The organism is Nonomuraea sp. NPDC049758 (genome assembly GCF_040674635.1).
Lineage (GTDB): Bacteria > Actinomycetota > Actinomycetes > Streptosporangiales > Streptosporangiaceae > Nonomuraea.
In genome coordinates this window covers 56,209-113,879 of record NZ_JBFAMZ010000011.1, presented here as the reverse complement: position 1 = coordinate 113,879, position 57,671 = coordinate 56,209, and the positions used below count along the sequence as shown (strand labels likewise).

Genomic DNA, 57,671 nt, shown 5'->3' with positions numbered 1-57,671 from the left:
CGTCGGTCCACTCCCCCAGGTCGCCGACCGGGTAGCGGATGACCGGCATCAGCGTCCTGAACAGGTTGGTGACGACCACCCGCCCGCGCACGCCGGGCGTGGTGACCGGGTCGCCGGTGACCTCGTCGAGCAGTTCCACCAGGGTGCGGTCGGGGAACGCCGCGTGCACCCGCACGTCCGCGCCCGCCACGGGGCCGCCGATCAGCCCGGCGTCCACGGAGGCGTAGCCGAGCGAGGCGATCGCCGCGCCGGGGAAGGCCTTGGCGAGCTGCGGACGCAGGTCGTCGAAGAGCAGGTCGCCGGCGAACAGCAGCAGCTCCACGGTGTCCGCGCCGCGCCCGCGCGCGATCACCGCCTCGGCCACCTTGCCGAGCTTCATCGGCGGCCCCGCCAGCACGTGCACGCCGAACAGGTCGATCAGGTCGGCGATGTAACCGTCCTGGGCGTGGCAGGCGATGGGCAGGCGCACGTTCTCCACGGGGGCGTTGTGCAGGGCGTGCTCGATGTAGAGGAAGCCGCCGTACATCTCGCCGGCGGAGAACAGGTTCGCCACCCGGTGGCCGGGCCGCAGCCCCGCCTGCACCATGCCGGCGCCGAACGCGGTCACCGAGTCGGCGTGCTCGGAGCGCGTCCAGGGGGAGAACTTGGGCGCCCCGGTGGTGCCGCCGGAGGCGTAGACGCCGGCGTCGGTCAGCGGGCCGGTCAGCAGCCTGTTGTCGGGGTAGGTGTTGGCGGCCCAGAAGGCGTTCTGGTCGATGATCGGCAGCGCGGTGAGGTCGTCCACGCCGTCGGGCAGGTCGCGGTAGAGCTCGGCGTAGAACGGCGAGTGCCGGCGGGCGAAGTCGATCAGGTCACGCAGGGACTTGGCGGGCATGTGTCACTCCTTGGTCGTCGATGCTCAGATCCGGCTGTGGGCGAGGCTCGGGACCCGCGCCAGCACCCGGCGGCGGTAGAACCACCAGTTGGTGGCCAGGAAGACGGCGTAGGCGCCGATGAACACCTGGAGGGCGGGCGCGACGGAACCCGTCCCGGCCAGCGAGACGGCGAAGCCGCGGGGGATGAGGAACCCGCCGAACGCGCCGACCGCGGAGGCGATGCCGATGGCCGCCGCGGCCTCGCGCCTGGCCCGCAGCCGCGCGTCCGGCGACCCGTGCCGGGCCTGCGCGGTGAAGATGGCCGGGATCATCCGGTACGTGGACCCGTTCCCCGCCCCCGAGGCGACGAACAGCAGCAGGAACGCGCCCAGGAAGAGCGGGAAGCTGTGCCGTCCGAGCGCGGCGAGCGCCGCCACGGCCCCGGCGGCCATGGCGACGAACGACCACGAGGTGACCCTGGCCCCGCCGTGCCGGTCGGCCAGCCAACCGCCGACCGGCCGCGCCAGCGACCCGGCCAGCGGCCCGAGGAAGGCCAGGTACGGCGAGGCGGACTCGGCGAACGCCGACCGGGCGACCAGCGGGAACGCCGCCGAGTAGCCGATGAACGAGCCGAAGGTGCCGATGTACAGGAAGGACATGACCCAGGTGTGCGGACGCAGGAACGCCCTGCCCTGGGTGCCGAAGCCGGTCCTGGCGACGGCCAGGTTGTCCATGAACAGGTACGCGCACAGGGCGGCGGCCACGACGAGCGGCATCCACACCAGCCCGGCGTACGCCAGGCCGCCCGCCGCCACCAGCGGGATCAGCAGTTGCACGACCGCCACGCCCAGGTTCCCGCCGGCCGCGTTCACGCCCAGCGCGAACCCCTTGCGCCGCTCCGGGTAGAAGTAGGAAACGTTGGCCATGGAGGAGGCGAAGTTGCCGCCGCCGAGCCCGGCCGTGGCCGCGGCGGCCAGGAACATCCAGTAGGGCCTGGCCGGATCGGTGACGAGCCAGGCCAGCAGCCCCGTCGGCGCCAGGAGCAGCAGGGCGCTGGCCACGTTCCAGTTGCGCCCGCCGAAGGCCGAGACGGCGAAGGTGTAGGGCAGCCGCAGCGTGCTGCCGACCAGGTTCGGCACCGCGACCAGCCAGAAGAGCTGGTCGACGGTGAACGGGAAGCCCGCCTTCGGCAGCAGGACGACGACGGCGCTCCACAGCAGCCACACCGCGAAGCCGAGATGCTCGACGAAGATGGAGAAGATCAGGTTCCTGGTGGCGACGCGGCGTCCGACGGCCGCCCAGAACCCCGGGTCCTCGGGTTCCCAGTGCTCGATCCAGCGTCCGGTCCGCCGGTTCATGAGGTTCTCCCTTCGCTGGTGGGACGGCCGGCGACCACGACGCCGTGGCCGCGGAACTCCGCGACGATCTCGCCGGCCGGGCGGCGCACGGTGACGTCGTAGACGCCGTGCCGGCCGTGCCTGGCCCGTTCCGTGGCCTCGGCCACCAGTACGTCGCCCGCGGCGGCCGGGCGCAGGAACGTCACCTGGGCGCTGTGGGCCAGCATGACCGGGCCGCGGCTGTTGCAGGCGTGGTCGAAGGCGGCGTCGGCGAGCAGGAACAGGTAGCCGCCGTGGGCGACGCCGTGCCCGTTCACCATGTCCTCGGTGACGCGCATGCGCAGCCGGGCCCGGCCGCCGGCGGCCTCCTCCAGCGCGATGCCGAGCGCCCGGCAGGCCGGATCGGGTGCGGGCGCGGGGGCGGTCATGGGGCGGCTCCGAGCCAGGTCCTGGCCATGGCCTGGACGGCCGAGCCGTCGGGGTCGGCGAGCTTGCCGGCCACGTACTGCGACACCCAGGGCCCGGTCGGGATGCGGAAGGGCGGGTCGGCGGCGGTCAGCGCGGCCACGATCACGTCGGCCACCTGCCAGGAGGTCTGGCCGGCGCCCTCCCAGCCGGGGCCGCACACCCAGTCGAGGTAGGCGTCGAAGGCCGGGGCGTACGGGCCGGAGGCGGCCCGGATGGTCTTCCGGTTGATGTCCGGAAAAATGCCGAACCGGGTGTCGGAGACGAAGCCGGGCACCACCACGCTCACCCGTACGCCGTGCGCGGCCGCGACCGGCGCCAGGCTCTCCATGAACCCCTCGACCGCCGCCTTCGCCGCCGCGTACGCCTCGTTGAACGGCTGGCCCACGACGCCGTGCACGCTGCCGACCGTCACCAGACGCCCTCCGGCGGCCCGCAGCAGCGGCATCGCCACCCGGCTAACCTCGATCACCCCGAAGAAGTTGACCTCGAAGTTGGCGCGCAGCGCCTCCGGCGTGGACATCTCCATCGTCGGGTCGAAGTTCGACACGCCCGCGTTGTTGACCAGCGCGTCCAGCCCTCCGTACGTCTCGCGCACGCCCTTCACGCACGCCCGCGCCGAGGCGGGGTCGGTGACGTCGAGGTGGCGGACGTCCAGGGTGACGCCGGCCCGGTCGGCCGCCGCGCGCAGGTCGCCGTCCCGGCCGGGGTCGCGCATGGTGGCCACCACCGTCAGCCCGGCCCGCGCGGCGGTCACCGCGGTGGCCAGCCCGATCCCCGACGAGGTCCCGGTGATCAGCACAGTCGTCATGACGCGCTCCCCGCCAGGTGCGCCCGCGGCTCGGCCCGGTCCATGTGGGCCTGGATCCCCGAGGCGGGCAGGAACGAGAACGCCGCCAGCAGCGTGCCGCCGGCCATGACGGCCTGCGCCGCGCCGAGCACGCCCAGCGCGGGCGTCAGCAGCGTGACCGCCGACCCGCCCGCGAGCGCGGCCAGCGGGATCACCCCCCAGGTCGCCGTGCGGAACGCGGCGTGCATGACGCCCTGGTTCTCGGCGGCCATCCGCGACTGCCGGATCGGCGCGCTGCACACGTTGATGCACGACATGAAGAAGCCGTAGCAGCCGAACGTCACGCCGATCACCGCCGCGGCGGGCAGCGCGGGCGCGGCCAGCACGCCGAGGCCGACCAGGCAGTGCAGCAGCAGCGCCCAGGCCATGGTCCGGCCGAGGCCGAGCCGGTCACTGATCTTGGGGGCGGCCAGCGCGCCGAGCACCGCGCCGACGGCCGCCGCCGACATCGCCGCGCCGAACACGCCCACCGAGACGCCGAGCCCCTGGTAGGCCAGCACCGGCAGGACCGTGACGAAGACCGGCCCGCCCGAGTTGAGCACCACCGCGGCCAGCACCACCCGGCGCAGCACCGGGTCGGCCCAGTTCAGCCGGAAGCCGAGCATCAGCCGCGAGCGCACCGGCACCCGCTCCCCGGTCGTGACGCCCCACGGCTTCATGGCCCGCAGGCAGGCCGCCGAGACCAGGTAGCTGGCCGCGTCCACGAGCAGCGAGGCGACGCCGAGCAGGTGGTACAGGCCCGCCGCGATCGACGGCCCGGCCACCTCCGAGACCGTGCTGCTGCCCTCCAGCCGCGAGTACGCCCGCACCAGCCGGTCCTGCGGCACGGTCGTCGGCACGGCGACGAGGTAGCCGATGTTGAAGAAGATGGTCGCGCCGCTGATCAGCGCCACGCACACGAACAGCACCGGCGTCGAGAGCACCCCGCACCAGTACGCGACCGGGATGACCCCCACCGCCACCAGCCGGACGAGGTCGCACACGACCATGGCCAGCCGCTTGTCCCACCGGTCCACGAGCACCCCGGCGATCGGCCCGAGCAGCGGGATGCCCAGGTACTGGGCCATGGCCACGATGCCGACCTCCAGCGCGGAGGCGTGCAACACGAAGATCATCAACGTCGGCACGACGAACACGGTGATCCGGTCGCCGAGCAGGCTCACCGTCTGGCCGCTCCAGTAGAGGCCGAACTCCCGGCCGAGCGACCCCGGCATCCTCACTGCTCCTCCCGCACGACGAAGGAGGAGGTCTTGCCGGTGCGGTCGTTGCCGATCAGCGCGTCGACCGTCCGGACGCGGAAGGAGCCGGGGTCGTGCTGGAAGGCCGTGCTGAGGGTGAAGGTTGCGGCCAGGAGGTCGTGGCGCAGCCGTTCGGGCAGGTCGGGCGGGGTCTCGGGGCCGGTCAGCAGCAGCACGTCCACGCCGGAGACCCGGCCCTGCCGCTCGGTGATCAGGACCTGGGCGCGCAGCACGCCGGGCTCGCGCTCGGCCCGGGCGACGACGTCGTCCACGTGCAGCCCGAGGCCGCGCACCTGGACGACCGAGTCGCGGCGGCCCAGGACGCGCAGCGCCCTGCCGTCCCGGCCGCACGGGCAGGAGACGAGGCGGCCGGCGTCGCCGGTGCGGTAACGCAGCACCGGGTTGAGCATGTCGGGGTTGAGCGTGGTGAAGTCCAGCAGCTCGTCGGCGTCGCTGTGCACGAGCTGGTCGGGCAGCGGGTGGAAGACGTCGGCCGGGCAGTCCGGGGTGTTGGTGGCGGCGACCCAGGTCTCGGTGCTGCCGAACATGCCCCAGCGGCGGGCGTCCGGGGCGACCTCGGCCAGGTCCTCGTCGAGCTGCGGATGCCAAGCCTCGCCCAGCCAGAGCACCTTGCGCAGTGCGGGCAGGCGCAGGCCGGCCGCGCGGGCGTGGGCGAACCACAGCCGCAGCACGCTGGGCGTGCCGCCGAACGCGGTCACCTTCCGGTCGGCGAAGAAGCCGAGCCAGTCGCCGTACTCCTCCTTGCCGACCGAGCCCAGGGCGATGACCCGGCAGCCGGACAGGTCGGCGAAGGCGGCGGCCAGGAAGTGGGCGCCCCACATGCGGCCGGCGCCCCAGGCGTTGACGAAGACGTCGTCCGGTTCGAGCGGCCGCCAGTGGCGGTGCACGCCGTCCATGTAGAAGCCGGTGGGGGCGTAGCCGACCTTGGGCGCGCCGGTGCTGCCGCCGCTCTGGAAGAGCCAGGTCGCGCCCTGTCCGGCCTTGGGCTCCAGGTGCGCGAGCGCGACGTTGAGGTCGTCCTTGACCAGCGGCGGCAGGGCGGCCAGGTCCTCCAGCGTGAGCACCTTCTCGTGGCCCTCGTAGCGCGGCGCGAGCGCGGGCACGCTCCTCAGCCGCTCCAGCGAGCGCCTCGGGACGCGCAGCAGCGGCTCGGCCGCCGCGGACGTCAGCGAGAACGATTCGGTCATGGGGGTCACCAGCTCTCGGGGTCGTGCGGAAGACGGTTCTGCGGGAGGCGGTCGTGCGGGAGGCGGTCTTTGAGGAAGCGGGCGTGGCCGTCGCGGTAGGCCGTCCAGCGGGCGCGGGTGACGTCGCGCTGGAGGGTGCGGGCGGGGTCGCCGAGGTCGGGCGCGATCACGCCGTCGGGCTCCAGCTCGGAGAACCAGTAGCGCTCGCCGTCGTGCAGGAAGTCGACGCAGAAAAACGGGATGGGCAGCCGCTCGTAGAAGTACGCCGTGGCCGCCGCCAGCTCGGGCGGCACGGGCGGGAACTCCATCGTGCCGCCCCTGCTGGCGTTGGCGACCGGCGAGCCCGGCTCCGGGATGCGCTTCATGACCGCGTACGGCTCGCCGTCCACGACGTAGACGCGGTAGTCCACGGTGCCGTCACCCAGGTAGGGCTGGACGACGAGCGTGGTGTCGCCGCCCTGGGCGAGGCTGGCCAGGCCGCGCAGCTCCTCGGAGTCGCGGGCCAGGTTCACCCCGCCGCCGCCGCACCACCCGGACGGCTTGACCAGGGCCGGGTAGGTGAGGCCGGAGATGGCGGCCTCGTACAGGTGCTTGCTGGTGTCCCGGCCGGTGCCGATGCGCAGGGTCGGGATCGGCGGCACGGGCGAGTCGCGCAGCCGCAGGACGGTGGCCAGCTTGTCGTTGGCCACGGGCGACAGGGACGGCGGGAACGGCAGGTAGAAGCCGGCCTCCTCCAGCACGGCGTAGAGGGCGTACTGGTTGAAGACGTCCATGGACTGGTAGGGCAGGGAGTACAGGGCGGTGATGAAGAGCGTGTCCTCGGGGGTGACGGGCTCGTCGTCCACGAAGACGCGGGGCGGGCCGGGCTCCAGGGCGTCCACGGTGACCGAGTCCGGGGAGTTCCTGGTCCAGCGCAGGCCGAGCTCGGCGGCGACCTCCTCGTACAGGTCCCAGAAGAACGGGTGCCACATCGCGGTGGCCCGGGTGGACTCCCGGTCGGGGAAGATCCAGCACAAACGGCGCAACGGGCTCATGACTCTCCCTTCTGGCTCGCCCACCAGCGGCGGCCGGGCTCGGGCAGGGTGTCGATCGGGTCGTAGAAGGGGAAGCGGCGCGCCGGGCCGGGCGGCTCCAGCCCGATCCCGTGGCTCCTGGTCCAGTACGAGACGCCGCGTTCCTGGTCGTAGGCGGCGGCCTGGTGCACCCAGCGCTTGCCGACGTAGGGCACGTCGCACACGATCCGGGGCGTGGCGTAGCCGGGCAGGTGGCCCATGATGGCCTCCTGGAGGTGCCGCGCCTGGTGCAGCGGGGTGCGCCAGTGCTCGGCGTTGGGGATCAGGTCGCAGACGTAGAAGTAGTAGGGCAGGATCCCGGCCTCGCCGTGCAGGGCGAAGCACAGGTCGAGCAGGTCGTGCGGGGTGGCGTTCACGCCGCGCATGAGCACGCCCTGGTTGCGCACGTCCCGCACGCCGGCCGCGAGCAGGGCCCCGGCCGCCTCGGCGACCAGCGGCGTCACCGAGCGGGCGTGGTTGGCGTGGGTGTGCACGGCCAGGTTCACCCCGCGGGCCCGCGCGACGGCCGCCACCCGGCCCACGCCCTCGACCACGGCCGGCTGGAGCCAGTGCTGCGGCAGCCCGACCAGCGCCTTGGTGGCCAGCCGGATGTCGCGTACGGACTCCAGCTCCAGCAACCGCAGCAGGAACGCCTCCAGCCGCGGCCACGGCATGTTCGCCAGGTCGCCGCCGGAGACCACCACGTCGCGGACGGCGGGCGTGCGCTTGAGGTAGTCCAGCATCAGCTCCTGCCGGTCCACCGGCCTGAGCGTGAGCCTGGCCTTGACGACCTGCGGGGTGGAGGTGCCGATCAGGTCCATCCGGGTGCAGTGGCCGCAGTACTGCGGGCACGTGGCCAGCAGCTCGGCCAGCACCTTCGTCGGGTAGCGGTGGGTCAGGCCCTCCACCGCCCACATCTCGGCCTCGTGCAGCGAGTCCCGCTGGGCCCGCGGATGGCTCGGCCAGACCGGGTGCCGGTCGGAGGCGACCGGCATCAGGTAGCGACGGACCGGGTTGGCCAGGAACGCCGCCGTGAACGCGGCCGGATCGCCGGGTTCGTCCGGCGCCATGACGTTGAGGAGCTGGGGTGTGACCAGCATGGACATGGTGGCGAACCGGGCCACGTCGGCGGCCAGGTCGGCGAGGAAGGCGTCCTGGAGCAGGTCGCCGGTCACGGCGCGGAGCTGCGCCGCGTTGCGCACGCAGTGGGCGCGCTGCCACTGGGCGTCGCGCCACTGCGCCTCGGTGACCCCGCGCCACCCCGGCAGCCGCCGCCAGTCGGGCTCGGCGAGCGCCCGCCGTGCGTACGCATAGGGGCGGTCGGCGGGGTGGCGGGGGGTGTCGTCGTTCGGGCTCATCCGGCGAACAGCGCCGCGTGCCGGGTGCGGAGCTCGCGCTTGAGCACCTTGCCTGTGGGGCCGAGCGGGTAGTCCTGCTCGGTACGGGCCAGGATCACCGCGGCCAGCGTGGCCAGGCCCGCGTCGGCCAGCGCCTTGTTGGCCTTCTCCCTGATCTCCTCGGCGGTGACCGCGGCGGCCTCGGCCTGCGCCCGTACGACGGCGATCGGCACCTGCCCCTCGGGCCCCGGCACGCCGACGACCGAGCAGTCCTGGACGAGGTCCGCGCAGTCGGCGATGAGGACCTCCTCGACGGGCAGGCTGTAGACCGGCCCGGCCGCGGTGTCGATCACGTCCACGGTGCGGTCGAGGTGGTAGAAGTCGCCCTCGGCGTCCCGGCGGGCGACGTCGCCGGTGAGCCAGTAGCCGTTGAGCTCGAAGCTGCCGGTCAGCCTGGCGTCGTTCCAGTAGCCGGGGGTGCGCGACGGGGTGATCACGCCCAGCAGGCCGACCTCGCCGTCGGGCAGCTCCCGGCCGTTCTCGTCGAGCACGGCGGCCTTGATCACCGCGTCCTGCGGCTTGCCCACGCAGCGGTCGGCGCGCGGCGTCTCGGGGGTGGTGACCTGGCCGAACAGCGCCATGCCCATCTCCGAGGAGCCGAGCCCGTCCACGAACTGGGAGCCGGGCAGCGGCTGGTCGGCGGCCTCGCCGCGCGGCAGCAGCCACGACCTGATCAGCCCCGCGGGCCGCTCGCCGAGCTGGACGAGCCGCCGGATGTGCCCGTAGTGGGCGCTGTCCCCGGTGTTGAACCAGGAGTGCACCCTGGCCGCGCCCCTGACCGGCAGCTCGCCGGTGGCCAGCTCGACGAACGTGCGCGGGAACGAGGCCACCATGGTCGGCTGGAACGCCTCCATGACCGGCTCCACCCCGGCCCGCCGCCAGTCCGACATGATCACGGTCGGCAGCCCGAGCAGCACCGCGGTGAGGAAGTAGCTGAGCCCGCCCGCGTGCGTGTGCGGCATGAGCGACATCAGCCGGTCGTACGGCTCCGCAGGGAAACGCACCATCCTGAGCTGTTTGCCGTCCCAGAAGCTGCGGTGTCCGAGGATGGTGGACTTGGGGGTGCCGGTGGTGCCGGAGGAGTGGATGAGCGCCACCACGTCGTCCGGCTCGTGCCGGTACGGGTACTGCTCCGGCAGCCCGCCCGACGCCGCGTCGTGGGCCCGTACCTCGGCCGCCAGGGCGACGAACCGGGGCCGGGCGCGCGGCGTGCTGCGGTAGGCGACCTGCAGCCGGGTCGTGTCGTCGGCGACCACGCCCACCACGCCGACGTGCTCCAGGTACCCGGCCATGACGTCGGCCCGCATGGCGTCGTTGACCATCGCCGGGATCGCGCCGAGCGCGGTGAGCGCCAGGAAGTGCAGCAGCGGCTCCAGGCCCTCGGCGACGACGACGCCCACGGGCTCGCCGGGCCGCACGCCGTTGGCGTGGTACCAGGTGGCGTACCGGTCGCGCAGGGCCGCGAGGTCGGTCAGGCTGTGGCCGCGTAACACGACCTGGCCGCGGTGGTCGGTGTGGTGGCTGTGGATGAACGGCACCGACCGGTTGGGGTTGGCCGCGAGCGCGTGGTCGAGGAAGTTGCCCGCGCCGAGGCCGGGCTCGGTCATGAAGCCCTGCCGTACGGCCAGGGGCGCGATCGGGGTCTGGTCAGTCATGGATGTGCCTCCACGTCGCGTCGATCTCCGCGGCCACCCGGTGTCCTGAGCGGATGGCGCCTTCCATCAGGCCGAAGAACTCGGTGCTCGTCTCGGTGCCGGCCCAGTGCACCCGCTGGTGGGGGGTCGTCAGGCGCGGGCCGAGCCGCAGCCAGTCGCCCGGCCCGAACAGCGCCGCGTAGCAGCCCCGGCTGTGCTCGTCGCTCAGCCAGTCGGTCACGTGGCAGGCGTCCGGGGCGGGCAGGCCGGGGAACAGCCGCGCGACCTGGGCCCGCGCCCGCTCGGCCTGCTCGCGCGGGGGCAGCGCGGCGAACGCCTTGGCCTGCGCGCCGGTCACGAACCCGGTCAGCACGCCCGCCGAGCCATTGGCGGGCGAGTCGTCCACGGTGGACAGCAGGGGGCCGTCCGCGCTGACCGACCAGCCCGAAAGGCCCTGCTCGCGCCAGAGCGGCGCGAGGTAGACCAGGTGCACCTTCACCGCGCAGCCGGGCGCCGTACGCGGGCCCGACCGCGGCGCGGGCAGGCCCGGCCGGAACTCCACGGCGTCGGCCAGCACCGGCGGCACGGCGACCACCACCGCGTCCGCCCTGGTGGCGCCGGTCGCGGTGACGACGTCCACGCCGGTCGCGTCCTGGTGGACCGCGCGCACCGGCTCGCCGAGACGCACCCGGTCGCCGAGCCGGGCGGCCAGGCGCAGGCACACCTGGTGGGCGCCGCCGTCGATCCGGTCCTCCTGCGCTCCGCCCGCGAAGGCGTTCAGGTAGCGCAGCCCGCCGCCCGAGCGGAGGTAGAAGGCCAGGTGCAGGACGGACACGTCCGCCGGGTCGGCGGCCATCATCTCGCCGGCGAACAGCGGGAAGAACAGCCGCGCGTCCGGATGCGTCAGGTGCTCGGCGGCCCAGTCCGCCGCCGTGGTGGCGTCCAGGCGGGCGGCGTCCGGCGTCAGCCAGGGGGCCTCGGGGCGGACGGCGGCGGCCAGTTCCTCCAGCGCGTCGAACAGGCCGCCCAGCGCGACCGCCGACAGGGGCGGGAACCGGCCGGTCCCGGGCTCGCCGCCGAGCGCGAACCTGGCCGCGCCGCCCACGGTGGCCGGGGTGGTCTTCAGGTCCAGCTCGGCCAGCAGGGCCGTCAGCGCGGTGTGCCGCTCCCCCAGGTACGCCGCGCCCGCGTCGGCCCAGCCGCCGGGGGCGACCTCGATGCCGTGCGTACGCCCGCCGACGCGGTCCCTGGCCTCGATCACGGTGACCTCGGCGCCGGACGCGGCCAGGTCGGCGGCGGCGGTGAGCCCCGCGAGGCCCGCTCCCACGACGACGACCCTCATGCCAGGCTCGCGATCTTCTTGGCCAGCGCGGCCGGGGTGGGCGCGTCGAGGAAGTCGTCGAAGTCCAGCTCGGCGCCGCAGTCGCGGGCGATCGCGCTGAGGACGCGGGTGGCGAGCAGCGAATCCCCACCCAAGACGAAAAAGTCGGAATCATCCGTTATTTTGGGGTTTTCCAGTACCCGCCGGAAGATGTCGGAGACGGCGGTGACGTCCACGTGCATGATCTCCTTCAGTTGGTGGTGTAGCGCCGGTGCGAACCGGCGCGGTCGACCTTGCCGCTGGTGGTGTAGGCCAGTTCGGGCACGACGGTGATCCGGCTGGGCACCAGGTGGCCCGGCACCCGTCCCCGCAGGTACTCCCGCACCTCAGCCGCCAGCCCACCCTGGGCGTCCCGGCCGGGCATTGGGTGCTCGGCATCCTGGCCGGGCTTTGGGTCCTGGGCGCCCAGGGCGGGCTTCGGGTGCTCGGCGTCCTGGCCGGGCTTCTGGCGGGGGACGACGTAGGCGGCGAGGGTGGTGTGGTCGGCGACCGTGACGCCCGCCACCGCCACCGCGCTCACGCCCGGATGGCCGGCGATGTGCGCCTCGACCTCGGCAGGGTCGACCCGGATGCCCCGGATCTTGAGCTCGTGGTCGAGCCGTCCCTCGTGGACGAGCGCCCCGCCGCCGGTCACGGTGACCCGGTCCCCGGTGCGGAAGAACCGCCCCCCACCCGCCTCAGGGGTGACGAAGCGCGCGGCGGTCGCCTCCGGCAGGCCCAGGTAGCCCAGCGCCAGTGCCGGCCCCCCGACCAGCAGCTCGCCCTCCGCACTCACCCGCTGCTCGACGTGCGCAAGCGCCCACCCGATCGGCACCCGCTCCCCCGCTCCCGGCACCCGCTCATCCACCGTGGAGCCGGGCGGAGCGGTCGGCGGCCGTTCCCCCGCGACCCCGTCGGTCGTCGGGCCGTGCAGGTCGATGGCGTGTGTGATGAGGGTGGTCTCCGTGCATCCGTAGGTGTTGAGCAGGCGGACGCCGCCGGTGTCCAGGGCCCGCCAGTCGGCCAGCCGCGACGGGCTGACGGCCTCGCCGCCGATGATCATCAGCCGGACGCACGGAGGCGGCGCGGCCCCTTCGTCGGCCAGGTGCCGTACCAGCTCGTGCCAGAACGCCGTGGGCAGGTCCAGCACGCTGATCCGCTCGTCGGCGACCGCGCGCAACATCCGGCGGAACGAGCCCGAGTGCGCGCCGTCGTGGAAGACCAGCGCCGCCCCGCCGGTCAGGGCGGGCAGGATCTCCTCCAGGCAGGTGTCCCAGTTCAGCGAGGCGAACTGGAGCACCCGGTCGGCCGGGGTGATGCCGAACAGCTCGCGCAGCGCCCGGGTCACGACGGAGATCGCCCGCCGGGGCGTCACCACGGGCTTGGGCGCGCCGGTCGAACCGGAGGTGAACAGGACGTACGCGGGCGCGTCCCCCGCGACGACCGGCAGCTCACCCACCGCGCCGCCCTCGAGGTCGCCGCCGGAGCCGTCGGGGTGGCCGCCGAAGCCGCCGAAGTCGGCGGAGTCGGCGGAGTCGGCGGAGTCGGCGTCAGAGCTGCCGTCGAAGTCGCCGTGATCGGGCGGCACGATCACCCGTACGCCGTCCGGGGCCCATGCGTCCGGCCCGGACGCGACCAGCGTGCGGCAGCCGGCCGCCGCCAGCATCGCCTGCCGGCGGGCCCGCGGGTGCGCCGGATCGACGGGCACGTACGCGCCGCCCGCCGCCAGCGTGCCCAGCAGCGCGGCCACGGTCACCGGCGTGCGGGACGTCAGCACGCCCACCGCCCCGGGACCGGGCCCGAGCCGCCGGGCAATGGCGCGGACCCACTCGGCCAGCTCGGCGTAGGTGATGGTGCGACCGTCGTGGACCAGGGCCGGACGGCCCGGATGGAGCCCGGCCGTGCGGGCGAACTCCTGGAGAACGTCGTGGTGCGGTTCGGACAACGCTGCCTCTTCCCCGGGGCGACGCGACGGGGCCGGCCGCGCGTCCGCGCGTCTGTCAGCCCGTGTCAAGCGAATGTGGAGCGAACCCAAGCGAGATCGCGTTCAGAGTGCAGCAGGGCGCTGCACGGGGGCTTGATGGCGTCAGGATTTCGGCTGTACTGCCTGTCATGTCTCCTGTATGGCGGCCTGCGACGTGGCAAAGGGGAAATGCGATATGTCAGACGAAACAGCACGGGCGGGTCTGGCGGACGTACTGAAGATCGGGCTCCTGGGGGCGGTGCGCGCCTGGCGGGGGCGCCAGGAGATCCCGCTCGGGCCGCCCCGGCAACGCGCGGCGCTGGCCCTGCTCGCGCTGGACGCGGGCCGGCTCGTCTCGGTGAACCGGCTGATCGAGGGCCTGTGGGGCGAACGGCCTCCGGCCGGGGCGCGCAACCTGGTGCAGGGGTACGTCTCCCGGCTGCGTCCCCTCCTGGCCGCGGCCGGCGTCACCATCGCCTACCGCCCGCGCGGCTACCAGCTCGGCCTCGACCCCGGGCAGGTGGACGTGCACGAGTTCCGGACGGCGGTCACCCGGGCGCGCGCCGGGGAGACGGCCGAGCGGCAGGCCACCGGGCTGCGCCGCGCCCTGGCCCTGTGGCGCGGCGAGCCGCTGACCGGCGTCTCCGGCGGCGAGCTGCTGGACCGGCTGCGCGACGCGCTCGCCGAGGAACGCCTCGGCGCCGTCGAGGAGTGCCTGGACGCCGAGGTCCGGGCGGGCCGCGCGGCCGTGCTGGTCCCGGAGCTGATCGCGCTGGTCGCCGAGCACCCGTTCCGCGAGGGGCTGGTCGGCCTGCTCATGCTGGCGCTGTGCCGGGCCGGCCGCCGCGTGGACGCGCTGGAGCGGTACGAGCGCACCCGCCGCCGCCTCACCGAGGAACTGGGCCTCGACCCCGGCCCCGAGCTGCGGCAACTGCACCAGCGCATCCTGCGCGGGAACGTTCCGCCGATCAGGCCGGCCGATTCCCGGGAAACGGTGACGCCCGCGCAACTGCCGCCCGGCCCCGGCCAGTTCACCGGCCGGACCGCCCAGCTCCGGCTGCTCGACCTGCTCACGCCCGGCGGCGACCCACCCGCGAAGGACGGCGCCCCGCCCAGGACCGGCGGCGACCCGCTCGCGACGGGCGGCGAACTGTTCGCGAGAGGCGGCGACGCGCTCGCGACCGACGGCGAACCGTTCGCGAGAGGCGGCGACGACCCGGCCGCCGGCGGGACGGCGATCTCGGTGCTGACCGGCGCGGGCGGGTCCGGCAAGACGGCCCTGGCCCTGCACTGGGCCCACCGCAACCGCCACCGCTTCCCCGACGGCCAGCTCTACGTGGACCTGCGCGGGCACTCGGCCGAGCGGCCGCTGCTGCCGATCGAGGCGCTCGGCCGGTTCCTGCGCGGGCTGGGCCTGCCCGCCGAGCGCGTGCCCGGCACGGTGGAGGAGGCCAGCGCGGCCTACCGCAGCCTGCTGGCCGACCGGCGGGTGCTGGTGGTGCTGGACAACGCCGGCAGCGAGGAGCAGGTCCGCCCGCTGCTGCCGGGCGGACGGCGCTGCGCCACCGTGATCACCAGCAGGGACCGCCTGGACGGCCTGGTCGCCCGGGACGGCGCGATCCCCGTCCCGCTGGGCGTGTTGTCCACCGGCGAGGCGGTCACGCTGTTCGGCGGGATCCTCGGCGGCGAACGGCTGGCCGCCGAGCGGGACGCGGCGCTCGACCTGGCCAGGGCGTGCGGCCGGCTGCCGCTGGCGCTGCGCATCGCCGCCGCGGGCATCCTCGGCCGGCCGGGCGGGGACGCCGTCGGCGGCATCGCCGGTCAGGTGCGCCGGCTCACCGGCACCCGATTATCGGCTTTGGCGGTCACCGGAGATCCGCACGCGGCCGTGCGCGGCGCGTTCGACCTGTCCTATCACCGCCTGGATCCGGCGGCGCGGCGGCTGTTCCGGCTGCTGGCGCTCGTCCCCGGGCCCACGTTCACCGCGGGGGCGGCCGGCGCGCTGGCCGGGACCGTGCCCGCCGAGGCCGACCGGCTGCTGTCCGGGCTCGCCGCCGCGCACCTGGTCGAGGAGCCGGAGCCGGGCCGCTACACCTTCCACGACCTGATGCGGGAGTACGCCCGCGAACGCGCCCTGGCCGAGGAGTCCGCGCCGGGACGGGCCCGCGCCCTGGACGCGCTGATGGCCTGGTACCTGCGGATGGTGCGGGAGGCCGGCGACGTCGCCTACCCCCACCTGCTGCGCGCCCCCGCCGACGGCTCCGGCCGCCCGGCCGCCTTTCCCGGCGCCGCCGCCGCGCTGGCCTGGCTGGACGCCGAACGCGCCAACCTCGTCGCCGCCGTACGGAACGCCCCCGACCACCCGTACGCCTGGCGGCTCATCGACGCCATGAACGGCTACCTCGACCTGACCGGCGGCCAGCCCGGCTGGACGGACGTGCTGCGGGACGCGCGGCGGGCCGCCCACGCGGCCGGCGACCACCTGGGCCAGGCGGCCGTCGGGCACTGCCTGGCCGCCACCCGGTGGCGGGCGGCCGAGCTGACCGAGGCGGTCGCGGAGCTGCGCGGGGCGTTCACGGCCGCCGAGCTGGCGGGCTGGCCGGAGGGCAAGCTCGCGGCGCTGGCCGCGCTCGGCGTGGTCCACCTCCAGCAGGGCAGGCTCGGCGCGGCCCGGCGGCTGCTGACCCTGGCCGTGGACGGCTCCCGGCGCTCCTCGCGGGTGGGGGCCGCGCCGCTCGTCGATCTCGGGCTGGCGCTGACCCAGATGGGCCGGCTCGACGCCGCCGAGGAGCGCCTGAGCGAGGCGGTGTCGCTCTGCCGCGACCGCGGGCTGCCGGCGACCGAGGCCGCCGCGCTGGCCAGCCTCGGCAACGTGCTTCGGCTGACCGGCCGGCTGGGCGAGGCCGTCCGGTGCCTGACGGCGGCGCGCGGGCTCGGCGCCGCGATCGGCGAACGGTCCCAGGCCGACCTGTGCCGGGAGCTGGCCGACGTGCACCTGGACGCGGGCCGGGGGGCCGACGCGCTCGGCTACGCCGAGGAGGCGCTGCGGCGGGCGCTGGCGGTCGGCGATCCCAAGCTGGAGCTGGACGCCCTGCTCGGGCTCGGCCGGATCCGCTGCCAGACCGACCCCGGGGCCGCCGTCGGGCAGCTGAGCGCCGCGCTGGAGCGGGCCCGCGGCATCGGCGCCGCCGTGGGCCAGGCGGACGCGCTCGTGGGGCTGGCCGTGGCGCGTACCCGCCTGGACGAGCACGTGACGGCCATGCGCGACACGCTGGCGGGGCTGGCGCTGGCCAGGAAGGCGGGCGCGGTGCTGGTGCAGGGCGCGGGGCTGGCGGCGGGCGCGGAGGCGGCGCTGGCGGCCGGCGATCCGGGCCTGGCCATCTCCTACGCCGCCCGCGCGGCCCGCGTCCACGCCGGCAGCGGCTACAAGCTGGGCGAGGCGCGGGCCCTGGTGACGCTGGGACGCGCCCACCGCCGCACCGGCGACGAGCCGGCCGCCGAACGGTTCCGGGAACGGGCCGGCGACCTGTTCACGGCGGTCCTGGATCCGCCGCCGGCCCGGCCCGCCGAGGTGGCCGCGGGCCGATGACCGGCCCCGCCGGAGCCTCGCCGGGATCGGCCTCGGCGGGATCAGTGGAGGACGCCGTGCTCCGCGGCCCAGGCGGCGACCTGCGTGCGCGAGCCGAAGTTGAGCTTGAGCAGGATGTTGGCGACGTGCCGGGCGGCCGTGGCCGGGCTGATGAACAGCTCCTCGCCGATGGCCCGGTTGGACAGCCCCCGGCTGATCAGCACGACGATCTCCCGCTCGCGCGGCGTGAGCACCGACGCCGGGCCCGACGCAGCCCCCGCCGCACCGCCCGCTGCGGGCCGCGGCGTGCCCTGGGCCGGCCGCTCGCCCCGCAGGCCGTAGCGCAGGGCCTCCTCCTCCGTCATGCCGCCGCCCATCGTCCACCAGAGCTGGACCTGACCCTCGCCGGCCTCCGCGCGGGCGCGGGCGAGCAGCGGCTCGGGCGTGGCGGAGGTCCAGACGGGCAGCCCGAGCCGCTCCTCCATGGCCTTGGCCGCCGCCCAGAGGCGTACGGCGGTCTCCAGGTCGTGCTGCTTCTCGGCCAGGACGGCCAGCGCGACCAGCGCGGAGATGATCGGCAGGTGCTGCCCCATGGACCGGCTCAGCGTCACGCACCGGGCCAGCCGCGCCCTGGCCCGCTCGGCCTCGCCCTGGCGGGCCAGGACCGCGCCGAGCAGGCCGAGACTGGTGGCGAGGACGGGCTTGGCCGCCATCTCCTCGGCCAGCTCGGCGCACTCCTCCAGGTGGCGTCGGGCGCTGTCGAGGTCGCCGAGGTAGTCGGCGAAGCGGCCCAGCTCCAGGTGGGCCCGGGTGACCCCCCACAGGTGGCCGAAGCGGGAGTAGACCTCGATGGCCTCCTCGCCTCGGGTCAGCGACTCGCGCCGGAGGCCCTGGAAGGCGGCCACCCCGGACAGCAGCAGCCGCGCCGACGCCTCGATCAGGCCGTTGCCGACGCGCAGGGCCAGTTCCAGGGCCTCCTCGCCGCGCTGGGCGGCCAGCGCGAGGTCGCCTTTGGTGCCTTCGTACATGCCGGCGATCACGAGGGTGAAGGCCAGCATGAAGTCGTCTCCGGTCGCCCGGCGCAGCTCAAGGGCGCGGGCGGCCGACTCGCCGCAGGCGGCGGCGTCCTGCTGCTCGTAGGCCAGGTTGGCGTGGTGGAGCAGGGCCTCGGCGGACAGGTCGCGGAGTGGGCGGGCGGCGGGCAGCGCGAGCAGGCTCTCGTACCAGCGGCGGCCCTCAGTCAGCTCGCCGAACCCGGCCCACAGCGGCATGTAGCCGCACGCGAGCCGCAGACCGGGCTCGGCCAGGCCGGACTCGACGGCCCAGGACAGGGCCTCGCGGGCGTTGCCCAGCAGGTCCTGGAGCGCGAGCAGCCGGGCGTAGCGCTGCGGCCAGGTCAGGCCGGGCGTGGCCCACACGTCGCGGCCGTGGTGGTGGGCGAGGTCGGCCAGGCCGTGGAGCAGCCGGTCGCGCAGCTGGCGGGTCTCGCCGGCCGACTCCAGCTTCCCGGCGGCGAACTGGCGGGCCGACTCCAGCAGCCGGTAGCACGAGCTGCCCTGGTCGAACAGCACGAGCGACTTGTCGACCAGGCCGCTGAGCACGTCGAGGACCTGGGCGGCGGCCAGGCTCGGCCCCGCGCAGACGGACTCGGCCAGGTCGAGGATGAACGGCCCGCTGAACACCGCGAGCCGCCGGAAGAGCACCTGCTCCTGCGGGGAGAGCAGGTCGTGGCTCCATTCGAGGGTGGCCAGCAGGGTGCGCTGCCGGGCCGGCGCGGTGCGGCCGCTCGCCGTCAGCAGCCGGAACCGGTCGTTGACCCGGGCCGAGATCTGGCCGGGCGACATCGCGACGGTCCGGGCCGCGGCCAGCTCCAGGGCCAGCGGCAGGCCGTCGAGGGCGTGGCAGAGCCGGGCGATGTCGCCGGCGTTGGCGCCGGTGACCGCGAGCCCCGACCCGGCCGACCGCGCCCGGTCGAGGAAGAGCTGCACGGACTCGACCCGCTCGACCTCCTCGGCCGCCTCCGCCGGGCCGGGCAGCGCCAGCGGCGGCACCCGCCACACCAGCTCGCCGGGGATCTTCAGCGGCTCCCGGCTGGTCACCAGCAGCCGCAGGTCCTCGCAGGAGGTCAGCAGCCGCTCGGCCAGCTCGGCGCACGCCTCGACCAGGTGCTCGCAGTTGTCCAGGACGAGCAGCGGCTTCTTGCCGCGCAGGAAGTCGACCAGCGTGTCGAGCAGCGGCCGCACGCCCTCCTCGTGCACGCCCAGCACCTTGGTGATCTCGTGGACCAGCAGGTCGGCCCGGGTCAGCCTGGACAGCTCGGCCAGCCAGACCCCGTCGGGGAAGGACGGGACCAGCCGGGCGGCGATCTGCAGCGCGCACCGGGTCTTGCCGGTGCCTCCGACGCCGCTGAGCGTCAGCAGCCTGACCTCACCGACGAGCCCGCACAACTCCTCCAGATCCCGTTCCCGGCCGATGAACCTGTCGGGCTCGGCGGGCAGGTTGTGTCTGAGCAACGTCACCATGATCCTCATGTGTCTGGACCCCAGGATTGGCACCCAGTGTGACACCGCCCTCACGAGCTGTCAGAGGTTTGCCCCAAGCGCGGGACCGGCGGCGCGGACCGGGACGACCCGCAGCCGCGCGTCGATCAGCAGGGTGACGTCGTGCTCGGTGATGATCCGGCGGCACTCGGCGGGGTCGGGCTCGTGCGCCGCGACCAGCCGCGCGCCCGCCCCGAGCACCATGTCGTAGGCCCGCAGGTCGGCCCCGGGGACCAGGACGACGTCGGCGGCGCCCACCTTGCGGGCGGTGGTGAGCCGGGCGGTGGGCTCGATCGGGCCGTCGGCGCCGAGCAGGCTGTCGAAGCCGGCCGTACCGGGGATGCCGGTGAAGGAGTAGACCTGCCGGATGTCGGCCTCCTGGGCGATGGCGTCGGCGTCGTCCCGGTCGGTGATCATGATGCGGGCGCCGGTGGCGGCCGGTCCGCCGGGGATGGACACGACCACGCCGCCCGCGGCGAGCACGGCGTACCCGGCGACGGGCAGGTGGCAGCCGCCGCGCAGCAGCACGACCACCGGATCGCCGGGGCGCAGGCCGCGCCGCCGCAGGCCCTGGGCGGCCTGGCGGGCGCGGACGGCGAGCGTGCCGTACGTGAGCGTGGCGCCGCTCGCGGCCTCGGCGACCGCCACCCGCGGGCCGAGAGCGGCCGCCCGCAGCAGGACCGTCTCCGTCCAACCAGTCATGGCCCCCAGGCTAGGAAGCGGGGCGGCCGGGCGGCATGGTCCAGAGTGTGTAACCGGGTGTGTAATCCGGCCGCGCCATACCCGATTCCGCATGGCTTGAGCCCGCGCGGGGGCGGCGCGCGTACCTCCTGACGGCAGATCCCGGTTCCGGTTTCGGAGGTACGTCATGCACCGCAGAGTCGCCCTGCTCGCCGTCGTCGCGCTCGCCGTGGCGGGCGCGCCGGTCCCCGCGCAGGCCGGGACCGCCCTGGACCGCGGGCCCGTGGGCTGGTCGGGGGCCGGTTCGTCGTCGCAGCGCAGGACCGTCATGGAGTACTGGACGCCGGAGCGCATGCGGGCGGCCAGGCCGCTCTCCGCGCCCACGCCCCGCCGCGGGACGTCCTCCGGCGGGCCGACGCAGGGCACGCCCTGGGCGACCCGCGGCGTCACGGGCGGCCGCCGGATCACGACCTCCTCCTGGACCGGCTCCCGGACCGGCGGGGCGGCCTCCTCGCTCGCCGGAAGCACGGCGGCGGCCCGCCGGGCGGCGCCCGCGCAGGACAGTCCAGGTCAGGCGTGGGCCGACGGGGGCGGCGTCGCCCGCACGGTCGGCCGGGTGTTCTTCACCACCGCCGAGGGGCGTACGGCGTCCTGCTCGGGCACCGCGGTGACCAGCGCCAACCAGAGCGTCGTGATGACCGCGGGCCACTGCGTCAAGATGAACGGCGCCGCCCACCGCAACTGGGTGTTCGTCCCGGGCTTCGACGACGGCCGCCGCCCGTTCGGCACGTGGGTGGCCACCCGGCTGCTGACGACCCAGCAGTGGAACACCAACGAGGACATCAACTTCGACGTCGCCGCCGCCGTGGTCGCGCCCTTACAGGGACGCACGCTCACCGACGTCGTCGGCGGCCAGGGGGTGGCCTTCAACCAGCCCACCGGACGGCAGATGTTCTCCTTCGGCTATCCGGCCGCCGCCCCCTTCGACGGCTCCGACCTGGTGTTCTGCAGCGGACGGGTGTTCAAGGACCCGGTCAGGACCCGCGACCAAGGGCTGCGCTGCGCGATGACCGGCGGGTCGAGCGGCGGGCCGTGGTTCGAGGGGTTCGACACCTCCAGCGGCCTCGGCTGGCTGAACTCCGTCAACAGCTTCAAGTACGACTTCGCCCCCGACTTCATGTTCGGCCCCTTCTTCGGCAACGAGGCCATGGCCGTCTACCAGGCCGCACAACGCTCCGGCGCCGCCTGACCACCGCCGGCGTCCGCTGACTGATCTGTTTTGGGCCCCCCGGCCGGTATTCCGGCCGCACGGCGGACGCTCTGACCCGGCGCACGAACGCCACCACGCCGTCAGGCGACCCACGGGGGACCACGTTGACCCAGACCAGTGCCGACGCCCATGCCGCGTCCCGCCTCCGGCCGGCGGCGGTGCTGCGGCTGCTGGCGGGGCGGGGCGCGTTCCGGGCCGGTACGCAGGTCGCCGCGGCGGCACCGGCGGCCGTGTGGGACGGGGCGACGTTCGGCCACTACGCCACCGCGCTCGGGCTGTGCGGATGGCTGCTCCTGGTCGCGGACGCGCCGGAGAAGGCCGCGCTGAAGACGCTGGCGCGGGTGAGGCGGACCGGCCCGGCGGTGGCCAGGCTGACGGTGGCCATGTCCGCCGCGCCGGTCGCGGTGCTGCTGGCGGTGCTCGTTCCCGTGGCGGTGATCGCGCCGCTGTCGACGGCGGCCCTCTGTCTCGCGGCCGGGGCGTGGTCGGCCTGCACGGGCCTGCTGATGACGGTCTCCGGGCTGCACCGCGTACGCGGCCGGCCTGTGCTGGACACGATGGCCTTCGTGGCCGGCGGCGGCGTGGTGCTCGCCGTCACCGCCGCCACCCTGTGGACCGGCTGGCCGCCGCAGACGCACCTGCTGCTCGTCCTGGCCGGGACGGTCGCGGTGACCTGCGGGGCGCTCGCGGCGCTCCCCCGCGACTGGCTGCGCCCGCCTGCCGGTCATGGGCGGCGGTCGTTGCTGCGTCCCCTGTCGCGGGCCGCCTGGCTGCTGGGGGCGGCCGACCTGTGCGACGCGCTCTGCTTCGCGGTCGTGTACCTGGTGCTCGGCGCCTCGGGACGGGCGGGGCAGAGCGGCGTGCTGTACCTCGCGCTGCTGCCGGCGGTCGCGGTCTGCCAGCTCGTCATCTACCTGCTGCGGGTCGCCCAGCCGGCGACCTCGCGGCGGCTGCGCGGGCTCGCCGGACGGGCCGGGCGGGCGCGGGCGGCACATCTCCTGGGCCGGGCCGGGTGGGCGGGGGCCGCCGTCGCGGTCGCCTGCGCGGCCCTGCTGCGGTGGGCGCCGGACGGGCTCGCGGCGTCGCCGGTGGTCCTGGCCGGGCTGGTCGTCGTCGTGCTGGCGCTGTTCCTGACCGTGATGTACGCGGCCTACCTGGTGGAGAACACGAACAACGACGTGCTCGCCGTGACGTCGGCGGGCGCGTTCGCCGGGCTGGTGGCCGCCGCCTCGCTGGCGGTCGTCGTCGTGCCGTGGTCGGGGGCGGCCGGGGGCCTGGTGGCGCTCGCCCTCGGGGTGCCCGTGAAGGCCCATGTGATGCGCCGGATGCTGATCTCGCGGAACTCGGAGTGACGACATGTACGTAATGGGCATCTCCCGGGCGCACGACTCCGCGGCGGCGCTGGTGCGCGACGGCGAGATCGTGGCGTTCGCCGAGGAGGAGCGGCTCACCCGTGTCCGGCACGACGGCCGGTTCCCCCGCCGGGCGGTCGCGTACTGCCTGGAACAGGCGGGGATCGGGCTGGACGAGGTGGACCACGTGGCCCTCCACGGGCAGCGGACGGGCTCCCCGCCCGGCTGGGAGGTCAGGGAGGCCGCCGGGCACACCGGCCCGGCCGGGTTCGGGGTGCACCTGGTGGAACACCACCGCGCGTACGCGTCCGGCGCCTTCCACGTGAGCCCGTTCGACTCGGCCGCCGTGCTCACGATGGACGGGACCGGCACCTGCCTGGCAGTCGCCGAAGGGGACCGGATCCGGCACCTGCGGCACGTCGGCCACCCCCACTCGCTGGGCGCCCTGTACGCGGCGGTCACCGGCTACCTCGGCTTCCGTCCCGGCCTGGACGAGGACAAGGTGATGGCGCTGGCGGCGTACGGCGGCGACACCTACGTCCAGCCCTTCGCCGACCTGCTGCGCCTGACCCCGTACGGCGGCTATGAGCTGGACCTGACCTGGTTCGAGCCGCACGCGGGCGGCCGGCACACCGTCTCTACGAGGTTCCTCGACGCCTTCGGCCCGCCGCCCCCGCCCGCCGGGAAGATCCTCACCCAGCACGCCGTGGACGTCGCCTTCGCCCTCCAGGCCACCCTTGAGCGGGCCGGGCTGCACCTGGCCCGATGGCTGCGCGAGACGACCGGGGCGACCCGGCTCGCGGTGGCCGGCGAGACCGCGATGAACCCGATGCTGAACGGCCGCCTGCTGGCCGAGTCCGGCTTCGAGGAGCTGTTCGCCCAGCCCGCCGCCGCCTCGCTCGGCGCGGCGCTGGAGGTGAGCGTCGGCCTGTACGGCCGGCCCCGCCCGGCGGGCGGTCACGTGTTCGCCGGGCCCGGCTTCACCGCGGAACGCATGGAGAAGGCGCTGCGCGACGCGGGCGTGGACTACCGGCGGCCGGCCGACATCGCCGGGCACGCCGCCGCCCGCATCGCCGACGGCCTGATCGTGGGCTGGTTCCAGGGCCGGACGGAGTGCGGGCCGCGCGGCCTGGGCAACCGCTCGCTGCTGGCCGACCCGCGCGACCCCACGTCCGCCGCGCGCATGAACGAGCGGGTCAGGCGCCGGGAGCCGTTCCTGCCGCTCGCGCCGTCGTGCCTGGCCGAGCGGTCCGCGGACTACTTCGCCGGAGGACATCCCTCACCTGTCATGCTGCTCGGCTTCGACGTGCTGGACCATCGCCGCGGCGAGGTGCCCGCGATCACGCACGTGGACGGCAGCGCCCGCGTGCAGACGGTGAGCCGGGCCGCCAACCCGCTCTTCCACTCCCTGATCACCCGCTTCGAGGCGCTGACCGGCGTGCCGATGCTGGCCGGCGCCTCCTTCCGGGACGACGACGAGCCGATCGTGTGCACGCCCGAGGACGCCGTCGCCTGCTACCTCAGGACCGGCGCCGACGCGCTGGCCCTCGGCCCGTTCTGGGCCCGCAAGCGCCGGACGGACGACCGGGCCGGCCAGGAGGCGGGCCGATGAGCGGCGCGAGGTCCCTGGTGGTGCTCGGGGCCGCCGACGGCTCGCTGTCCACCTACCGGGCGGCGGCCGGCATGGGCCTGCGAACGATCGCGGTCGACCGTTCGGCCATCGAGCTCGGGCTGCGCACCGGCGGCAACGGCACCGACGACATGGTGCGGTCCTGCTACGGCGTCGATCCGGTGCGGGCCGCCGTGCAGGCCGCGGTCGGCCTGCCGATCGAGCTGCGCCCGCACCCGCCCCGGCCGGTCCTGTGGCGGGTGCTGACCGCCGGGCGGGCGGGCGAGCTGGTGTCGGTGTCCGGCGCGGCGGCGGCCAGGGCGCTGCCGGAGGTGGCCGAGCTGGTCCTGCTGGGCCGCCCGGGTCAGCGGGTGCGGCCCTACCGGGACGTCTCCGACCGGCTCGGCTGGTTCGTCGTGCACGCGTCCGGCCCGGCGGAGCTGGACGCGGCCGCCGCCGCCGTGACCCGGGCGCCGCGCTTCGAGGTGCGCGGCGATGGACGGCGTTGACGTGGCCCGCCCGGCCGGCGAGGCGGGCGATGTACAGCGTTGAGGTGGCGGCCTCCATCGGCGAGGTGGGGGCCGGGGAGTGGGACGCGCTCGCCGACGGCGTGCCCTTCGTGCGGCATCACTGGCTGGCCCTGGCCGAACGCGTCCTGTCCGGGCACCGGCCGCGCTACCTGCTGGTCCGCAAGGACGGCGGGCTCGTGGCCGCGGCGGTGTGCGCGCTGGAGCACCGGCTGCACAACCCGGTGCTGGAGTCCCGGTTCGGGCGGCTGACCAGGAGGTGGCCGTTCCTCCAGGTCCAGGCGCCGATGACGGCGACGTCCGGGCTGCTGGGCGGTGAGGGGCCGCAGCGGCGGGTCCTGCTGCGGGCGGTGCGGTCGCTGGTCAGGCGCGAGCGGCTGCTGTTCTGCGTCGTCGACCACCTGCCGTACGCCGCCGGGCAGCCGGGCTACAGCCGCCTGGGCTGGTTGCCGGAGACGCTGCTGGACCTGACGTGGCCGTCGTACGAGGCGTACCTGGACCATCTGCCGCGCAAGAGGCGGGCCGAGATCCGGCGCACGCAGCGCCGGGCCGCGCGGGAGGGCATCGAGGTCCGGCCGCTGACGGCCGGGCCCGGCGGGGAGCTGGACCGGCTGCTGGACCGGCTGGGCCCGATGGTGGCCGCGGTGGACCTCCGCCACGGGCCGCACGTCTTCTACCGGCCGCGTCTGTTCACCGAGGCGGCCGGCGCCCTGGGCGCCGACCTGACCGTCCTGGCCGCCCGCCGCGACGGCGCGCCGGCCGGCTGCGTCGCCCTGCTGCGCGACGGCGACGAGCTGGTCGCCCGGTGGATCGGGCGCGACTACGCCCGCACCGAGGGCACCGCCGTCTACCACGCGCTGCTCACGGCGTGCGTACGGGCCGCCGTCGGCTCGGGCGCGCGCACTCTGCGGCTCGGCGGCGCGGCGTACGAGACGAAGAAGCAGTTCGGGGTGCGGCTGGAGCCGCGCAGCCGGTTGTTCGCCGCCCGCAGCGCGATGGTCACCCGGCTCGTCGGCGGGCTGGGCCACCGCCTCGACCCGCCGCAGCTCCCGTCCCCGCCGTCCAGGACGTGACCCGGAAAGGACGAGGGCCGGTGCGCGCCTCCCATCTCCCTTCGCCGACCCTGGACGAGTACCTGCGCCTGGTCGCGACCGTCCATCCGCAGTTGCACGCCGTGCTGGACTTCGACCGGCCGGGCGCGGCGCGGGCGCTCGGCGTGCTCGCCGCGACCAGCAGCGAGTTCGACTCCGACCGCGACGGGCGGGGCGACCCCTACCGCCGGGCGCAGCAGGACGCGCTGGTGCGCTGGACCGGCATCCGGGCGCCGCTCGGGCTGCACGACTTCGACGACTCCGGCCCCATGGCGGGCTTCTTCGCGCAGGTCGTGCATCCGCACGCGGCGGGCGGGCACGCCTACCGGCACTTCACCCGGCCCGGCCTGTCCGCCCTGTTCGCCGACGCGGGCCTGCCCGTACGGGTGCTCGACCTGTACGACCCGCTGATCGTCCGGGCCGGGAGCGAGCGGGCCGCCGGAGCCCGCCGCACCGGCCCGCTCCGTCGTCCACCGGCGCGGCGGGCAGTACGTGGCGGAGGTCCCGAGAACGGCCCTGGTCGCCCTGTCCACCAGACCGACCGGCCGCCTCCCGGCGTGAACCGCCGTTCAGCGCTCGCGGCGCTCCGGGGGGAGCTCGCCCGCGAAGACGCGTAGCTGGAGGGCCAGCGTGGCGTAGTAGCCGACCAGGGTGGTCAGCTCGAACAGGCCGCGCTCGCCGAGCGCCGCCGTGACCGCCCGGTAGTCCTCCTCGCCCAGCATCCCCGTCCGGGTCAGCTCGCGGGCGGCGAGCACGGCGGCGCGTTCGGCCGGGTCGGACAGTCCGGGCGGACGTCCCCCGCGCACCGCGGTCAGCTCAGCCTCGGTCAGGCCGCAGGACCGGCCCACCGCCTCGTGCGCGTCGCGTTCGAAGTCGCTGCCCCAGTGGGCGGCGACCACGAGGATCGCCAGCTCCCTGGCCCGGTCCGGCAGCACCGAGCCGTAGCGCACCGCCGCGCCCAGCGCCTGGAGCGCGCCGCCGACCGGCGGGCTCAGCAGCATGGCGTTGAACGGGCCGCGCAGCCGCCCCCGGTCGTCGGCGAGAGGGAAGACCTGGGGGCCCGCCGCCCGGGGACCGCCGGTGATGGCGCGGTAGACCTCGGCCTGGGCGTCGTCCAGGTCTTCCGGGGGAAGGGCGGGCAGCCGGGCGGTCATGCGGTGCTCCTGTCTCGGCGACGCGGGCCACCGGGCTCCGCCGGCGGGTGGACCTGCGGCGACGTCTCGCCCCGGGTGCCGGTGGCGCGGTTAGCCGTGGCCGGATCACGGAACATCCTAGGTCTCTAGCCGCGCGGCCGTCTTGGAGACATGACCATGGAGTTCGAGACTCCCCACAGCCACCGACACCGTCCGCAGAGGTGTGCGTCGTGACCAGGACCGGGGTGTCCGGGCCGCTGCTGATCGTCCTCGGCCTGCTGTCGGCGGTGGCGCCGCTGGCCACCGACATGTACCTGCCCGTGTTCACCGACCTGGCGGCCGACCTGGGGACGGGCGCGGCCGGCGTGCAGCTCACGCTGACCGCGTTCCTCACCGGGCTGGCGCTGGGCCAGCTCGTCATCGGGCCGCTGTCCGACCGGTTCGGCCGCCGCCGGCCGATCCTGCTGGCCACCGCCGCGGCCCTGGCCGCCTGCGTCCTGTGCGCGCTCGCGCCGGACATCCGGACGCTCGTCGCCCTGCGTTTCGTGCACGGGTTCGCCGGGTCGGCGGGCATCGTCATCGGCCGCGCGGTGGCGGCCGACCTGACGTCCGGCCGGGCGGCGGCGCGGATCTTCTCGCTGCTGGCCTCGGTGGTCGGCGTCGCGCCCGTCGTGGCCCCGCTGATCGGCGGCGCGCTGTCGCCCGCCGGGTGGCGCGCGGAGTTCTGGGTGATGGCCGGGATCTCGGCAGTGATGCTGCTCGGTTCGGCGCTCGTCGTGCCCGAGACGCTGCCGCCCGGACGCCGGCACGCGGGCGGCCTGGCCGCCACCGGGCGGACCGTGCGGCGGCTGTTCGCCGACCGGGGCTATCTCGGTTACGCCTTCTCCTTCGCCTTCGGCTTCGCGGGGCTGATGGGGTACATCTCGGCCTCGCCCTTCGTCGTGCAGAACGTCCTGGGCCTGTCCACCCCCGCCTACACCGTGACGTTCGCGGCCAACGCGCTGGGCATGACGCTGACCGGCCTGGCCGCGGCGCGCCTGGTGCGCCGGTTCAGCCCGGAGGGGCTGCTGCGGACCGGGCAGGGGCTGGTGCTGGGGCTGTCGGCCGTCCTGCTGGTGCTGCTGGGGGCGTGGACGGCCGCGGTGGTGGTCCTGCCGGTGCTGTTCGCGCTGGTCAGCTCGGTCACGCTGATCATGGGGAACGCGGCGGCGCTGACGGTGGGGCGGGCGCCGTACGCGACCGGCACGGCGGCGGCCGTGATGGGCGCGTTGCAGTTCGCGCTCGGGGCGCTGGTCTCGCCACTGGTCGGCCTGGGCGGCGCGGACACCGGGCTGCCGATGGGCGTCACGCTGGTCGTCAGCGCGCTGCTCGGCGTCGGCGCCCGCCTGCTGACCCGGGGCCTGCCCGAGACCGGCCCCACCACCGCCGAGGCCCCCGCCCGCGGCTGAGCCCCGTCCGGTGGTGTCTTCGGGGCCTGGGTTCAGGGGGCCGGGTGGGTGCGCAGGGCCGTGACGAGCCAGTCGAGGGCCGGGGCCGACGGGGCCGGGGGCGGCCAGGCGTTGATCACGGCGAGCAGGCGGAGGTAGCGCTCCCTGCGGAGGTCGTTCGCCGCCGTCAGCCTGGCCAGCAGCCGCCGCCGGAGGCCGGCGTCGTCGGGACGGCCCAGGAGGCGTGCGTACTCGCCGGCGACCGCCGCCACGACCGGCGCGGACTCGGGCGCGGCGGGATCCACGCCCACCGCCAGCGCTTTCCCCGCCGCCCACACCCCCACCGACACGGCGTCCCGCGGCACCCCTTCCCCGTGGCCCGCGGCACGGTCGGTGGTCAGGTCGGTGGTCAGGTCGTGCAGCTTCGCGCGGAAGGACGGGTCCGCCATCAGTTCGGCCAGTTCCAGCCACGCCTCCACCTGCTCCGGCTCGGCGTCGTCCGGCAGTTCGGGGGTCAGCGAGACCCGGAGCCCCGCCAGTCCCGGCCCGGCGTCCGGGACGGCGGCGTCCAGGAAGTCGCCGACCAGGCGACGGCGTTCGTCCTCCGACAGTCCTGCGAGTCTGTGCATGAGCTCCATCTCCTCGGGCCCCGAGCCGCGCCGGGCCACCGCCGTCAGCACCGCGCGCCGCGTCCGCAGCGTGCGGATCCGCACCGCCAGGGCCTCGGCGTGCGCCGCCGCGACCTGTGCGAGCGTCAGCTCCCGGTCCACGACCTTGCGGACCGTGACCAGGTCGACCCCGAGGTCGCGCAGCGTGCGGACGAGGTCGAGGCGGGCCGCGGCGGCGGCGTCGTAGAGGCGGTAGCCGGCCGGGCTGCGTTCCACCGGCGGCACGATCCCGCGGTCGGAGTAGAACCTGATGGTCCTGACCGGCAGTCCGGTCCGTCGCGCCAGGTCGCCGATCGTGTAGAGGGTGCCGCCGTCCATGGCTCCACCTTGGCGTCTCCCCCTGGTGGAGACTCAAGCGCCTCCCTCGTTGCGCGGCTCCGGCCGATGACCGTAGTGTCGAGCCTCGGATCGTGACTGGCGTGATCGTAAGGTGGGACTGACCACCGGGGAGCGGTCCTGGACGTCGCCGCGCGCCTGGGTGCCCTCACTTCGACGGCTCGGGAGAAGTCATGGCTGAAGAGCACCCCCATTCCTACGGCGCCCACGACGCGGCCACCGTGTCGGCCGCCTACCGCAACGCGCTCGACGTGATCGCCGCCGTGGAGCCCGGCGTGGCCGGCGCGATCCGCGCCGAGCTGGCCGACCAGCGCGCCTCGCTGAAGCTCATCGCCAGCGAGAACTACGCCTCCCCGGCCGTCCTGCTCACGATGGGCACGTGGCTGTCCGACAAGTACGCGGAAGGCACGATCGGCCACCGCTTCTACGCCGGTTGCCAGAACATCGACACCGTCGAGCAGCTGGCGGCCGACCACGCCAAGGCCCTGTTCGGCGCCGAGCACGCCTACGTCCAGCCCCATTCGGGCATCGACGCCAACCTGGTGGCGTTCTGGGGCATCCTGGCCCACCGGGTGGAGGCTCCGGCCCTGGCCGCCGCCGGCGCGCGGCACGTCAACGACCTGTCGGAGGACGACTGGGAGACCCTGCGCAAGGCCCTGGGCGACCAGCGGGCCCTCGGCATGTCGCTGGACGCGGGCGGTCACCTGACCCACGGCTTCCGTCCCAACATCTCGGGCAAGATGTTCCACCAGCGCTCCTACGGCACCGACCCGGAGAGCGGCCTGCTCGACTACGACGCGCTGCGCGCGACCGCCCGCGAGTTCCGCCCGCTGGTGCTGATCGCCGGGTACTCGGCCTACCCGCGGCGCATCGACTTCGCCCGCATGCGGGAGATCGCCGACGAGGTGGGCGCGGTCCTGATGGTGGACATGGCGCACTTCGCCGGGCTGGTCGCGGGCAAGGTGTTCACCGGCGTGCACGACCCGGTGCCGTACGCGCACGTCACGACGACCACCACGCACAAGTCGCTGCGCGGGCCGCGCGGCGGCCTGGTGCTGTGCCGGCGCGAGTACGCCGACTCGATCGACCGGGGCTGCCCGATGGTGCTGGGCGGCCCGCTCGGCAACGTGATGGCGGCCAAGGCCGTCGCGCTGGCCGAGGCGCGGCAGTCCGCGTTCGCCGACTACGCGCGGGCGGTGGCCGGCAACGCGGTCGCCCTGGCCGAGGGTCTGGCGCGGCGCGGCGTACGGCTGGTCACCGGCGGCACCGACAACCACCTGGTGCTGCTCGACGTGTCCACGTACGGGCTGACCGGCCGGCAGGCGGAGTCGGCGCTGCTCGACGCCGGGATCGTCACCAACCGCAACGCGATCCCGCGCGACCCCAACGGCGCCTGGTACACCTCGGGCATCCGGATCGGCACCCCGGCGCTCACCTCGCGCGGGTTCGGGACGCAGGAGTTCGACCAGGTCGCCGAGCTGATCGTGGGCGTGCTGGCCGACACCACGCCGTCGGCCACCTCCAAAGCGAAGTACGACCTGCCGCAGAGCACCGCCGAGAAGACCCGCGCCGCGGCGGCCGAGCTGCTGGCCGCCCACCCGCTCTACCCGGGCCTCGACCTGAGCTGACCCACCGGCCACCCGACCCGCTCACTCCGGCCCGCGGCGGGCCCGTCGCGAGAAGTAGGCGGCGGCCATCCGGGTGTGGGCGGGGAACGCCAGCTCGGCGGGCCCGTCGATGACCAGCCACTCGCTCGTCTCGTCCGTGGCCTCCATCGGCGGCAGCGCGGACGCGGTGACGCGCGGGCCGAGCCCGAAGATCAGCACGGTTCCGTCCGGGGCGCTGACCACGTCGAAGAGCGTGACGTCGGCGGCCTCGGCCACCACGCCCGTCTCCTCGCGCAGCTCGCGCACGGCCGCCTGCTGCCAGGACTCCCCCAGGTCGATGAACCCGCCGGGCAGGGCGAGCCGGCCGCGGCGCGGCTCGACGTCCCGGCGTACGACGAGCAGGCCGTCGTCCACGGGCAGCAGCGTCACCGCGACCGGCAGCGGGTTGAGGTAGCTGGTGTTCCCGCAGGCCGCGCAGGTGCGGGGCCAGGGCTGGCCGGGGGCGAAAGCGGCGCCGCAGAAGGAGCAGTACGCGTTCCTGATCACGCCGCGATCCTAGAGCCCGGCCCGGCGACCAGGCCGGCTGGACGGCGGTGCCGTGGGGTCAGCCCGCGACCGAGCGGTCCGCGCGGCTGACCAGGGGGTTGCCGCGGTGGGGTTGCCAGGCGGCGCGCAGGCCGCGCAGCTCCTCCCGGACCCGGGCCGAGGAGATCAGCCGGATGTCGTCGCTCAGGTCGAGGACGGTGGCCGCCGCCTGGTCCACCTCCCCCGCGCGGAGAAGGGAGTGGGCGGCCCGCAGCCCGATCAGGGCACGGGTGCGCAGCTCGACCGGCCGTCTGGCCCGCATGGACGCGGCGAAGTGGCGGGCGGCGGTGGCGTGGTCGCCGAGCTGGGTGAGGGTCAGGCCGATCTGGTGCTCCAGGGACTCGCGCCGGTAGTTGCCCGTCCACTCCGACTCGGGGACGGAGTCGGCGCGTTCGAGCTGGGTCTCGGTACGGCTGAGCAGCCTGAGCGCGTCCCAGCGGGTGCCGGCGGCGGCGTGGGTCTCGGCGCGCATGCCGGTGATCCACGCCTGGGTGCGGGCGGGACCGTGCCCGGCCAGCGCGGACGCGGCCGCCTCGGCCAGGGCCAGCGCCTCGCCGTCGTGGCCCAGCTCGGCCGCCTGGACGGCCATGCTGCGCAGGGCGGTGGCGCGCAGCAGCAGGTCGGCGGCCTCGTCGGCGAGACGCACGCTGCTGATGTAGTAGCGCTGGGCCAGGGCGTGGGCGCCGGCGTCCATGGCCATGTAGGCGGCCAGGTAGCTCAGCTCGGCGGCGGCGGCGAACAGGTCGGGCCTGCGGCGGCCGGTCGTGCCGTGCAGCAGGGGCGTGACCTCGCGGGACAGGTAGGCGGCGACCGCGGCGCGGGCGTGGCCGCCGCCGTAGCGGTCGTCCAGGTCGGCGAAGGCGCGGGTGGTGGCGCGGATCCGTTCGACGTCGCCCGCCCCGGCCCGGCGGGCCGCCGCGCGGCCGCCCGCCCGCCGCGCGGCCAGGACCGATAAGCCCGATAAGCCGGACAACGCGGCCAGGGTGAACGTGCGCCGGTTGAGCAGGTCGTCCTCGCCCAGCACGGCGAGCCGGGCGACCGGGTCGCCGCGCCAGGGATCGTCGGCGGACGGCGGCCCGCCCGGCTCCGGCCAGCCCAGATGCGCCGGGCGCAGGCCGGGCCTGCCCAGGCGGCGGCGGAACGCCTCGACCGCCGCGCGCACCGCCTCGGGGCGCGGGATGGTGCCGGTCAGCCAGTGGCCGACCGCCGAGCGGTCGTAGTGCACGCGCTCGCCACTCTCGGCGGCGACGGCGTTGACGTGCCGCGCGGTGGCCGCGTGGGTCCAGCCCGCCTGCTCGATCAACGCCGCCAGCGCCCGGTTGACGACTGGGTGGGTACGGCGGGGCGGCATCTCGTCTTCACATCGCTTCACATCACTGTGGCCTCGACGGTGCGCCGGACGTGGCGCACCGTCAAGAGTGCGGGCCGTGCCCCTCGCGGGACGGCCCCGTACGGAGGACGGCGAGGGAGGGGCTGATGGAGGGGCTGCACGGCGCGGGCCGGCGCGAGACCGGCCTGGAGGAGGCGGCGCAGGAGGAGCTGACGGCCGCGCTGGCGGGCCGCCCGCTGGTCTGCGTCGAACGGTTCAGCACCGCGCTGCGCACCGGCTACACCGGCCCGGCCCCGGTCGAGGTGCTGCGCCCGGCGCTGAGCATCGGCTGCTACTCGGCGTGGGACCCGGCGCTGCCCGGCATGGTCGTCGCCGCCGAGGAGCGCACCAGGACCCGGTCGGTCGCCGAGCGGCACGCCTGGCTGCCCCGCGTCCGGCACGAGGCCGCCCGGTACCTGCTCAAGCTGGACCGTCCGCCGGTCGTCTTCACCTGGTACGACAACGCCCGCCTGCGCGAGCTGGCCGGACCCGGCGGGGTCGTCGCGGCCATCGACGCCGATGTGCGGGCCGCGATCGAGGCCAAGCACCTGCTGGACGACCTGCTGCGGGCGGCCGGCGTGCCGGCGGTGGCCCGCGTCCCCTGCGTGCACGTCGAGCGGCTGCCCGGGCTGGCCGAGCTGCGGCGCGCGGTCGGCACCGAGCGGGTCGTGGTGCAGGCGGGCCGGCGGGCGGACCGGCACGGCACGGTGGTCGTCGCGGGCGAGGACGACATGCCGCGCGCGGCCCGGCTGCTCGGGCCGTACCGGGTGGCGGCGTACGTGCCGGGCTGGCCGTGCACGATCGCGGTGCTCAGCGTGCCCGACCGCGACGGCGGCGTCCGGGTGTACGCCGACCGCCCCGCCCACACCTCGGCCGGGATCGCCGAGCTGGGCGCCGGGCCGATGCGCAGCACGGGCGACGACTGGTCGCGCCCCTGGCCGACGCCCGCCGCCGCGCTGCTCATCGAGTGCGCCGAGCGCATCGCGTTCTGGGCCTGGCGCAGGTACGGCGCGGCCGGCCTGTTCAGCGTGGAGGCCATCCTCACCCCGGGCGAACGGGTCCACCTGACGGCGATCAAGTGGCGGCACCAGGAGGGCACCGAGGTGGCGTCGGTCAACCAGCAGGCCGCCGGGCTGCCCCCGTTCGTGCTGGCCCACCTGTCGGTGATGCTCGGCGGGCCGGTGACCTGGCTGGGGGACGCGCAGGAGTTCAACCAGCGCACGCTGCTGCGCTCGGCCAGGCCGGGCGGGCCGTTCCACGTCCGGGTCCGCCTGGCCCGCGACACCCCCGTACGCGTGTCGGCCGCCCACGGCCCCGGCGTCTACCGTCTGGACCGGTCGGGGAGCCTGCGGTGGGTGCGGCGGGGGGCGCACCCGTCGCAGGCGCGGGCGAGCCAGGGCGAGTTCCTGCTGGCCAACCTGCCCGAGCCGGACGTCGTCTGCCATCCGGGGGCCCACCTCGCCACCGTCGAGGGCGTCGCCGAGGGCGGGGCGCACCCGTTCGACGGCCCGGACACCGCCTCCCTGGCGACCCGGCGGATCGTCGCGGCCGTCGAGGACCTGTTCGACGAGGTCAAGGAGCTCTGATCGGCACATTGCCACGGGGAGCCCGCGGACCGATGAGTTCACCCGCCCCCGGTGGTCCAACCTGGTGTCACCGACTCCGCGGAAGGACCCACCGATGAGCACCACGCACATTCTCGACATACCGGGCGGACGCCTGCGCTACCACGTCCGCGGCAGCGGCCCGCTGCTGCTGCTCGTGGGCGCGCCGATGGACGCCGCCCCCTTCGCCCCGCTGGCCGAGGAGCTGGCCGGCGAGCACACCGTCGTCACCCACGACCCGCGCGGCGTGTCCGGCAGCACGCTCGACGACCCCGGCCAGGACTCAACCCCCGACCTGCGGGCCGACGACGCGGTCGCGATCATCGACGCGCTCGGCGCCGAGTCGGCCGACGTGCTCGGCAGCAGCGGCGGCGCGGTCACCGGCCTCGCCCTGGTCACCCGCCACCCCACCCGCGTGCGCACCCTCGTCGCGCACGAGCCGCCCGTGCTGGAGCTGCTGCCCGACGTGGCCCGGCGCCGCGCCGAGGTGGACGACATGATCGAGACGTTCCGCCGGGAGGGCCCGGGGGCGGCGTTCGGCAAGTTCATGGCCACCGCGGGCTTCCGGACCGGCGAGGACGCCCCGGCCCCGCCGCCGAGCGAGTCGCCCGAGCAGGACCTGGCCGACGCCACCCACTTCTTCCTGCACGAGCTGCTCGGGACCACCCGTTACGTGCCCGACGTCGCGGCGCTGAAGGCCGGGCCGGCCCGCGTCGTCGTGGGCGTCGGGGCCGACTCGGGCGGTCTGCTCACGTACCGCACCTCGCAGGCGCTGGCCGACCTGCTCGGCGCGCCGCCGGTGGTGTTCCCCGGCGAGCACGGCGGCTTCGTGGACCGTCCGAAGGAGTTCGCCGACGTGCTGCGCGAGGTGCTGGCCCGCTGACGCGGCGCGCCCGCCGAGACGGCGGGCCCCGGGTGGCGCGCTCCCGGTCGGGCGCTCAGCCGCCGGGGGTCAGGTTCGCCGGGAAGCCGCCGGTCGCGATCGGCCCCCAGCGGTCGATCGTGATCCGGATCAGTGACTTGTTCTGGCGGCGCATGGCCTGCCGGTACTCCTCCCAGTCGGGATGCTCCCCGGCGATGCACCGGTAGTAGTCCACCAGGGCGTCGAGGGCCTCGGGCATGTCCAGCACCTCGCCTCGCCCGTCCACCTGGACGTAGGGGCCGTCCCAGTCGTCGGACAGGACGCACATCGAGACGCGCTCGTCGCGCCGGGCGTTCGCGGCCTTGGCGCGCCCGGGGTAGGTGGAGACCACGATCCGGCCCTCGTCGTCGACGCCGCACGAGACCGGCGAGAGCTGGGGACGCCCGTCGGCGCGGGTCGTCGAGAGCAGGCCGTGGTGCCGGGGGCGGAGGAAGTCGAGCAGTTCGGGCAGATCGACGCGGCGGGCGGTCGCGATCCTGGGAGCCATACGGGACGCCTTTCCTGTGCGGTGCCGGCTTCGATCCTGCCATCCGGCGCGGGCCCCGGCTTCCGGGGCTCGCCCAGGCGGCCCTATGGTGTGGTTCGCCGGCATATGCCGGTACGTGCCCGAGGGGAGGAGCGGAATGCCGGAAGTCCGTCCGCTCCGGCCGGGCGATCCTGACAGGATCGGCGACCACCGGCTGCTCGGCGTGCTCGGCTCGGGCGGGCAGGGGATCGTCTACAAGGGCGTCGACGGCGCGGGCCGCGAGGTCGCGATCAAGCTGCTGCACAGCCACCTGACCCAGGACGACGACGTCACCCGGGGCCTGCTGCGCGAGGCCGAGGCGGCGCGCCGGGTGGCCGCGTTCTGCACGGCCGCCGTGCTGGACGTGGGGGTGGCCGACGGGCGGCCGTACATCGTGAGCGAGTACGTCGCGGGCGACACGCTGCAGAGGCTCGTCCGGGAGTCGGGGCCGCGCACGGGGGGCGCCCTGGACCGGCTGGCGATCTCCACGCTGACCGCGCTGGCCGCCATCCACGAGGCCGGGATCGTGCACCGCGACTTCAAGCCGGGCAACGTGCTGATGGGGCCCGAGGGGCCGATCGTCATCGACTTCGGCATCGCCAAGGCCCTGGGGGCGACGACGCAGGCCTCGGCGCCGATGGGGACGCCGGCGTACATGTCGCCCGAGCAGTTCGCGGGCGAGCGGGTCGGGCCGGCGTCCGACGTGTTCAGCTGGGCGGGGACGATGGTGTTCGCGGCCACCGGCCATCCGCCGTACGCGGGTGAGACGGTCGCCGCCATCCTGCACAAGGTCATGAGCGGGACGCCCGACCTCACGGACGTGCCGGCCCGCCTGGTGGACCCGATCCGGTCCTGCCTCGCCAAGGACCCCGCCGCCCGTCCCACCCCCGCCGCCCTCCTCCGCCACCTCATCAGCGCCCCCGGCACCGCCGGGTCGGCTGCGTCGTACCCGCCCGGCGTCCCGAGCTCGGCCCCCCTCCGTTCCGAGGGGGCCGCCCCCCAGCACCCGGCGCATCCGGGAGCCGGTGGCGGGCCGGACATGCGCGGAGGAAGCCCGGCGACGGCCCCTCCGCCCGGCGCGCAGATCCCCCCGCCCGGAGCAGGAGCGACGGCCCATCCGACCGGACCAGGAGCCGGTGCGACGGTTCCGCCGCGCGGGCCTGGGGCGACGGGGCCGGCGTTTCGTGGGGAGGCGACCAGGCCGGGTACGGATCGGCGGGTGAGCCGGCGGGCCGTGGTGGTCGGCGGTGCGTCGGCCGCGGCGGCTGCGGCGGCGTCCGCCTTCCTGCTCCTGCGCCCCGCGAACGGCCTCGCCGACGACCCGTCCCCTCGCCCCACCGGCGACCCGACCGGCCCCCCGGCGACGGGCACGGCGACGGGCACGCCCACGACAGCCGCGACGAGCCCAGCGCCCAGCACGTCCCCCACCGGATCCCCCACGACGTCCACCACCCCGTCCCCCGCGGCCGAGCCGTTCGGCGCGCCCGTCAGGGAGCCCGTGGCGCTGCCGGCGGGCAGCGGGACGCCGGCCGTCCTGGCCGCCGCCGGCGCCACCGTCGTCTGCGGCACGTCCAAGGGCACGGTGCTCGTCTGGGACCTCGGCCCGGCGTCCGCGCCCATGCGCAGGCTCGGCGACGGCGGCGCCGCCGCGACCGCCGTGGCCTGCGCCGACGGCAAAGCCGCCACCGGGCACGGCGACGGCGCGATGCGGCTGTGGAACCCGGGGGGCGGCGCTCTCCACACGAAGAAGGCGGCCGACCCGGTCATCGCCGTCACCACCGCCGGACGCGCGGTCGCCGTCACCCAGAAGTACGACAGCCTGAGGGACCTGCACAGCGTCGTCCGCCTGTGGGACCTCGCCACCGGCCGCCAGATCGGCCCCGCCGTCACCGACCACTTCCAGGGCGTCAACGGCCTGGCGTTCGGCCGCCTCGGCGACGACGAGGTGCTGGTCACCGGCGACGGCGCCAACCGCGTCCGGGTGCGCCGCCTGTCAGACGGAAAGGTGACACATACCTACAAGACCGGCGAGATCGGCGGCATCGAGCTGCTCGCCTGCGGCGAGCTGGACGGCCGTCCCGTCCTGGTCTCCACCCACCTCGACGCCACCCTGCGCGTCTACGACCTGGCGACCGGCAGGCGCAGGAAGAAGTGGAACTTCAGCCGCCGCAGCCCCGACGACCGGGGGGCGTCCGCGCTGGTCGTGGGCGCGCTCGGCGGCAGGCCCGTCGCGGTCGTCGCGCACGCGCCGGGCGGCGGCGAGACGGTCGTCCGCGTCTGGAGCCTGACCGACGGCAAGATCGTCGGGGAGCTGGGCCCGGGGCCGGGAGCCGAGGTGCGGGCCCTGGCGCTGGCCGAGCTGGAGGGCCGTCCCGTGGTCGTGGGCAGCGGCGGCGACGCTCTGCTGAGCGCGTGGAGCCTCGGTCCCGCCTGACGCTCATCAAGGTTTAAGAATCGCGGCCTATGGTTCGGGCTGTGCTCACGGACGAAGTGGTGAAGGAGCCCGTGCGGACGCGTCCGCGCCGGGTCTGGCGGCGGCGGCTGGCGACGGCGGTCGCGGTGCTGTTCGCGGCGGGGACGGCGGTCCGGCTCGGCGGCCTGGAGTCGGGCGTCCTGCTGGTCCCGCTGGTGTCCTTCACGCCGTACTTCGGGGTGGCGGCGCTGCTGATGCTGGGGGCGGCGGCGCTGGTCCGCAGCAGGGCGGCGGTCGCCGTCATGCTGGCGGTGTGCGTGTGCCTGGCCTGGCTGGTGCTCCCGCGCGCCCTGCCCGGCGGTACGGACGCCGCGACCGGCCGCCCGTTGCGCGTGCTGACCGCCAACCTCAACGGCGGCCGCGGCGACGCCCGCACGATCGTCGACCTGGTCCGCACGCTGAACGTGGACGTGCTCAGCCTCCAGGAGCTGACCTGGGCGGAACGCGACCGGCTGGCGGCGGCCGGGCTGGAGACGCTGCTGCCGTACCAGGTCACCAAGCCGGAGACGTGGGGGCCGGTCGGCAGCGGCGTGTACGCCCGCCACCCGCTGCGCGAGCGCACGGGCCTGTTCCAGCCGGTCGGGCACCACATGCCGGTCGTGGAGGCGGCACTGCCCGGCGGCGCGGTGGAGGTGGTGGTGGTGCATCCGGTGGCGCCGGTGCCCTCGACGGTGCCGGAGTGGGAGGCGGGGGTCGGGACGCTGCCGCCCGCGCCGTCCACAGGCGCGCCGCGGATCCTGGCCGGGGACTTCAACGCCACGCTGGACCACGCCGTGTTCCGGCGGCTGCTGGGCACCGGCTACACCGACGCGGCGGCGGCCACCGGCAAGGGGCTGGTCCCCACGTGGCCGATGCGCCGGATCCCGCCGCTGGTGGCGATCGACCACGTGGTCACGGACGGGCGGGCGCGGGCGGTGGACGTGCGCGTCCTCGACCTGCCCGGCTCCGACCACCGCGCCCTGTTCGCCGACCTCCGCGTCCGGAGCTGACCCGCCGGAAGCCCCGCGCCCGGCGACAGACCGGGCACGGGCCTCCAAAGGGACCCCAGGGGCAGGCCGGGTGGTGTCAGGCCAGCCAGGCCGCCGTGTCGGTGGGCAGGCGGTCGCCGTCCAGGGCGCCGCTGGCCAGCAGGACCGTGCCGTGGGCGGGCAGCGGCACCGGGTCGGGGCCCAGGTTGACCACGCAGGTCAGACCGGAGTCCCGGGTGAAGGCGAGCACGTCGGGCCCGAGGTCGAGCCAGGTGAGCGTGCCGTCGCCGAGCCGCTCGGCACGGATGCGCAGCCCGTCCCGGTAGAGGTTGAGCATCGAGCCCAGGTCGGCGGTCTGGGCCTCGACGGTGAGCTTGTTCCAGGCGTCCGGCTGCGGCAGCCACGGCGTGGCCGTGCCGAAGCCGAACGGCGGCTCGTCGCCCGACCACGGCAGCGGCACCCGGCAGCCGTCGCGGCCCTTCACCGTGTGGTTCGAGCGCCGCCACATCGGGTCCTGGCGCAGCTCGTCGGGGATGTCGTCCACCTCCGGCAGGCCCAGCTCCTCGCCCTGGTAGATGTAGATGCCGCCGGGCAGCGCCATGGCCAGCAGCGCGGCCGCGCGCGCCCGGCGGTAGCCGAGCTCCAGGTCGGAAGGGGCGCCGTCCCTGCGGTCGGCGTGGTCCCAGGAGGTGTCGGCGCGGCCGTACCGGGTGACGACGCGGGCGACGTCGTGGTTGGACAGCACCCAGGTGGGCGGGGCGCCGAGCGGGGCGTGGGTGGCGAGGGTCTGCTCGATCACCTGGCGCAGGCCGGCGGGCTCCCAGGGGCAGGCCAGGAACGGGAAGTTGAAGACGGTGTGCAGCTCGTCGGAGCGCAGGTAGCGGGCCAGGCGCTGCTGGTCGGGCAGCCAGACCTCGCCGACCAGGACGCGGCCGTCGTACTCGTCGGTGATCAGGCGCCAGCTCCGGTAGACGTCGTGGACCTCGTCCAGGTCCTCGTACGAGCCGGTCAGGCCGTCGGGCTTGGCGAGCAGGGCGGCCGAGTCGATGCGGATGCCGTCCACGCCGCGGTCGTACCAGAAGCGCAGCACGTCGTGGAACTCGCGGTGGACGTCCGGGTTGGTCCAGTTGAGGTCGGGCTGGCCGGGGTCGAACAGGTGCAGGTACCACTGGCCGTCGGGCACCTGGGTCCAGGCGGGGCCGCCGAAGATCGACTGCCACTCGCCGGGCTCGTCCCGGAACCAGAACCGGTCGCGCACGGACGGGTCGCGCAGCGCCTCCCGGAACCACGCGCTCGCGGTCGAGCTGTGGTTCGGCACCACGTCGATGATGATCCTGATGTTCAGGGCGTGCGCCTCGGCGATGAGCTCCTCCGCCTCGGCCAGGGTGCCGAACACGGGATCGATGTCCCGGTAGTCGGCCACGTCGTACCCGCCGTCGGCCAGCGGCGAGGGATACCAGGGGTTGAGCCAGATCGCGTTCACCCCGAGCGCCGACAGGTACGGCAAACGTGCCCGCAGCCCCGCCAGGTCGCCCACGCCGTCACCGTTGCCGTCGGCGAAGCTGCGCAGGTAGACCTGATAGATCGCGGCTCCCCGCCACCACGTTTCGGACATGCTGAAGACAACTCCTTGCCATAGGTGGAGGCACTCAGCCCTTGAGGCTGCCGGCGGTGAGTCCCGCCATGATGTGCCGCTGGAAGATGAAGAAGACGATGACGGTCGGGATGCTGGCGATCACCAGGCCGCCCATGACCTGGTCCTGCGACACGGCACCGGCGGTCTGGGCCAGGCCCACGCTGAGCGTCATCTTCTCGCTGTCGCTCATGACGAGCAGCGGCCAGATGAAGTCCTTGAACGAGGTGACGATCGTGAAGATCGACGTCACGCCGAGGATCGGGCGGGAGACCGGCAGCACCACCGACCACAGGATGCGGAACGGGCCGCCGCCGTCGATCTGGGCGGCTTCGAGCAGCTCGCGGGGGATGGAGTCGAAGAACCTCTTGAGCAGGAAGATGTTGAAGCCGTTGGCCGCGGCGGGCAGCCACAGGCCCCACGGGTTGTTCAGCAGGTCCCAGCCGAGGATCGGCACGTCGTGGATGGCGAGATAGGTGGGGATGAGCACGACCATCGGCGGGATCATCAGCGTGGCCAGCATGGCGCCGAGGATGACGTTGCCGAACGCCGGGCGCAGCTTCGACAGCGCGTACGCGGCGGCGACGTCGACCGACATGGTGATCAGCCAGCCGCCGCCGGCGTACAGGACGGTGTTCTTCAGCAGCGTGCCGATGTCGAACAGCTCCCACGACTCCAGGAACTTCCCGAAGTTCAGCTCCTTCGGGAAGAGCGTGGGCGGCACCTGGGCGAACTCCTCGGCCGACTTCAGCGCGCCGGTGATCATCCAGTACATCGGCAGGAGGAACACGACCGTGAACGTGACGACCGTCGCGACCAGGACCGTCCAGTAGACCCGCCGTCCCCACCGGCTGTTGAGCTGGTGCGGGGAGATGATCGTGCGGAACTGCACCTCGATGCGCCTGGGCGGCCGTCTCCTGGCCCGGCGTCCTGGCGAGGGCGGCGCGGCGGGGCGGCGCAGGGTGGCGTTCGACATGGTCAGCCCTTCTCCTCGCGGGTCAGCCGGAGCTGCACGGCGGCGAAGGCGAGCAGGACGACCATGAGCATCATCCCCAGCGCGCCGCCCGCGCCGTAGTCGCTGTAGGTGAACGCCTGCTGGAACATCAGGAAGACGACGGTGGCGGTGGCGTTCTCCGGGCCGCCGCCGGTGAGCAGGTACGGCTCGATGAAGACCTGCATGGTCGCGACGATCTGCAACATCAGCATGAGCAGCAGGATCAGCCGGGTCTGCGGGATCGTGATGTGCCGGACCCGCTTCCAGACGCCGGCGCCGTCGAGCTCGGCGGCCTCGTAGAGGTCGGGCGGGATGTTCTGCAGCGCGGCGAGGTAGATCAGGGTCGCCGAGCCCATGTTCATCCAGGTCGAGACGAGCACCAGGCAGAGCAGCGCGGTGTCGGTCGAGTAGATCCAGTTGAGCCCGGGCAGCGAGAAGAAGCCGAGGATCTGGTTGAACAGGCCGACGTCGGGGTCGTAGAACCAGCGGAAGAGCAGCACCGCGACGGCCGGGGGCAGCATGACCGGCAGGTACACCACGAACCGCAGGTAGGCCCGGCAGTGGCGGAGCTCGTTGAGCAGGATCGCCACCGCGAACGGCAGCCCGTAGCCGAGCACCAGCGCGAGGACGGTGAACATGAGCGTGTTCAGCCACGCGGGCCCGAAGGCGGGGTCGGCGAAGGCGGCCCTGAAGTTGTCCAGCCCGACCCACTCCGGCTCGTTGACCAGGTCGGTCTTCTGGAAGCTGAGGATGAACTCCTGGACGATGGGATACCAGGAGAACAGGACGAAGCAGAACAGCGCCCCGACCATGAACCCGTAGGCCGTCAGGTTCCTCCGCAACGCCCGGCGCAACGGCGAGGGCGGCCTCGGCCGTCGCGCGGCTCCGGCGGTCGCAATGCTCATGGGGTGTCTCCGATCACCGACTCGACGTACCGGGGCGCCGGCGGGTGCGGCGCCCCGGTCTCACGTTCCGCTCAGCTCTTGCCGAGCATGGCGTTCGCCTTGGTCTCGGCGTCCGCGAGGAGCTGGTCGACATTGGCGTCCTCGCGGCTCAGCACGGCCGACATGGCGACGTCGAGGATGGCGTAGAGCTCCTGGGCGTGCGGCGGCTCCATCTTGGGCGGGATGGTGGCCGAGGCGTCCACGTACGGCTGGTAGTTCTCCACCGGCAGGGTGGCGTTGGCCTTGCGGGCGTCCTGGATGGCCTTGCCGGTGGGCGAGGCGCCGTAGACGTCGTTGTCGGGCACGCCGACCGGGTTGCCGAGCGACTTGCCGCGGGCGAAGTCGAAGCGGCCCTTGTCGACGGTGTTGAAGCGGAAGTTCACCCAGGCCAGGCCGGCCTTGGCCTGCTCGGGCGTGGCCTTGGGGTTGACGAAGAACGCCTCGCCGCCGCTCAGCGACGCCTTGGCCTCGGGGAAGCCGGTGATGCCGTAGTCGGTGGCGGCGCCCTTGAACTTGTTGACCACGTCGGTGACGACGTCGGGGGCGCCGAGCATCATGCCGACCTTGCCCGAGCCCATGGCCTGCATGAGGGGCTCCCAGGCGTTGAACAGCTTCGCGCCGGTGCTCTTGTCCACCCAGCGCAGGTCCTTGAGGAACTGCAGCACGGCCTTGCCCTCGGGCGAGTTGAACGCGGCGGTCCTGCCGTCGGCCGAGACCATGTCGCCGCCGCGGCCGTACAGGGCCTGGTTGAAGTGCCAGCCGCCGGTGTTGCCGCCGGAGTACTCGCCGTAGCCGATGACGCCGCCGCCGAGCGCGGCGATCTTCTTGGCCGCCTCGCGGACCTCGGCCCAGGTCTTGGGCGGGCTGTTGGGGTCGAGCCCGGCCTTGGTGAACAGCGCCCGGTTGTAGACCAGGCCGACGCTGTAGTGGACGTTGGGGACGCCGTAGACCTTGCCGTCCTTGGTGACCAGGTCGCGGACGTCCTGGCGGAGGTCGTTCCAGTTCTTGATCTCACCGGTGTACGGCGTGATGTCCAGGCCCTGCCCCTTGGCGATCACGTCGCCGTAGTTGGTGACCGGCACCACGAACACGGTCTCCATCTGGCCGCCGGCCAGCTTCGGGCCGAAGGTCTTGGGGTCGAAGCAGGGCTGCTGGTCGGTGCTCTTGACCGTCACGCCGGGGTTGGCCTTCATGAACGCGGCCACGTCGTCGTCCCAGGCCTGCCGCTCCTTGGGGGCGGACTTCGCGGGCTGGCAGGCGACGGTGATGCTCACCTGCGCGGCGCCCGGGGCGCTGCCCTGCGCCTCGGGCTTGGTGTCGTCGCCACTGCCGCAGGCCACGGCGCTCATGCTCAGGCCTGCCGCCACGAGCAGCCCCACAGTCCTGCGATAGTCCGATCTCTTCATCGATCTGACCCTTCCGAAGCTTGACGAAGCCGGGGGACGGTGAGGCGCCCCGCTGTGCGCTCACAATGGCAGATCCCTCAGATGTCCGCAATGTTTCGACATAGGGTTGCAAGATAACGACTAGGTCACCGGAAGACGTTCTCAGGACGAGCCGCGAACCCGTCCCGTCGAGGCCCTGACCACCAGCTCCGGGTCGAAGAGCAGCTCGTCGGCGGGCACCACGTGCTTGTCGATCTGCGCGACGAGCAGGTCGACGGCGGCCCGGCCCATGGCGTCGATCGGCTGGCGCACGGTGGTCAGCGGCGGGTCGGTGCAGTTCATCAGGGCCGAGTCGTCGAACCCGACGACCGAGACGTCCGCCGGCACCGACAGGCCGGCCCGGCGCACGGCCCGCACCGCGCCGAGCGCGAGCATGTCGCTGGCGCACACGATGCCGGTCACGCCCCTGGCGACCAGCCTGGCGGCCGCCGCGTGCCCGCCCTCCAGCGAGTACATGCTGTGCTCGACCAGCGCGGGATCGACCTGCCCTGCCACGGCGGCGAGCTTGCGCCGGGACGGCACGTGGTCGCGCGGCCCGAGCACCAGGCCCACCCGCTCGTGGCCGAGGCTGCGCAGGTGGCCGAGCGCGATCTCGGCGGCCACCACGTCGTCGGCCGACACCTGCGGGAACCCCAGGTGCTCGACGGCGGCGTTGACCAGGACGGTCGGCAGTTTGCGCTCGTAGAGCAGCTCGTAGTGCTCGTGGGAGGCGTCGGCCTGGGCGTAGTGGCCGCCGGCGAAGACGACGCCGCTGACCTGCTGGGAGAGCAGGAGGCTGACGTAGTCGGCCTCGCTCACCCCGCCGACCGTGCGGGTGCACAGCACGGAGGTGAAGCCCTGCTGGGCCAGGGCGCCGCCGACGACCTCGGCGAACGCCGGGAAGATCGGGTTCTGCAGCTCGGGCAGCACCAGGCCGACCAGCCGGGCGCGGTCGCCGCGGAGCCGGGTGGGGCGCTCGTACCCGAGCACGTCGAGGGCCGTGAGCACGGCCTCCCTGGTGGCCTCCGACACGCCGGGCTTGCCGTTGAGCACCCGGCTCACGGTCGCCTCGCTCATGCCGACCTTCTTGGCCACGTCTCCGAGTCGTCGGGTCATGCGCAAACTATACGGCCAATCCCGCAAAGACTTGCAACAGCTTGCGCCCATCCTTGCGGGCGATGGGTGGGATTTCCGCCGCTTCCGCAGGGGTCACGACCTGCTTCGTTCGCCGGGCCCGCGAAATCACGTCATAGTCGATTATTTGCGAAACGAAGTAGAAACATTGCGGATTTCTAGGAGTCAACTTAAGGTGCGGGCAACCCTCCCAGCCCGACGAGAGGTGACACCCCCCATGAGACGCAAGCCCTCCCTCTTACGACCGCTCGCGGCGGCCGTGGCCGTCGCCCTGGCCCTGATCGGCTGGACGGCCCCACCGGCCGCGGCCGCGGGCCCGAACCTGGCCGCCGGGAAACCGGTCACGGTGAGCAGCACCACCGACGTCTACGGCGGCGGCAACGCCACCGACGGCGACCAGGCCACCTACTGGGAGAGCGCCAACAACGCCTTCCCCCAGTGGATCCAGGTGGACCTCGGCTCGGCCGTCAGCGTGAACGAGGTGGTCCTGAAGCTGCCCTCCACGTGGGAGCCCAGGACGCAGACGCTGACGGTGCAGGGCGGCACCGAAGGCTCGCCGCTCGCGACGCTCTCGGCCTCGGCCGTCCGCACGTTCGCCCCGGCGGCGACGATCACCTTCACCGCGGCGACCGTCCGGTACGTCCGGGTGACCGTCACCGCCAACACCGGCTGGCCCGCCGCCCAGGTCTCGGAGTTCGAGGTGCGCGGCCCCGGCTCGGGCGACACCCAGGCCCCGTCCGCGCCCGGTGGCCTGGCCTACACCGAGCCGGTCGCCGGCCAGATCAGGCTGACCTGGACCGCCGCCACCGACAACGTGGGCGTGACCGGCTACGACGTCTACGCCAACAACGCGCTGCGCGGCAGCGTCGCCGGGAACGTGCTGACCTACACCGACGCCCAGCCCGGCACGCTGACGGTCTCCTACCAGGTCAAGGCCAGGGACGCGGCGGGCAACCAGTCCCCGGCGAGCAACACCGTCACCCGCACCGGCAGCGGTGGCGGCGGCTCCAACCTGGCCGCCGGCAAGCCCATCACCGCCTCCTCCTACGTGCACACCTACGTCGCCGCCAACGCCGACGACAACAGCGTGACGACGTACTGGGAGGGCGCGGGCGGCAGCTATCCGAACACGCTGACCGTGCAGCTCGGCGCGAACGCCGACGTCTCCTCGGTCGTGGTCAGGCTGGACCCGGCCGCCGCGTGGAGCACCCGCACCCAGACGTTCCAGGTGCTCGGCAGGGAGCAGGGCGCCTCGGGGTTCACGAACCTGGTCTCCTCGGCGGCGTACACGTTCGACCCGGGCTCGGGCAACACGGTGACGGTGCCGGTCGGCGCGCGGGTGGCCGACGTGCGGCTCTCGTTCACGGCCAACACCGGGGCCCCGGCGGGGCAGGTGGCCGAGCTGCAGGTCATGGGCGTGCCCGCGCCGAACCCCGACCTGACCGTGACCTCCCTGTCCTGGTCGCCGCAGGCGCCGGTGGAGACCGACGCGGTCACGCTGTCGGCCGTGGTCAGGAACGCCGGCAACGCGGCGTCGGCCGCGACCGACGTCGCCTTCTCCCTCGGCGCCGGCAAGGTCGCCACCGCGAACGTGGGCGCGCTGGCCGCGGGCGCCTCGGCGACGGTGACCGCGAACATCGGCGCCCGGGACGCCGGCAGCTACCCGGTCACCGCCAAGGCCGACGACGCCGGGACCGTCATCGAGCAGAACGAGTCCAACAACTCCCTCACCGGCCCGTCCCCGCTGGTCGTCAAGCCGGTGGACACCTCCGACCTGGTCGCCGCGCCGGTCTCCTGGACGCCGGGCAACCCGGCCGCCGGCAGCACGGTCGCCTTCTCGGTCGCGATCAGGAACCAGGGCACGGTGGCCTCCGCCGCCGGCGCGCACGGCGTCACGCTGACCGTCGCGAACGAGGCGGGCACGGTCGTCAGGACCCTGACCGGCGCCCACAGCGGCGCGATCGCCGCCGGCGCCACCACCGCCCCCGTGTCCCTGGGCACCTGGACGGCCGCGGGCGGCAGGTACACGGTGAAGACCGTCATCGCGGCCGACGCCGACGAGCTGCCGGTCAAGCAGGCCAACAACACCAGCGTCCAGCAGCTCTTCGTCGGCCGCGGCGCGAACATGCCGTACGACACCTACGAGGCCGAGGACGGCGTGACCGGCGGCGGCGCGCAGGTCGTCGGCCCGAGCAGGGACGTCGGCACGGTGGCCGGCGAGGCGTCGGGCCGCCGAGCGGTGACGCTGAACCAGAACGGCTCCTACGTCGAGTGGACCACCAAGGCCGACACCAACACCCTGGTCACCCGCTTCTCCATCCCGGACGCCCCGGGCGGCGGCGGCACGAGCTCGACCCTGAACATCTACGTCAACGGCGCCTTCCACAAGGCCATCGACCTGACCTCGAAGTACGCCTGGCTGTACGGCGCGGAGGCGAGCCCCGGCAACTCCCCCGGCGCCGGCCCGGCCCGCCACATCTACGACGAGGCCAACGTCATGCTGAACGCCACGGTCCCCAAGGGCAGCAGGATCAGGCTGCAGAAGGACCCGGCCAACAGCACGACCTACGCCATCGACTTCGTCAGCCTGGAGCAGGTCTCGCCGGCCGCCAACCCCGACCCCGCGCACTACGCCGTACCGGCCGGGTTCTCCCAGCAGGACGTGCAGAACGCCCTGGACAAGGCGCGCCAGGACACCAGCCTGACCGGCGTCTACCTGCCCGCGGGCACGTACCAGACGACGGGCAAGTTCCAGGTGTACGGCAAGGCCGTCAAGGTGGTCGGCGCGGGCCCCTGGTACACCAGGTTCGTCTCGCCCTCGGGCCAGGACGGCACCGACGTCGGCTGGCGCACCGAGGCGTCGTCGAACGGCTCGACGTTCGCCGGGTTCGCCCACTTCGGCAACTACACCTCGCGCATCGACGGCCCCGGCAAGATCTTCGACCTGTCGAAGGTCTCGAACATCACGATCGACGACATCTGGGTCGAGCACCAGATCTGCATGTTCTGGGGCACGAACGTCGACCACGTCACGATCAGGAACTCGCGCATCAGGAACACCTTCGCCGACGGCGCGAACTTCACCAACGGCAGCACGAACAACCTGATCACCAACGTCGAGACCCGGGCCACCGGCGACGACAGCTTCGCGCTGTTCGCGGCGATCGACAACGTCAACGCCGACCAGTCGGGCAACGTCTTCGAGAACATCACCTCGCTGCTGACCTGGCGGGCCGCGGGCGTCGCGGTGTACGGCGGCCAGAACAACGTCGTGCGCAACGCCTACATCGCCGACACCCTGGTCTACTCGGGCATCACGATCAGCTCGCTCGACTTCGGCATCCCGATGCGGGACTTCGGGCCGGGCCAGACGAAGTTCGAGAACATCTCGCTCGTCCGCGCCGGCGGGCACTTCTGGGGTCAGCAGACGTTCCCGGCGATGTGGATCTTCTCCGCCTCCAAGAAGTTCACCGCGATCCGGGTCACCGACGTGGACATCGTGGACCCGACCTACAGCGGGATCATGTTCCAGACCGGCTACTCCGGCCCGAGCACGCCGCTGAACCCGGTCACCGACACCGTGTTCACGAACGTGTCGATCTCGGGGGCGCACCGCAGCGGCGACGCCTTCGACGCCAAGTCGGGCTTCGGCATCTGGGTCAACGAGCTGCCCGAGCCGGGGCAGGGCCCGGCGGTCGGCTCGGCGACGTTCGGCAATCTGCGGCTGAGCGACAACGCGACGAACATCCGCAACACGACGAGCACGTTCACCCTCAACGTGAACTGAGCCCGTCCCGACGTGCCGTCCGGGTCCGCGGGGGCCCGGACGGCACGTCCGCGATATGACCTAAATGGTATGCAAGCTCCGTGGACAACTTTAAAGTTTCTTTACATAATCCGATGAACCCGCTGGTCGCGGGCCCGCGCTCGGGCGACGAAAGGGTTGTCCACCATGAAGCGAACGCGCCGTCTCCTCGTCGTGCTGCTGGCCTCCGTCCTGGCGGCACTGGGCGTCCTCGTCGTCCAGACCTCCGCCCAGGCGGCCAACCTCCTCACCAATCCGGACTTCGAGACCGGATCCCTGTCGCCGTGGTCGTGCACCGGCGGGCTGGGGTCGGTGGTCTCCACCCCGGTCCACTCCGGCACCAAGGCGCTGGCCGCGGCGGCCAGCGGGTCCGACACCGCGCAGTGCACCCAGTCGGTGCCGGTGCGGCCGAGCACGACGTACACGCTGAGCGCGTGGGTGCGCGGCAGCTACGTCTACCTCGGCGTGACCGGCGGCTCCTCCTCCTGGACGTCGTCGGCGGGGGCGTACACGCAGCTCACCGTGTCGTTCACGACCACCGCGAGCCAGAGCACCGCGGTCATCTTCCTGCACGGCTGGTACGGGCAGGGCACCTACTACGCCGACGACGTCAGCTTCGACGGCCCCGGCGGCACCGCCTCCCCCACGATCACGCCGACGGTCACCCCGACCGTGACGCCCACGGTCACCCCCACCGTGACCCCGACCGTCACGCCCACCGTGACCCCGACGGTGACGCCCACGGTCACGCCGACCGTGACGCCGACCGACACCACCTGCCCGACCAAGCCGCGCCCGGCCGGCAAGGTGATCCAGGGCTACTGGGAGAACTGGGACGGCGCGATCAACGGCGTGCACCCGCCGCTCGGCTGGATCCCGATCACCGACCCGCGCATCAAGGCGCACGGCTACAACGTGATCAACGCCGCGTTCCCCGTCATCCGCTCCGACGGCACCGTGCTGTGGGAGGACGGCATGGACGCCACCGTCAAGGTCGCCACCCCGGCCGAGATGTGCCAGGCCAAGGCCGCGGGCGCGACGATCCTCATGTCCATCGGCGGCGCGGCGGCCGGCATCGACCTCGGCTCCAGCGCCGTCGCCGACCGGTTCGTGGCGACGGTCGTGCCGATCCTGAAGAAGTACAACTTCGACGGCATCGACATCGACATCGAGACCGGCCTGACCGGCGGCGGCAGCATCACCCAGCTCTCCGCCTCGCAGTCGAACCTCATCCGGATCATCGACGGCGTGCTCGCCCAGATGCCGGCCGGGTTCGGCCTGACCATGGCGCCGGAGACGGCGTACGTGACGGGCGGCAGCGTGACGTACGGGTCGATCTGGGGCGCGTACCTGCCGATCATCAAGAAGTACGCCGACAACGGCCGCCTGTGGTGGCTGAACATGCAGTACTACAACGGCAGCATGTACGGCTGCTCCGGCGACTCCTACTCCGCCGGCACCGTGCAGGGCTTCACCGTGCAGACCACCTGCCTGAACAACGGCCTGACCATCCAGGGAACGACGATCACCGTGCCCTATGACAAGCAGGTGCCGGGCCTGCCCGCGCAGCCGGGCGCCGGCGGCGGGTACATGGCCCCCTCGCTGGTCTCGCAGGGCTGGAACGCCTTCAACGGCCAGCTCAAGGGCCTGATGACCTGGTCGATCAACTGGGACGGCTCGAAGGGCTGGACGTTCGGGGACAACGTCAAGGGCCTGCAGGGCCGCTAGGGACAGGACGCGGCGGCCTTCCGGCGCGCCAGGGGCGCCGGAAGCGCCGCCGTGTCCGCGCCGCCGTGTCCGCGAGATAACGCTTGGCTGTGAATCCGGCCCACTGGTTTGCCGCGTTTGCGGGGGCATGGAACGCTCTAGGCAAAAAGCGCTGAGGACCAGGTGGGGATTCAGGTGTCAACAGTAAGCGGGCGGACGGCGGCGCGGCGTTCTGGCCGGTTGGCCACCTGCGTCATGGGGTTCGCCGCCATGGCGCTGCTCGCGGCCGGCTGCTCCCTCGGCGCCACCGCCGACAAGGAGACCACCGGCGCCCAGCCGCCGCCGGCGTCCTCGCCCGCCGCCACCGCCGAGGCGCTGAAGCCGCCGCCCGTGGACGCCGACTGGCCGCGCTGGGGCCTGACCCACACCGGCGTCAGCGCCAACAACATCACCCCGCGCCTGGAGCAGGACGTCGCCCGCGCGCTGTCCGAGACGCCGATGCTGCAGAACCAGCACATCATGGGCTTCGGGGCGCTCAACCCCGAGCCGCGGCGGGGCGAGTACTTCTGGGAGGACCTCGACAGCCGGACGAACTTCATGCGGGAGTCCGGCGGCACCGGCGTGATCACGCTGTGCTGCGCCCCCGACTGGATGAAGGGCGGCCCCGAGGGCCCGACCGAGGAGTCGGCCTGGAAGGAGCACCTGGAGGACGCGCCGTACCCGGAGCACTTCGACGACTTCGCCAAACTGGCGGCGACCGTGGCCGAGCGCTACCGGGACGTCAAGTACTTCATGGTCTGGAACGAGTTCAAGGGCTTCTGGCGGGACCACAAGAAGCCCGCGGACTACAAGGGCTACACCGAGCTGTACAACAAGGTGTACGACGCGGTGAAGGCGGTCCGTCCGGACGCCAAGATCGGCGGGCCGTACCTGGGCTTCGACAGCGACAGCAAGGGCGACACCGAGCTGCGCGGCCCGTGGGGAGCGGTCAACCAGCACGCCCTCGACGCCTTCGAGTACTGGTTCAAGAACAAGAAGGGCGCCGACTTCGTCGTCGTGGACGGCGCCTCCCCCACCGAGACCCACGAGCTGCTGCCGGACGCGTTCGGCGCCCTGGGCAAGTTCGGCGCGATCACCAAGTGGCTGCGCGAGAAGACCGGCGACCTGCCGGTGTGGTGGTCGGAGTGGTACTTCGTGCCCGAGGACGGCACCGTCTGGGACGAGCCCATGCGGCTGGCCGTGCAGGCCGTCTCGATGATGGAGTTCGCCCGGAGCGGCGCGAGCACGGCCCTGTACTGGAACCCGCAGGCCAAGGACGGCGAGTGCCGGGCCTGCATGTGGGAGCCGCGGACGGGCGCGCTGATGCCCACCGGCAAGCTGGTGAGCGACTTCACCCGCTGGTTCCCGGCGGGGGCCGAGCTGGAGCCGGTCACCTCCTCCGACCCGCGGGTGCGGGTGCTGGCCCAGCCTCAGCAGCTCCTCGCGGTCAACACCGCGGGCAAGCAGGTCACCACGACGGTGGACGGCAAGGAGCTGACGCTCAAGCCGTACGAGATCAAGTGGAGCGACCGCTAGCCGGAGGCGGCGCGCGGTGATCACACGGGCGAGATGGCGGTCCGGTATGACGGCCGCCATTGATCCGGCTGACCCGCCTTGACACGATGCGCAAGATCCCGTGTCAATCCATCGAGGGAACTTGCGCATGTTGAAGCTCCGACCAGGGCTGAGCGCGCTCGTCGTGATCGCGTCGCTCAGCCTGACGACGCCGCCCTCGCAGGCGGCCCCGCGCGGCGCGCCCGCCTGCGCGCCCGGCACGACCGTCACCACCGACTCGGGCCAGGTGTGCGGGATCGCGGGCGAGGGCCTGCGCTCCTGGCTCGGCATCCCCTACGCCGCCCCGCCCGTCGGCGACCTGCGCTGGACGCCCGCGCGCCGGGCCACGCCCTGGCCCGGCGTGTTCTCCGGCACCGGGCGGGGCAGCCCGTGCCCGCAGGCCGAGCTGCTCGGCTCCCCCTCCGAGGACGAGGACTGCCTCAAGCTCAACGTCGCCGCCCCCGAAGGGGCGCGGAACCTGCCCGTCATGGTGGAGTTCCATGGCGGCGGCTTCCGGTACGGCGCCCCCTCCGACGGCTCCTACCTGGCCAGAGCGGGTGACGTCGTGCACGTCGGCGTCGGCTACCGGCTGGGCGTCCTGGGCTTCCTGTCCCACCGGGCCTTCGGCCGGAACGCCGGCAACTACGCCCTGTCCGACCAGCAGGAGGCGCTGCGCTGGGTGCGGCGCAACATCGCCCGCTTCGGCGGCGACCCCGGCAACGTGACGATCTTCGGGGCCAGCGCCGGCGGGTCGAGCGTCTGCGCGCACACGGCGTCGCCGACCGCGAAGGGCCTGTTCGAGAAGGGGATCGTGCAGAGCGGCGAGTACAACTCGGTGCGCGGCGTGAACACCTTCTGGCAGCCGCAGGACTGCAAGGCCGAGCTGCCCACGCAGGCCGAGGCGCAGGCCCAGGGCGGCCGGTTCGCCGCCGCGCTCGGCTGCGAGCAGGCCGCCGACCCGGCCGCGTGCCTGCGGGCCAAGCCGGTCAAGGCGCTGCTCGACCAGTCCGGCGACGGGCTCGGCCCGGACCGCGGGACGATCGCCCCCATCGTGGACGGCCGCATCCTGACCATGTCGCCGTCCCGGGCGTTCGCCAGGGGCAGGGTCAACAAGGTCGCCCTCATGCACGGCGTGGGCCGCGACGAGGTCCAGCTCCCCGCCGCGAACACCCCGGCCGAGTACGAGACTTCGGTCCGCCGGCAGTACGGCCCCCTCGCCCCCGAGGTGCTCGCCCGCTACCCGCTGGCCAGGTTCCCCGCTCCGGCGGCGTTCATCGCGTACCGGACGATCGTGGCCGACAGCAACTCGGTCTGCCCGGCGCTGCTCAACGACGAACGGCTGGCCGCGCACCTCCCGGTGTACGCCTTCCAGGTGGACAACACCGACGCGCCGCCGCTGTTCTTCCTCGACCGGACCAAGCCGAACGGCGCCTTCCACATCAGCGAGGCGCCCTTCCTGTACTCCGACGTCAAGGACCTGGACGCCAACCAGCGCTCCTTCGGCGCCCAGCTCGTCGCCCAGTGGACGGGCTTCGCCCGGACCGGCGACCCGACCGCGGAGGGGACCCCGCTGTGGCCCCGGTACACCCGCACCGACCCCGCCGTCATGTCCCTGGCCCCGGCCGGTGACAGCCAGGTGACGCGGGAGATCGCCCGGCAGCACCAGTGCGCGTTCTGGAACAAGGAGGCGACCTCATGATCCGGCTGCTGACCGCGCTCTGCCTCGCGCTGCTGCAGGGCCCCGCGCCCGCGCAGGCGGCGACCGGCGGCGACTGGCCCATGTGGCAGCAGGGCCCGCTGGGCTGGCGGCACAACGCGGCCGAACGCGCGATCAACCCGCGCACGGTCGGCGGCCTCGCGCTGAAGTGGGCCTTCGCCTATCCCAAGGAGGCCGGCACGCCGCGCAGCCAACCCGCCGTCGTGGGCGACACCGTGTACTTCGGCTCCCCCGAAGGCAAGCTGTACGCCAGGGACGCCGCCACCGGCGCCGCCCGCTGGGAGTTCGACCTGACCACCGTCGGCACCGGCCGCACCCAGGTGCAGGACGGCCCGGCCGTGGCCAGGGGCAAGGTGTACTTCGGCGACGTGCGCGGCTGGTTCTACGCCGTCGACCAGCGCACCGGCCGGCTGTCCTGGGCCCGCCGGCTCGACGACACCGTCACGGCGATCGTGACCAGCTCGCCCCTGGTCTTCGGCGACCGCGTCTACGTCGGCGTCTCCAGCGGCGAGAACATCCTCGGCAAGGAGCACGCCTGCTGCACCTTCCGCGGCCACCTCGACGCCATGGACGCCGACACCGGCCGTCCGGTCTGGCGCTTCAGCACCGTCCCGAAGGCCCGACAGGACGGCACCTGGCCCAACGGCGTCCCCCGATACGCCCCCTCGGGCGGCGGCGTGTGGAGCTCCCCCGCCCTCGACCCGGTCACCCGCACCCTGTACGTGGGCACCGGCCAGAACTACACCGGCAGCGCCGGCCACTACGACTCGGTGCTGGCGCTGGACATCGACACCGGCCGGCCGCGCTGGACCCGGCGGATGACCGACGTGGACACCTGGCGGCTGGAGTGCTCGCTGCCCACCCCTGAGGACCGCGAGTACTGTCCGAACTTCCCCGACGGCACCGCGCTCGACTTCGACCTCGGGGCCGCGCCCAACCTGTTCAGGGCGGGCGGGCGCGCCCTGGTCGGCATCGGGCAGAAGGCGGGCGTGTACCACGTGCTCGACGCCCGTACCGGGAAGATCGTCTGGCAGCGGCAGCTGTCCAAGCCGATGCCCGGCGGCGGCCTGTCCGGCGTCCAGTGGGGCACCTCCTTCGACGGGCAGCGCCTGTACGTGGCCACGTACATGGCCCAGCCCGGCACCCTGTTCGCCCTCGACCCGGCCACCGGGCACCTGCTGTGGGAGACGCCCAACCCGGCCGACGGCTGCGCCACCGGCGGCGCGGCCCAGTACCCGAACGTCTGCCGCCTCGGCCACACCCCGGCCGTCTCCAGCACGCCCGGCCTGGTCTGGGAGGGCAGCATGGACGGCAAGATGCGGGCCTACTCGGCGCGCACCGGCGAGGTCGTGTGGGCCTACGACACCATGCAGGAGGTGCAGGGCGTCAACGGCCTGACCGGGCGCGGCGGGGCCGTCTCGGGCGGCGGCGGGGCCGTGGTGTCGCACGGCATGCTGTTCGTCCAGTCCGGGTACTCCTTCACGCCGTACCCGAACCCGTACGGATCGGTGTTCCTGGCCTTCAGCCTTCCGTAGGCGCCGCCGGGGCGGTCGAGCCGCGCACCACCAGCTCGGTCGCCAGCTCGACGTGATGGGAGTCGATGCGCTCGCCGGCCGCCAGCCGCAGCGCGGTGCGCAGGGCCGCCCGGCCCATCTCGCGCAGCGGCTGGCGCACGGTGGTGAGCTGCGGCGAGGCCATCCGGGCGATCTGGGTGTCGTCGAAGCCGACGATGCTCAGGTCCTCCGGGATGCGCAGGCCGCGCGATCTGGCGGCCTCCATGACCCCGAGCGCGATCTCGTCGCAGCCGGCGAAGATCGCGGTCGGGGGCTCCGGGAGGTCGAGCACGCTCGCGCCGTTGACCAGGCCGTCCTGGTAGTGGAAGTGGGCGGTGCGGACGTAGCCGGGCGGCTCGGGCGCGCCGGCCGCCTCCAGCGCCGCGCGGTAGCCGTGCAGGCGGGCCTGGTTGCAGGCCGAGGTCGGCGGGCCGCCGATGTAGGCGATGCGGCGGTGGCCCAGCGACAGCAGGTGCTGGGTGGCGGTCAGGCCGCCGGCGAAGTTCGTCGAGCCGACGCTGGTCACGCTGGTGGTCGGCAGGTTGAGCGGGTCGATCACGACCAGCGGCAGCCGGGCCCGCGTCAGCGCCCCGAGCTGCGCGCCGGTCAGCTCGCTGGTCACCACGATGAGCGCCCGCCGCCCGGCGGCGACCAGGTCGCGCGCCCAGCCGCCGGTGCGCTGGTGGCTCTTCCTGATGCTGACGACGACCGACGTCTCCAGCTCGTCGCCGGCCTCGATCGCGCCGTGGATGATCTCGGTGGAGTAGGCGTTGAGGTCGTCGTCGAACTGCACCTCGACCGTGGCGGGGCCGCCCGCCTCGCCGCGGCGCGGCGTGGCGGGCACGTAGTCGTGCTGCTGGAGCAGCGACTGCACCAGCGAACGGGTCGCCGGGGCCACGTCGCTGCGGCCGTTGAGCACCTTGGAGACGGTGGCGACGGACACGCCGGCCGAGGCCGCGACGGTGGCCAGCGTGGCGCGCCTAGGAGCCGGCATCTGTTCCTCCTCGGATCTCCACGGGTGTGACCAGCCGCCTGCCCGCGCCGGCGGGCCGCGTCGGCCCGGTCAACCGGACCACGCCGCGGCACGGCAGGTCGGCGGCGGACGTGCCGACGAGCACCTCGACGTCTCCTGGCTCCACGACGCGCCGCAGGTCGCGCCCGGTGAAGGCGGTCCTGTCGGTGTGGACGAGGAAGGAGACCCGCCTGCTCTCGCCCGGTTCGAGGTGGACCCTGGCGAAGCCGGTGAGCTGCTTCACCGGCCTGGTGACCTGGGCGAGGACGTCGTGCAGGTAGAGCTGCACGACCTCGTCGCCCGCCCGGCCGCCGGTGTTGGCGACCCGGACCGAGACGGTGAACTCGCCGTCGGTCGGGACCTCGGCGGCGCTGATCCGCAGGTCGCCGACCTCGAAGGAGGTGTAGGAGCGGCCGTGCCCGAAGGGGAACAGCGGGGTGGGATCGAGGTTGCTGATGCCCTTGCTGTCGGCTCCGAGCGGGGGCTGCAGGTAGGTGCCCGGCTGCCCGCCAGGATGGCGGGGTATCTGCACGGGAAGCTTGCCTCCAGGCTGGACACGACC

At 74.0% G+C, this 57,671-nt stretch carries 44 protein-coding genes and 1 riboswitch (2 of these 45 only partly in view); of the genes, 18 read left to right on the top strand and 26 right to left on the bottom strand.

Translation table 11 applies throughout. The annotated features are described in order from the left end of the window. The 12 genes in view from AB0J46_RS28020 to AB0J46_RS27965 are tightly spaced (at most 24 nt apart) and all read right to left on the bottom strand, a layout consistent with a single transcriptional unit that may run on beyond the window. Window positions 1-874: the 5' portion of a hypothetical protein gene (locus AB0J46_RS28020; RefSeq protein ID WP_364336950.1), read on the bottom strand. Its footprint begins 383 nt before the window's first position; only the first 874 of its 1,257 coding nucleotides appear in the window; the start codon lies at window positions 872-874; the stop codon falls past the left edge of the window. A gap of 24 nt (window positions 875-898) precedes the next feature. Then, window positions 899-2,212 carry an MFS transporter gene (locus AB0J46_RS28015; protein ID WP_364336948.1) on the bottom strand — a complete coding sequence of 438 codons (1,314 nt, stop codon included), beginning with the start codon at window positions 2,210-2,212 and terminating at the stop codon, window positions 899-901. Further along, a complete protein-coding gene (gene paaI / locus AB0J46_RS28010; RefSeq protein ID WP_364336946.1) occupies window positions 2,209-2,619 on the bottom strand; it encodes a hydroxyphenylacetyl-CoA thioesterase PaaI in 411 nt (136 codons plus the stop codon). Before paaI ends, AB0J46_RS28015 begins: the two co-directional genes overlap by 4 nt. Then, window positions 2,616-3,467 carry an SDR family NAD(P)-dependent oxidoreductase gene (locus AB0J46_RS28005; RefSeq protein WP_364336944.1) on the bottom strand — a complete coding sequence of 284 codons (852 nt, stop codon included), beginning with the start codon at window positions 3,465-3,467 and terminating at the stop codon, window positions 2,616-2,618. Before AB0J46_RS28005 ends, paaI begins: the two co-directional genes overlap by 4 nt. Then, the gene (locus AB0J46_RS28000; RefSeq protein ID WP_364336941.1) at window positions 3,464-4,720 is read right to left on the bottom strand and encodes an MFS transporter; all 1,257 of its coding nucleotides are present in this window, start codon (window positions 4,718-4,720) and stop codon (window positions 3,464-3,466) included. The genes AB0J46_RS28005 and AB0J46_RS28000 overlap by 4 nt, the downstream gene beginning before the upstream one ends. A 2-nt stretch (window positions 4,721-4,722) precedes the next feature. After that, on the bottom strand, window positions 4,723-5,952 hold the full coding sequence (locus AB0J46_RS27995; RefSeq protein ID WP_364336939.1) for an AMP-binding protein: 1,230 nt from the start codon (window positions 5,950-5,952) through the stop codon (window positions 4,723-4,725). Between the two features lie 5 nt (window positions 5,953-5,957). Then, window positions 5,958-6,986: a hypothetical protein gene (locus tag AB0J46_RS27990; RefSeq protein WP_364336937.1), complete on the bottom strand. Its 1,029-nt coding sequence runs from the start codon at window positions 6,984-6,986 to the stop codon at window positions 5,958-5,960. Next, window positions 6,983-8,362 carry a lysine 2,3-aminomutase gene (locus tag AB0J46_RS27985; RefSeq protein WP_364336935.1) on the bottom strand — a complete coding sequence of 460 codons (1,380 nt, stop codon included), beginning with the start codon at window positions 8,360-8,362 and terminating at the stop codon, window positions 6,983-6,985. Before AB0J46_RS27985 ends, AB0J46_RS27990 begins: the two co-directional genes overlap by 4 nt. Next, on the bottom strand, window positions 8,359-10,056 hold the full coding sequence (locus AB0J46_RS27980) for a class I adenylate-forming enzyme family protein (protein ID WP_364336933.1): 1,698 nt from the start codon (window positions 10,054-10,056) through the stop codon (window positions 8,359-8,361). Before AB0J46_RS27980 ends, AB0J46_RS27985 begins: the two co-directional genes overlap by 4 nt. Continuing rightward, complete coding sequence (locus AB0J46_RS27975) at window positions 10,049-11,377, bottom strand: FAD-dependent oxidoreductase (protein ID WP_364336931.1); 1,329 nt, start codon at window positions 11,375-11,377, stop codon at window positions 10,049-10,051. The genes AB0J46_RS27980 and AB0J46_RS27975 overlap by 8 nt, the downstream gene beginning before the upstream one ends. Then, complete coding sequence (locus tag AB0J46_RS27970; RefSeq protein WP_364336929.1) at window positions 11,374-11,592, bottom strand: phosphopantetheine-binding protein; 219 nt, start codon at window positions 11,590-11,592, stop codon at window positions 11,374-11,376. The genes AB0J46_RS27975 and AB0J46_RS27970 overlap by 4 nt, the downstream gene beginning before the upstream one ends. 14 nt (window positions 11,593-11,606) lie before the next feature. After that, window positions 11,607-13,340: an AMP-binding protein gene (locus tag AB0J46_RS27965; RefSeq protein ID WP_364336927.1), complete on the bottom strand. Its 1,734-nt coding sequence runs from the start codon at window positions 13,338-13,340 to the stop codon at window positions 11,607-11,609. Between the two features lie 214 nt (window positions 13,341-13,554). Between AB0J46_RS27965 and AB0J46_RS27960 the strand changes: the two genes are divergently transcribed. After that, window positions 13,555-16,947 carry a BTAD domain-containing putative transcriptional regulator gene (locus AB0J46_RS27960; protein ID WP_364336925.1) on the top strand — a complete coding sequence of 1,131 codons (3,393 nt, stop codon included), beginning with the start codon at window positions 13,555-13,557 and terminating at the stop codon, window positions 16,945-16,947. Between the two features lie 41 nt (window positions 16,948-16,988). Here AB0J46_RS27960 and AB0J46_RS27955 read toward each other — a convergent pair whose 3' ends face one another. Further along, a complete protein-coding gene (locus AB0J46_RS27955; protein WP_364336924.1) occupies window positions 16,989-19,439 on the bottom strand; it encodes a LuxR C-terminal-related transcriptional regulator in 2,451 nt (816 codons plus the stop codon). Window positions 19,440-19,508: 69 nt separating this feature from the next. Next, complete coding sequence (locus AB0J46_RS27950; protein WP_364336922.1) at window positions 19,509-20,168, bottom strand: AMP-binding protein; 660 nt, start codon at window positions 20,166-20,168, stop codon at window positions 19,509-19,511. Window positions 20,169-20,334: 166 nt separating this feature from the next. On the opposite strand from AB0J46_RS27950, the gene AB0J46_RS27945 reads away from it, so the two are divergent. The 6 genes from AB0J46_RS27945 (at window position 20,335) to AB0J46_RS27920 (ending at window position 26,613) form a co-directional block, all read left to right on the top strand. Continuing rightward, on the top strand, window positions 20,335-21,396 hold the full coding sequence (locus tag AB0J46_RS27945) for a trypsin-like peptidase domain-containing protein (RefSeq protein ID WP_364336920.1): 1,062 nt from the start codon (window positions 20,335-20,337) through the stop codon (window positions 21,394-21,396). A gap of 125 nt (window positions 21,397-21,521) precedes the next feature. Continuing rightward, on the top strand, window positions 21,522-22,769 hold the full coding sequence (locus AB0J46_RS27940) for a hypothetical protein (protein WP_364336919.1): 1,248 nt from the start codon (window positions 21,522-21,524) through the stop codon (window positions 22,767-22,769). 4 nt (window positions 22,770-22,773) lie between these two features. Further along, the gene (locus tag AB0J46_RS27935; protein ID WP_364336917.1) at window positions 22,774-24,381 is read left to right on the top strand and encodes a carbamoyltransferase C-terminal domain-containing protein; all 1,608 of its coding nucleotides are present in this window, start codon (window positions 22,774-22,776) and stop codon (window positions 24,379-24,381) included. Then, a complete protein-coding gene (locus AB0J46_RS27930; RefSeq protein ID WP_364336916.1) occupies window positions 24,378-24,887 on the top strand; it encodes a hypothetical protein in 510 nt (169 codons plus the stop codon). The genes AB0J46_RS27935 and AB0J46_RS27930 overlap by 4 nt, the downstream gene beginning before the upstream one ends. Before the next feature lie 29 nt (window positions 24,888-24,916). Continuing rightward, the gene (locus AB0J46_RS27925) at window positions 24,917-25,978 is read left to right on the top strand and encodes a GNAT family N-acetyltransferase (protein WP_364336914.1); all 1,062 of its coding nucleotides are present in this window, start codon (window positions 24,917-24,919) and stop codon (window positions 25,976-25,978) included. 20 nt (window positions 25,979-25,998) lie between these two features. Beyond that, a complete protein-coding gene (locus AB0J46_RS27920; RefSeq protein WP_364336912.1) occupies window positions 25,999-26,613 on the top strand; it encodes a hypothetical protein in 615 nt (204 codons plus the stop codon). Here AB0J46_RS27920 and AB0J46_RS27915 read toward each other — a convergent pair. Then, complete coding sequence (locus AB0J46_RS27915) at window positions 26,566-27,150, bottom strand: carboxymuconolactone decarboxylase family protein (protein ID WP_364336910.1); 585 nt, start codon at window positions 27,148-27,150, stop codon at window positions 26,566-26,568. The genes AB0J46_RS27920 and AB0J46_RS27915 overlap by 48 nt on opposite strands. Window positions 27,151-27,359: 209 nt before the next feature. On the opposite strand from AB0J46_RS27915, the gene AB0J46_RS27910 reads away from it, so the two are divergent. Then, window positions 27,360-28,577 carry a multidrug effflux MFS transporter gene (locus AB0J46_RS27910; RefSeq protein WP_364336908.1) on the top strand — a complete coding sequence of 406 codons (1,218 nt, stop codon included), beginning with the start codon at window positions 27,360-27,362 and terminating at the stop codon, window positions 28,575-28,577. Between the two features lie 32 nt (window positions 28,578-28,609). Here the strand turns inward: AB0J46_RS27910 and AB0J46_RS27905 are convergent, their stop codons facing one another. Continuing rightward, entirely contained in the window at window positions 28,610-29,542 is a 933-nt protein-coding gene (locus tag AB0J46_RS27905) for a MerR family transcriptional regulator (protein WP_364336906.1), read from the bottom strand. An 82-nt stretch (window positions 29,543-29,624) separates the two neighbouring features. Beyond that, window positions 29,625-29,711: riboswitch (ZMP/ZTP riboswitch) on the top strand. A gap of 22 nt (window positions 29,712-29,733) precedes the next feature. Here AB0J46_RS27905 and AB0J46_RS27900 point away from each other — a divergent pair. Then, window positions 29,734-31,188, top strand: a complete 1,455-nt coding sequence (locus AB0J46_RS27900) for a glycine hydroxymethyltransferase (protein WP_364336904.1) — start codon at window positions 29,734-29,736, stop codon at window positions 31,186-31,188. A gap of 21 nt (window positions 31,189-31,209) precedes the next feature. Here AB0J46_RS27900 and AB0J46_RS27895 read toward each other — a convergent pair whose 3' ends face one another. Further along, a complete protein-coding gene (locus tag AB0J46_RS27895; RefSeq protein WP_364336902.1) occupies window positions 31,210-31,713 on the bottom strand; it encodes an NUDIX domain-containing protein in 504 nt (167 codons plus the stop codon). Window positions 31,714-31,771: 58 nt separating this feature from the next. Beyond that, on the bottom strand, window positions 31,772-33,103 hold the full coding sequence (locus AB0J46_RS27890) for a hypothetical protein (RefSeq protein WP_364336900.1): 1,332 nt from the start codon (window positions 33,101-33,103) through the stop codon (window positions 31,772-31,774). A 125-nt stretch (window positions 33,104-33,228) separates the two neighbouring features. Here AB0J46_RS27890 and AB0J46_RS27885 point away from each other — a divergent pair, with 125 nt between their 5' ends. Further along, window positions 33,229-34,707 carry a hypothetical protein gene (locus AB0J46_RS27885; RefSeq protein WP_364336898.1) on the top strand — a complete coding sequence of 493 codons (1,479 nt, stop codon included), beginning with the start codon at window positions 33,229-33,231 and terminating at the stop codon, window positions 34,705-34,707. Between the two features lie 94 nt (window positions 34,708-34,801). After that, the gene (locus AB0J46_RS27880) at window positions 34,802-35,608 is read left to right on the top strand and encodes an alpha/beta hydrolase (protein WP_364336896.1); all 807 of its coding nucleotides are present in this window, start codon (window positions 34,802-34,804) and stop codon (window positions 35,606-35,608) included. A gap of 55 nt (window positions 35,609-35,663) precedes the next feature. Here the strand turns inward: AB0J46_RS27880 and AB0J46_RS27875 are convergent, their stop codons facing one another. After that, entirely contained in the window at window positions 35,664-36,134 is a 471-nt protein-coding gene (locus tag AB0J46_RS27875; RefSeq protein WP_364336894.1) for a PPOX class F420-dependent oxidoreductase, read from the bottom strand. 136 nt (window positions 36,135-36,270) lie between these two features. Here AB0J46_RS27875 and AB0J46_RS27870 point away from each other — a divergent pair, with 136 nt between their 5' ends. Both AB0J46_RS27870 and AB0J46_RS27865 read left to right on the top strand, forming a co-directional pair. Further along, window positions 36,271-38,586 (top strand): protein kinase, encoded by a 2,316-nt coding sequence (locus AB0J46_RS27870; RefSeq protein ID WP_364336892.1) that lies wholly within the window; start codon window positions 36,271-36,273, stop codon window positions 38,584-38,586. Window positions 38,587-38,627: 41 nt separating this feature from the next. Further along, entirely contained in the window at window positions 38,628-39,614 is a 987-nt protein-coding gene (locus tag AB0J46_RS27865; protein WP_364336890.1) for an endonuclease/exonuclease/phosphatase family protein, read from the top strand. Window positions 39,615-39,690: 76 nt separating this feature from the next. On the opposite strand, the gene AB0J46_RS27860 is transcribed toward AB0J46_RS27865, so the two are convergent. The 5 genes from AB0J46_RS27860 to AB0J46_RS27840 all read right to left on the bottom strand — a co-directional run bounded on the left by AB0J46_RS27860 (window position 39,691) and on the right by AB0J46_RS27840 (window position 45,704). Continuing rightward, entirely contained in the window at window positions 39,691-41,208 is a 1,518-nt protein-coding gene (locus AB0J46_RS27860; protein WP_364336888.1) for a glycoside hydrolase family 13 protein, read from the bottom strand. Window positions 41,209-41,242: 34 nt separating this feature from the next. Further along, window positions 41,243-42,202 (bottom strand): carbohydrate ABC transporter permease, encoded by a 960-nt coding sequence (locus AB0J46_RS27855; RefSeq protein WP_364336886.1) that lies wholly within the window; start codon window positions 42,200-42,202, stop codon window positions 41,243-41,245. A gap of 2 nt (window positions 42,203-42,204) precedes the next feature. Then, complete coding sequence (locus AB0J46_RS27850) at window positions 42,205-43,125, bottom strand: sugar ABC transporter permease (protein WP_364336884.1); 921 nt, start codon at window positions 43,123-43,125, stop codon at window positions 42,205-42,207. A gap of 71 nt (window positions 43,126-43,196) precedes the next feature. Further along, window positions 43,197-44,570 (bottom strand): extracellular solute-binding protein, encoded by a 1,374-nt coding sequence (locus tag AB0J46_RS27845; protein WP_364336882.1) that lies wholly within the window; start codon window positions 44,568-44,570, stop codon window positions 43,197-43,199. Window positions 44,571-44,711: 141 nt separating this feature from the next. After that, window positions 44,712-45,704, bottom strand: coding sequence for a LacI family DNA-binding transcriptional regulator (locus AB0J46_RS27840; protein ID WP_364336880.1), 993 nt, complete (start codon window positions 45,702-45,704; stop codon window positions 44,712-44,714). 235 nt (window positions 45,705-45,939) lie between these two features. On the opposite strand from AB0J46_RS27840, the gene AB0J46_RS27835 reads away from it, so the two are divergent. From AB0J46_RS27835 to AB0J46_RS27815, 5 genes are all read left to right on the top strand, one after another. Then, window positions 45,940-49,509, top strand: coding sequence for a discoidin domain-containing protein (locus AB0J46_RS27835; RefSeq protein WP_364336878.1), 3,570 nt, complete (start codon window positions 45,940-45,942; stop codon window positions 49,507-49,509). Between the two features lie 165 nt (window positions 49,510-49,674). Further along, the gene (locus AB0J46_RS27830) at window positions 49,675-51,255 is read left to right on the top strand and encodes a glycosyl hydrolase family 18 protein (protein ID WP_364336876.1); all 1,581 of its coding nucleotides are present in this window, start codon (window positions 49,675-49,677) and stop codon (window positions 51,253-51,255) included. A gap of 219 nt (window positions 51,256-51,474) precedes the next feature. After that, the gene (locus AB0J46_RS27825) at window positions 51,475-52,809 is read left to right on the top strand and encodes a xylan 1,4-beta-xylosidase (RefSeq protein WP_364336874.1); all 1,335 of its coding nucleotides are present in this window, start codon (window positions 51,475-51,477) and stop codon (window positions 52,807-52,809) included. A gap of 127 nt (window positions 52,810-52,936) precedes the next feature. Then, window positions 52,937-54,526 (top strand): carboxylesterase family protein, encoded by a 1,590-nt coding sequence (locus AB0J46_RS27820; protein ID WP_364336872.1) that lies wholly within the window; start codon window positions 52,937-52,939, stop codon window positions 54,524-54,526. Then, window positions 54,523-56,079: a PQQ-binding-like beta-propeller repeat protein gene (locus AB0J46_RS27815; protein WP_364336870.1), complete on the top strand. Its 1,557-nt coding sequence runs from the start codon at window positions 54,523-54,525 to the stop codon at window positions 56,077-56,079. The genes AB0J46_RS27820 and AB0J46_RS27815 overlap by 4 nt, the downstream gene beginning before the upstream one ends. On the opposite strand, the gene AB0J46_RS27810 is transcribed toward AB0J46_RS27815, so the two are convergent. Beyond that, entirely contained in the window at window positions 56,066-57,091 is a 1,026-nt protein-coding gene (locus AB0J46_RS27810) for a substrate-binding domain-containing protein (RefSeq protein WP_364336868.1), read from the bottom strand. The two genes, AB0J46_RS27815 and AB0J46_RS27810, sit on opposite strands and share 14 nt — an antisense overlap. Continuing rightward, window positions 57,078-57,671, bottom strand: partial view of a glycoside hydrolase family 3 N-terminal domain-containing protein gene (locus tag AB0J46_RS27805; protein ID WP_364336866.1) — the end only. It continues 1,818 nt past the right edge of the window; 594 of the gene's 2,412 nt are visible here — the last part of the coding sequence; the start codon falls outside the window, past its right edge; its stop codon occupies window positions 57,078-57,080. The genes AB0J46_RS27810 and AB0J46_RS27805 overlap by 14 nt, the downstream gene beginning before the upstream one ends.

Bases quoted from the DNA above. Each gene is read 5' to 3' on its own strand.
- AB0J46_RS28015 (WP_364336948.1), bottom strand. From the start codon at position 2,212: ATGAACCGGCGGACCGGACGCTGGATCGAGCACTGGGAACCCGAGGAC.
- paaI (WP_364336946.1), bottom strand. From the start codon at position 2,619: ATGACCGCCCCCGCGCCCGCACCCGATCCGGCCTGCCGGGCGCTCGGC.
- AB0J46_RS28005 (WP_364336944.1), bottom strand. From the start codon at position 3,467: ATGACGACTGTGCTGATCACCGGGACCTCGTCGGGGATCGGGCTGGCC.
- AB0J46_RS28000 (WP_364336941.1), bottom strand. From the start codon at position 4,720: ATGCCGGGGTCGCTCGGCCGGGAGTTCGGCCTCTACTGGAGCGGCCAG.
- AB0J46_RS27995 (WP_364336939.1), bottom strand. From the start codon at position 5,952: ATGACCGAATCGTTCTCGCTGACGTCCGCGGCGGCCGAGCCGCTGCTG.
- AB0J46_RS27990 (WP_364336937.1), bottom strand. From the start codon at position 6,986: ATGAGCCCGTTGCGCCGTTTGTGCTGGATCTTCCCCGACCGGGAGTCC.
- AB0J46_RS27985 (WP_364336935.1), bottom strand. From the start codon at position 8,362: ATGAGCCCGAACGACGACACCCCCCGCCACCCCGCCGACCGCCCCTAT.
- AB0J46_RS27980 (WP_364336933.1), bottom strand. From the start codon at position 10,056: ATGACTGACCAGACCCCGATCGCGCCCCTGGCCGTACGGCAGGGCTTC.
- AB0J46_RS27975 (WP_364336931.1), bottom strand. From the start codon at position 11,377: ATGAGGGTCGTCGTCGTGGGAGCGGGCCTCGCGGGGCTCACCGCCGCC.
- AB0J46_RS27960 (WP_364336925.1), top strand. From the start codon at position 13,555: ATGTCAGACGAAACAGCACGGGCGGGTCTGGCGGACGTACTGAAGATC.
- AB0J46_RS27950 (WP_364336922.1), bottom strand. From the start codon at position 20,168: ATGACTGGTTGGACGGAGACGGTCCTGCTGCGGGCGGCCGCTCTCGGC.
- AB0J46_RS27945 (WP_364336920.1), top strand. From the start codon at position 20,335: ATGCACCGCAGAGTCGCCCTGCTCGCCGTCGTCGCGCTCGCCGTGGCG.
- AB0J46_RS27935 (WP_364336917.1), top strand. From the start codon at position 22,774: ATGTACGTAATGGGCATCTCCCGGGCGCACGACTCCGCGGCGGCGCTG.
- AB0J46_RS27930 (WP_364336916.1), top strand. From the start codon at position 24,378: ATGAGCGGCGCGAGGTCCCTGGTGGTGCTCGGGGCCGCCGACGGCTCG.
- AB0J46_RS27925 (WP_364336914.1), top strand. From the start codon at position 24,917: ATGTACAGCGTTGAGGTGGCGGCCTCCATCGGCGAGGTGGGGGCCGGG.
- AB0J46_RS27915 (WP_364336910.1), bottom strand. From the start codon at position 27,150: ATGACCGCCCGGCTGCCCGCCCTTCCCCCGGAAGACCTGGACGACGCC.
- AB0J46_RS27905 (WP_364336906.1), bottom strand. From the start codon at position 29,542: ATGGACGGCGGCACCCTCTACACGATCGGCGACCTGGCGCGACGGACC.
- AB0J46_RS27900 (WP_364336904.1), top strand. From the start codon at position 29,734: ATGGCTGAAGAGCACCCCCATTCCTACGGCGCCCACGACGCGGCCACC.
- AB0J46_RS27890 (WP_364336900.1), bottom strand. From the start codon at position 33,103: ATGCCGCCCCGCCGTACCCACCCAGTCGTCAACCGGGCGCTGGCGGCG.
- AB0J46_RS27885 (WP_364336898.1), top strand. From the start codon at position 33,229: ATGGAGGGGCTGCACGGCGCGGGCCGGCGCGAGACCGGCCTGGAGGAG.
- AB0J46_RS27880 (WP_364336896.1), top strand. From the start codon at position 34,802: ATGAGCACCACGCACATTCTCGACATACCGGGCGGACGCCTGCGCTAC.
- AB0J46_RS27875 (WP_364336894.1), bottom strand. From the start codon at position 36,134: ATGGCTCCCAGGATCGCGACCGCCCGCCGCGTCGATCTGCCCGAACTG.
- AB0J46_RS27870 (WP_364336892.1), top strand. From the start codon at position 36,271: ATGCCGGAAGTCCGTCCGCTCCGGCCGGGCGATCCTGACAGGATCGGC.
- AB0J46_RS27860 (WP_364336888.1), bottom strand. From the start codon at position 41,208: ATGTCCGAAACGTGGTGGCGGGGAGCCGCGATCTATCAGGTCTACCTG.
- AB0J46_RS27855 (WP_364336886.1), bottom strand. From the start codon at position 42,202: ATGTCGAACGCCACCCTGCGCCGCCCCGCCGCGCCGCCCTCGCCAGGA.
- AB0J46_RS27850 (WP_364336884.1), bottom strand. From the start codon at position 43,125: ATGAGCATTGCGACCGCCGGAGCCGCGCGACGGCCGAGGCCGCCCTCG.
- AB0J46_RS27845 (WP_364336882.1), bottom strand. From the start codon at position 44,570: ATGAAGAGATCGGACTATCGCAGGACTGTGGGGCTGCTCGTGGCGGCA.
- AB0J46_RS27840 (WP_364336880.1), bottom strand. From the start codon at position 45,704: ATGACCCGACGACTCGGAGACGTGGCCAAGAAGGTCGGCATGAGCGAG.
- AB0J46_RS27835 (WP_364336878.1), top strand. From the start codon at position 45,940: ATGAGACGCAAGCCCTCCCTCTTACGACCGCTCGCGGCGGCCGTGGCC.
- AB0J46_RS27830 (WP_364336876.1), top strand. From the start codon at position 49,675: ATGAAGCGAACGCGCCGTCTCCTCGTCGTGCTGCTGGCCTCCGTCCTG.
- AB0J46_RS27820 (WP_364336872.1), top strand. From the start codon at position 52,937: ATGTTGAAGCTCCGACCAGGGCTGAGCGCGCTCGTCGTGATCGCGTCG.
- AB0J46_RS27815 (WP_364336870.1), top strand. From the start codon at position 54,523: ATGATCCGGCTGCTGACCGCGCTCTGCCTCGCGCTGCTGCAGGGCCCC.
- AB0J46_RS27810 (WP_364336868.1), bottom strand. From the start codon at position 57,091: ATGCCGGCTCCTAGGCGCGCCACGCTGGCCACCGTCGCGGCCTCGGCC.